A 56,437-nucleotide genomic window follows, 5' to 3' on the forward strand; every position below is an offset into this window, starting at 1 on the left:
TGCCGGAGTAGCTCAACTGGTAGAGCAACTGACTTGTAATCAGTAGGTTGAGGGTTCAAGTCCTTTCTCCGGCACCACTCATATTTGAGCCATTAGCTCAGTTGGTAGAGCATCTGACTTTTAATCAGAGGGTCGAAGGTTCGAATCCTTCATGGCTCACCATTTTAATTTTATAATTGCCACGCGGGTGTGGCGGAACTGGCAGACGCACTAGACTTAGGATCTAGCGCCTTCGGGCGTGGGGGTTCGACTCCCTTCACCCGCACCAAGCGGAAGTAGTTCAGTGGTAGAACGCCACCTTGCCAAGGTGGAGGTCGCGGGTTCGACCCCCGTCTTCCGCTCCAATTTTTATCTGTCCAATGCCCCGCCGGGGTGGCGGAACTGGCAGACGCACAGGACTTAAAATCCTGCGGTAGGTGACTACCGTACCGGTTCGATTCCGGTCCTCGGCACCAACTGTTTTATGAAATTTTATATTAGGCGCCCGTAGCTCAATTGGATAGAGTACTTGACTACGAATCAAGCGGTTAGAGGTTCGAGTCCTCTCGGGCGCGCCATATTTTTGTCATCATCCTAATTAGTCGGGAAGTAGCTCAGCTTGGTAGAGCACTTGGTTTGGGACCAAGGGGTCGCAGGTTCGAATCCTGTCTTCCCGACCACTTTATGGGGCCTTAGCTCAGCTGGGAGAGCGCCTGCCTTGCACGCAGGAGGTCAGCGGTTCGATCCCGCTAGGCTCCACCAACTATACAATTTAAAGATCCTGGCGGCGTAGCTCAGCTGGCTAGAGCGTACGGTTCATACCCGTAAGGTCGGGGGTTCGATCCCCTCTGCCGCCACTTTTTTAGGACCTTTAGCTCAGTTGGTTAGAGCAGACGGCTCATAACCGTCCGGTCGCAGGTTCGAGTCCTGCAAGGTCCACCATTTAATATTTATCACGGAGGAATACCCAAGTTTGGCTGAAGGGATCGGTCTTGAAAACCGACAGGGGAGTCAAATCCCGCGGGGGTTCGAATCCCTCTTCCTCCTCCATTTTTTAAAAATGTGTGGACAACTTTTCTTAAATATCATTATCGCGGGGTGGAGCAGTTCGGTAGCTCGTTGGGCTCATAACCCAAAGGTCGCAGGTTCAAATCCTGCCCCCGCAACCAAATGGTCCCGTGGTGTAGCGGTTAACATGCCTGCCTGTCACGCAGGAGATCGCCGGTTCGATCCCGGTCGGGACCGCCATTTTTATAAAAAATATGGGTCAGTAGCTCAGTCGGTAGAGCATTAGATTGAAGCTCTAAGTGTCGGCGGTTCGATTCCGTCCTGACCCACCATAGCGCGGGTGTAGTTTAGTGGTAAAACCTCAGCCTTCCAAGCTGATGATGAGGGTTCGATTCCCTTCACCCGCTCCAATAATGGGCCTATAGCTCAGCTGGTTAGAGCGCACGCCTGATAAGCGTGAGGTCGGTGGTTCGAGTCCACTTAGGCCCACCATTGTTCCGAAGTAGCTCAGTGGTAGAGCACCGCACTGTTAATGCGATGGTCGTAGGTTCGAGTCCTACCTTCGGAGCCATACTGGGGAAGTACTCAAGTGGCTGAAGAGGCGCCCCTGCTAAGGGTGTAGGTCGGTAACACCGGCGCGAGGGTTCAAATCCCTCCTTCTCCGCCAGTATTTGGCCCCTTGGTCAAGCGGTTAAGACACCGCCCTTTCACGGCGGTAACACGGGTTCGAATCCCGTAGGGGTCATAGTAAAAGCGTCATGCATTCATATGCATGACGCTTTTTTCTTTTTCTACTTTTTGTACGTTACGTGAAGAAAAACTGTATATTGCCAGTCCTAGTGTACCCATGATGAGCCAATTAATGTTTTTGGCGATGGAAATGCAATATTAGTTAAATGATCCAGTTAAAGAAGGGGTATTATCGCGAATAAATAAGTTAAGAATAATTAGCCTTTCATTGGTATTCGTTGTTTATGTACTTCGAATCAACCAGCTATATGAAATTTAACGAGAAAGAAGGGACAGCAAATTTGCTGCGATAATTATGAATAGCCAAGTCCCCGTAATTAACTGTCCCGTAGAGTAAGCTGCCGCAAAACTTAAAGCTGTGTAAAAATTCCAAATCCTATGAAACTCCGTCATAACTATTTTCCTTTAAGATTCTTCATTTCTTGAAGCAGACAGGGCAATTTGTCTCAGTGTCATACAATTAATAAGAGCACGATGACCACAAATAGGCAACGCAACGATGTACACCAAACCCGATGCCTCCCTGCGCTTCCAATAAAACACTAACAATATAAGTGCCTCTAAAAAACATGGCTCCGGTAAGACCTGATATTAATGGGTGTCATTAGAAAATTCCTTTTATGCATATTGGATACAATATACCGGAATTAAGATTTTTCCATTCCTGCTATTTTATAGACGACTTCTAATTAGAGGTCACTATAAAAAAAGCTGAGGGCTCTTTGCCATCAGCTTTAAGATATCAAGATAAGAAGTAGTCAACGAGTAAACCGATTGCCAACAGGAAATTGAATAAAGTATTCGTGATTCCTGTATCTTTCATTGCTGGCATGACTTGCAACGGCTCAGTATAACGCTTAAAAGTCATGATCACTTTCAAGGGTTTAATAACACTTAGCAGTACCAATAGAGCCCATGGCGTAACAATGCCTAGTACCACCAATAGAATAATCCATATATAGGACGCAATGAAAAACCACATGAAAATCGTGACTGCAGCCGGCCTGCCAGCTAGGATCGCCAAGGTGCGCCGGCCGCTTTTTTCATCGCCGACCATATCGCGGATATTATTGGCCATCATAATCGCTGCTACGAGCAATGTGCTAGGCACAGCCAGCATAATAGCGGTGGAGGTAATCGTTTCTGTCTGGATATAGAAAGCCACAATCACGATGAGGAATCCCATGAACAGCCCCGAAAATAATTCGCCGAATGGTGTGTATGCGATCGGATATGGCCCGCCGGTGTAAAAGTAGCCGACCAACATGCCAACGCCTCCGACTGCCAATAGCCACCAACTGGTAGAAGCTGCAATATAAAGCCCCAGTATTGCAGAGATGCCGTAGAGCAGGAATGCCAGTGCCAAAACGGTTTTAGGTGAAACGCCGTTCCGGACGATTGCCCCCCCGATGCCGACGGATTCTTCAGTATCGAGCCCTCTCGCATAATCATAATACTCATTGAACATATTGGTAGCTGCTTGTATCAGCAAGCTGGCGATCAGCATGGCCAAGAACAGCGTCCAATCTAAAGCAGTATAATGAATTGCAATCATTGTCCCGAGAAATACAGGAGCGAAAGATGCTGTTAATGTGTGGGGGCGGGTCAGTTGCCACCAGACACGCCAGCCGCTGTCCGCTTGTATGGAATGTGTCATTTCTATCTCTCCTATTCATTTCTTTCCAACCTATATTGTACTTCAAAACGCAGATATTTACAGCATATCTTGTGCTGAATTCCGGAGAAAGGGGTATGATAGAAGGTAGAGATTAAAATGTATCGCAGCAAATTGAAGCTGCAGTAAACGGAGGTAATCCGGTGAATCCACAATCGTATTCATCAACTGAACAGATGGAAGCAAACCGCTTCAGCGGCTATCGCTTTTATACAGAAACTATTGAAGTAGCAACTATGTCTGCTCTGGCGTTTTTTGAAGCTGGGCAGGAACAATATGAAGGTAAACGCATGTTTTGGCAGAACCGTGAAAAATCCTTTACGATGGTCGGCCTTGGGCATGCGTATGTTCTGACGGCTGATGACTATAAAGGGCGTTTCGGCAGCATTCAGAAGGATTGGAAAGCACTTAGTGCCCAATTGGTGAATGAGGAAACAGAAGTGCAGCCAGTTCTCTTCGGCGGTTTTTCATTTGACCCATTAAACAATCAGCCGAGCGAGTGGCGAAATTTCCCGCAGGCTTATTTTGCTGTGCCGACATTCCAGCTCATTATCAAAGGAGAGCAGGCATATGTCAGCATCCATTTGATCACGAAGCAACCAAATAGCTTCATGGACTTTGAAGCATTGCGGAAGGAGCGCGATCGGCTGATTCATGGCGCGCAAGTTTCGGAACCAAAAGCGTATCAAAAACCTCAAGTTTCAGAAAAGAAGGAACTGAAAAAAGACGAATATATGCGGTCCATCGAAAAAGTGACAGACGTGATCCGTGCAGGTGAAGTGGATAAAGTGGTTATCGCGAGAGCGCTGGAACTTGGCTTTCAGGAAGCTTTAGCACCTGCATCTGCTCTTTACCAAGCAGCGAATGAACAGCCTGAAAGCTTTCTGTTCGGTCTAGAAGCAGACGGGCAGTTTTTCTTTGGCGCGACTCCTGAGCGTCTCGTTAAAGTGGAACAGCAAAAAGCGTTATCTACCTGCTTGGCAGGTTCCACTCCCCGTGGGCAATTAGTGGAGCAGGATGAAGCTTTGGGACAAGCCTTATTGAATGATTCGAAAAACCGTTCCGAGCACCAGTATGTCGTCCAGATGATCGGCGATGTGTTCGAGGAGCATTGTTCGGATCCACGCATTCCTCAAAATCCTAAATTGATGAAAATCCGGGATATACAGCATTTATATACGCCGGTGGAAGGTAAGTTGAAAAATGACAGTTCTCTACTGGATCTTGTCGAAGCACTCCATCCGACACCAGCGCTCGGCGGAGAGCCAAGATTGCAGGCATTAAGCTTAATCCGTTCTTATGAGCCGTTGAACCGTGGATATTATGCGGCACCTATTGGTTGGGTTGATGCAAAAGGCGATGGCGAATTCGCTGTCGCTATCCGTTCGGCTTTGCTTGATGGCGATAAAGCGTATTTATTCGCAGGCGGAGGCATTGTGGCAGATTCCACGCCGGAAGCAGAATATGATGAGACATGGGTGAAGTTCCGCCCCATGCTTCGTGTGCTGGGGGGAAGTTTGCATGACGAATCGTGAATTTTTAACTGAGTATGTTTCAGCGTTTACACATTCACTTGTGCAGTCAGGAGTGAAAAAAGCGGTTATCAGCCCTGGCTCGCGTTCGACGCCACTTGCTTATGCTTTCATGAAGCAGCAGGGCATAGAGACTTACCGTCAAATAGACGAACGTTCAGCAGGTTTCTATGCACTTGGGCTTGCCAAAGCCTCCAACAGTCCCGTCGTTTTAGTTTGTACTTCTGGAACGGCGGCAGCCAATTATTTCCCTGCGATTGTCGAAGCTTTTTATGCGCGCGTTCCGTTGCTTGTCGTGACAGCAGACCGTCCGCATGAGTTGCGTGAGGTCGGGGCTCCTCAAGCGATCAACCAGATCAATTTGTTCGGTTCCCATGTAAAATGGTCAGCCGATCTGCCGTTGCCGGAGCAAAGCAACCGATTGGAATTTTTGAAACGCCATTTATCACGGGCAGCAGCCATGGCAGAGACGGCGCCGAAAGGGCCGGTCCATTTGAATGTGCCATTCCGTGAACCGCTCGGGATCGATTTCAATCAGCAGTACGAGAGCGAAGGCGAGTTATACCGTTTTGAAAGCAGCCAGCAGCTGACCGATGAAGCGGCGGCGTTTTTACAGGAAGTATTCAGCCAGTCACGCGGCTTGCTGATCGCAGGGGAAAATACGGCTCAAGTTTCAACGAGGCAATGGGAATTTATCCGCCGCCTCGGATGGCCGGTGCTTGCTGATCCACTGTCGAATTTGCGGTCGAATGTACCAGAAGACCTGAAAGGTATGATCATTGATTCGTACGATGCCTTGCTGAAAAGCGAAAAATTTGCGGATAGCATGGTTCCTGAGGCAGTGGTAAGAATCGGGCCGCAGCCTGTCTCCAAACCCCTTAGCCTGTTTTTGATGAAAACAAGGCCGGCAAGATATGTCGTGATCGACGAAAGCCCGCTGCTCAGGGATCCGCAATCGGCAGTTACGCATCATATCCAGCAGCATTCAGCTGTCCTCTGGGAGATGAGTTTGGCAGCGAAATCTCCGAGCCCCTACCTTGAAAAATGGACGAAGGCCGGAGAACTGATGCGGGAGACGATGTCAGCACATTGCCAGCAGGAATTGGATGAAGGAGTGTTGGCGAAAGCCTTTTTTGATGAGCTCGATGGCTGTGATTTGACCGTCAGCAGCAGTATGCCGATACGGGACGCAGATACGTATTTCCAGGTGACGCAGCGGGATGTCGGGATTTATGCCAACCGCGGCGCAAACGGCATAGATGGAGTCGTATCGACCGCTTTCGGTATTCAGGCAGCGAATAAACGGCCTGGCTACCTATTGATCGGCGATTTGGCTTTGCTGCATGACATGAACGGTTTGCTTGCTTCGAAACTGCAAGCTGCCGATATGACGGTGGTCGTCATGAACAATGACGGGGGCGGGATATTTTCCTATTTGCCGCAATCAAAAGAAGAGCGCTATTACGAGGAACTTTTCGGCACGCCGACTGGGATCCAGTTCAAGGCGGCAGCTGAACTATACGATGCGGAATATTTCTCTGCGGAAACTGTGGAAGAATTGCAGGCAGCACTTAGAACACCGAAAGAGAAAGCGGTCCGCATCATTGAAGTGGCGACAGACCGCGCCAACAACGTAACGGTTCACCGTAAATTGTGGAGCCGGCTAGACGAGGGGCTAAGCACATGGAGTTGATGGCAAACGGTGTTCGCTACCATGTTGAAGTGTCGGGAGAAGAATCCGGGCCTGTCCTGGTCTTGCTCCACGGCTTTACCGGCAGCACCGCGACATGGAAACCGGTTCTTGAAAACTGGCAGGACTGCCGGATTGTGGCGATCGACTTGATTGGCCATGGCCAGACAGAAAGCCCGGCAGATGAAAGCCGTTATGCCATGGAGCGACAGCTGGAGGATCTTGACTTCATTTTTAAAAAAATGAATTTGGAAAAATTCACCTTGCTCGGGTATTCGATGGGCGGGCGTACGGCGCTTGCATACGCGTGTGAATTTCCGGACCACATCGCACGGCTTGTGCTGGAAAGTGCTTCACCCGGGTTGAAATTGGAAGCTGCAAGAACAGAACGGCGGGAGCGGGATGCGCGGCTGGCCTCTGAAATCCTTGAAGGCGGAATAGAACAATTCGTTGAGAAGTGGGAGAATATCCCCTTGTTCGACAGCCAGAAATCCATGCCTGAACAGGCGCGCAGGCACGTAAAACAAGAACGGCTGGCACAAACTGCACAAGGCTTGGCGAACAGCTTAAGAGGAATGGGGACAGGTTCCCAGCGATCCTATTGGAACTGTTTGCGGGACTTGCATATACCGGTTTTGCTCGTGACCGGGAAGCTGGACCCGAAATTTTGCGCGATTGCCCGTGAGATGCAGGAACTATTGCCGGCTTCGGAATACCGCACCATTTCAGCGGGACATGCGATTCATGTGGAAAAACCAGCTGAATTTGCTACAATAGTAAAGGAACTATTAAATGGAATAAATGAGGAGGACTAAACATGTCAACACGTGAATGGGTTACAGAATTTACATATGAAGACATTAAGTATGAAACATATAATGGGATTGCGAAAATCACCATTAACCGTCCAGAAGTGCGGAATGCATTCCGTCCGAAGACTGTCCATGAACTGATCGATGCGTTTTCACGCGCGCGCGATAATTCGGATGTCGGCGTCATCGTCCTGACAGGCGAAGGCGAAAAAGCATTTTGCTCCGGCGGCGACCAATCCGTCCGCGGTCACGGCGGCTACGTCGGGGAAGATGAAATTCCACGCCTTAACGTCCTGGACTTGCAGCGCTTGATCCGCGTCATTCCGAAACCGGTTGTCGCAATGGTTGCAGGCTATGCAATCGGCGGCGGGCACGTGCTTCACGTCGTCTGTGATTTGACGATTGCTGCAGACAACGCACGCTTCGGCCAAACTGGGCCGCGCGTCGGTTCATTTGATGCAGGTTATGGCTCCGGCTATTTGGCGCGCATCATCGGACATAAGAAAGCACGCGAAATCTGGTACTTGTGCCGTCAATACGATGCACAGGAAGCGCTTGATATGGGCCTTGTCAACACAGTGGTGCCTTACGAGCAGTTGGAAGACGAAACGGTGAAATGGTGTGAGGAAATGCTCGAAATGAGCCCGACTGCATTGCGTTTCGTCAAAGCGGCGATGAATGCCGATACGGACGGCCTTGCTGGACTTCAGCAAATGGCTGGCGACGCGACGTTGCTTTATTACACAACGGATGAAGCGAAAGAAGGCCGCGATGCGTTCAAGGAAAAACGCAAACCGGACTTCGGCCAATTCCCGCGTTTCCCTTGATTATATGAATGAATTGAGCTGTCTTCTTCGGAGGCAGCTTTTTTCAATCAACGGCTAATAAATGAACTTGCTTGAGGAAAGGATTTTGAAAATGACATATCCGAATTGGCTGTCGCAGCGAGCTTATTTGACGGGAAATCAATTGGCTTTATCATTTGGCGATAATGAATGGACATTTGCAGAAATCAATAGCATCGCACTCGAATATGCCGGCAAGCTGGCGCATTTTGGCATCACGGAACATTCGCGTGTGGCTTTGCTCGCTAAATCGAATGCCGAGGCTGTTTTTGTCATGTACGGCTGTTTGCATATCGGCTGTGAAATGGTCATGCTCAATGAACGGCTGGCGGGGGCGGAGCTGGCCTATCAAATTGAAGATGCAAAGGTGGACCAGGTATTTGTAGATAGTGAACTTTACAAGAAGGTGGCGGCATCGCAGCCGATTTCTTTTGAACAATTGAGACAGGCGCCATCTGCGGACTTTACGTTAAAGGCAGAATGGGCGAAGGACCGGACCGTATCGATCATGTATACATCAGGAACGACGGGCAATCCGAAAGGGGTCAGGCAGACAGCTGAAAACCATTTTTCGAGCGCGGTGTCTTCTGCGCTGAATCTAGGTGTATCTCCTGAAGATGTCTGGCTATGCATGGTGCCGCTCTTCCATATCAGCGGCTTCTCGATTTTGATGCGTTCGCTTGTCTACGGGATGGGTGTCCGGCTTTACGATAAATTTGACGCCGCAGCGTGTGCGGATGAATTATGCAAAGGGCAAGTGACGCACAGTTCGATGGTCGCTGTAACGCTTGATCAAGTACTGCGCGAGATCGAGCAGCGCGAATTGCGCGTTTCCACTCGCTTCAAGCAGGTCCTTGTGGGCGGCGGCCCGGTTCCGGTGTCTTATTTGCAGCGGGCGGAAGCGCATGGCATTCAAGTGCTCCAAACCTACGGCATGACCGAAACGTCCTCGCAGACGACGACTTTGCAGCCGGCTGATGCGAAAACGAAGATCGGTTCTGCGGGCAAACCGCTATTTTTATACCAAGTAAAAATTGATGGCGCAAAGACAGGGGAAGCGGGAGAGATCCTCATCAAGGGGCCTCAAGTGACCCCTGGCTATATCGGCAAGTTCAAAGACCGGGACGTGCAAAAAGACGGCTGGCTCGCAACAGGTGATATCGGTTATGTGGACGCAGAAGGGTTTTTATTCGTCGTCGACAGGCGATCGGATCTGCTTGTTTCTGGCGGGGAGAACGTTTATCCGGCGGAAATCGAGAAGGTTTTGATGGCACATCCATCCGTCCGGGAAGCCGGGGTTTGCGCGATGGCAGACAGCACATGGGGAGAAGTGCCGGCGGCGTTTGTCGTGCTAGATGAACCTGAAGTGTTGGATGAGCTGGCGGGATTTTGCCGCGGTCGGCTGGCCGGCTATAAAGTGCCGAAACTGTTCCGTATGGTGGATGCGTTGCCAAGGAATGCGTCGAATAAATTGCTCAGAAGGGAATTGAAGACATGGCTTTAATTGCCGGTATTGAATTCCGTAAAGTGAACCAGCCTTTGAACCAGCCTTTCATCACTGTTTTACAGAAAGTACAAGAGCGGGAAGTGACGATAGTGATCGTCCGGGACGCTGAAGGGCGCGAGGGCTATGGTGAATGTGTTGCTTTTGATACGCCTTGGTATACCGAAGAGACCGTAACGGGCAGCCGCTTTGTGATGGAACAGGTTCTGGCTCCGCTATTGTTGAATGAACGTTTGGAGCATCCGACAGGGGTGGAGAGATTATTTTCCAAAGTAAAAGGCAATCATATGGCAAAAGCCGCTGTGGAAATGGCTATATGGGATTTATTTGCGAAACGTCAAGGCGTGCCGCTGCATGAATTCATCGGGGGAGTTCGGAAAACAATCCCTGCAGGCGTTGTCGTCGCAGGAGAGAGCGATGCACTGGCACCCAACGTAAAAGCAGAGATCGGCAGGGGTTATCGGCGCATCAAACTGAAAATTTCACCTGAAACCGATGCGGCATTATTGAAAAGCTTGGTTGCGGCCAATCCGGAGATCTTGTTTTATGCCGATGCCAATGGCAGTTTTTCAGGGCGGGCATTGGAAGAGCTGCTGGCATTCGACCAGGCCGGTTTTGCATTGATCGAGCAGCCATATGGGGAACAGGAGTGGGAAGCCCATAGTGCTGCACGTTCAAAAATGACGACGCCAATCTGCCTGGATGAAAGCATCCATAGTTTCGACGATGTAAAACGCATGGCAGAACAGCAAGCAGGGGATATTATCGTCTTGAAAATGGGGCGTCTCGGCGGCTGGTCGGAAACCTTGAAAGTTGTCGAGTTCTGCAGAAACGAGCAGATCGGAATGTGGGTCGGCGGCATGATCGAGTTTGGTGTATCGAAAGCTCATAATCTTGCGCTTGCCTCGCTGCCGGAAGTGAAACTGACCGGGGATTTTTCAGATTCAGGCCATTTTTGGCAGATAGATATCGTCTCTCCGGAAATCCGTGTGGAGCACGGGGAAATCAAATTAAGCGAAAGCCCGGGAATCGGGTATGGGCTAAACATATAAAAAACTCGCCGAATGATTGTTCGGCGAGTTTTTGCTATTTCAAGACGGTTTCAAGCACTTGCAGATTTTTTTCCATCAAGGTGAAATACGTTTCATCGTTGTCGATGTTTTCCTGTGTCAAGACTCCGAGATTATGCATTTCAATCGCTTCGGCGCCTACTTCGTTTTGGATGACTTCCGTCAAATTCGATGAGACGTTTTGTTCGAAGACAATGTATTGAATGTCTTTTTCACGCGCCATGTCGACGATTTCCGTCAATTCTTTCTGGGATGGCTCGTCCTGGCTGTTCAATCCAGCGACGGCTACTTGTTCAAATCCATATGGTTCAGCAAGATAGCCGAATGCGGCATGTGAGACGAAGAAGGTGTCGCGTTCGACTTTCGTATGCAGGTTTTTGAATGATTCGTCCAACGCTTCCAGTTCAGCGACGAGTTCTTCGTAATTGTTATCGAATTCCTCTGCGCCTTCGGGGTCTTTTTCTGTTAACGCATCGCGGACAGAAGCGGCGAGTTCCTGGCTTAAGACAGGGGAGATCCAGACATGCGGGTCGGTGGAGCCGTGGTCATGCCCTTCGTGCCCGCCTTCCTCTTCATGCCCATGCTCGTCTTCAATGTGTTCCTCGGCCTGTGCTCCTGCCGCCGCTTCCAGTTGTTCATCTGTGATGCCGTCGGCTGTAGCGATAAATTCGAGATCTTCGTTTTGGAGCGTTTCCCGTGCGCTGTCGATAAAGCCTTCAAGCCCTAAACCGACATAAAAGAGCAAGTCGGCATCCGCCATATTGATCATGTCTTTTTGGGTCGGTTCGAAGCTGTGTTCGTTGGCGCCGGCTGGGTAAACGGATTTGACGTCGACACGCTCGCCGCCGATGCGTTCTGCAAAATAGACGAGCGGGTAAACCGTTGCGTATACATCGAGTTTCCCTTCAGCCGCTTCGCCTTCAGCCTCGCTGCCGGTTTCTGTGTTGCTGCCGCATGCAGCCAATAATAAAATGAATGCTATTCCCGCAATCAAGCCTATTTTTTTCATGATATGTCCCTCCAAATTTTAATGCGTGTTCACAAAATGTAATCGTTACGTTTTATTGACTCTTAGAATCATACAATAGAATCTTCTTGAACACAAGAAAAAAACCCGCCTATTTTTTAGGGGGCCATTCTTCCGGGACAAAATCCACCCCGCCTTTATGGAACGGGTGGCAGCTCAATATGCGGCGGATAGCGAGATAGCCGCCTTTTAATGCACCGTGTTTTTCCACTGCTTCGATCCCATAATGGGAGCAAGTCGGGTAGAATCTGCAACTCGGCGGCGACAAGGGAGAGATGAAGCGTTGATAGAAACGGAACAGCTTCACTAATGCGGTTTTCATCGTGATTCCACTCTTTTCGTGTTTGGTTATGGTTCGCTGATGTTTATTGTAGGGCTTTTAGAGGTATTTATAAAGCAGAAGAGCTTATCAAAAAATGGAGAGTGATGAATTGTGTCAACTGCATTAAACGAAGAATTGAACGTCCAAGTCGCTACATGGTCAGTGGTCTATACGAAACTACATAATTTCCATTGGTATGTTAAAGGGCCATCTTTCTTTACCTTGCATGTAAAGTTCGAGGAGCTGTATAACGAAGCGACGCTCCATATGGATGAAATTGCGGAACGCTTGCTTGCGCTTGGCGGCAAGCCGGTAGCGACAATGAAAGAGCAGCTGGAGTTGTCGGTCGTAGATGAAGCGACCAGCAGCGAAAGCGCGGAGCAGATGGTAGATACTATCGTTTCCGATTACGACAAAATCATGAAATCCTTGAAAAAGGGCATGGAGCTTGCTGCTGAAGATGGCGATGACATGACAGAGGATATGCTGAATGCAATCCATCAAAACCTGGAGAAGCATTCGTGGATGCTGTCTGCATTTCTCGGCGAAAAGAAGTAAAATAGAAGAAATGGGCGTACGACCGTTAGCCGGTTGTACGCTTTTTCTGAAGCCGGGAGGATGTTGTATGGAATATAAAGACTTGAACGGCTGCACTTGCCGTCTGTTTTTTGAAAAAGGACAGTCACAGATTGAAAGCCGGCATGTGCTGGTGATAGGAAAATATAATGGCAACTGGCTGTTGACGAGGCATCACGTGCGCGGGCTTGAATTTCCCGGGGGCAAAGCCGAACCAGGCGAACCGCTGGAGCAGGCGGCGAAGCGGGAAGTATACGAGGAAACCGGAGCCAGCGTAAAAGAATTAAAATGGCTTGCGGAATATACGGTTTGTACCGATAAACCTTTCAGTAAAACAGTATTTGCAGCAATTATTGGCGATATGGAGCAAGTGGAGTGGATGGAAACGGATGGCCCGGCGCTGGTCCCGGAGCTTGTGATAGATGAAAATTACAGCTTCCTTATGCGTGATGCAGGCATGGAAGCGATTATAGAGAAGGTGAAAACTGTTGAAAAATGGTGACATTGAATCGATGAGATGGTATCCATCGCCGAACCCGAATGTGCGCTTGCGGGAAGTGACGTATTGGTCTGAAGGCTTGCGTATCAAAGGTTTATTGGCGCAGCCGAAAACAGGCGTATCCGAAAGCGCCATCCTGTACCTGCGGGGCGGCATCCAATCCATCGGCATGGTACGGCCGGCACGGATCGCTCAATTTGCAGGGATGGGATTTACCGTTTTTGCGCCTTATTACCGCGGCAATCGGGGCGGGGAAGGGAAAGATGAGTTTGCCGGTGAAGACCGCTATGACGCCGTGAACGCCGTGGAAGTGCTGAAGAAATTCAGCACAGGGCCAGTACATTTACTGGCATTTTCAAGAGGTGGCATCATGGCGCTGTGGACCGCGGTGCTGAGAAGCGATATTTGTTCAGTGGTGACGTGGGCAGGCGTAACGGATACGGTGCTGACATATAAAGAGCGGCTGGATATGCGCCGCATGATGAAACGTCTTTACGGAGGCACGCCGAATACCGCGCTTCCGGCATTTGAAGAACGCAATCCTTTAATGCGTATCGGGGAGAGCAAGGCCGCTTACTTGATCATCCATGGCTTGAAAGATGAGAATGTTTCTCCCCAGCAGGCCTTCCTGTTGGAAGAAGCTCTGCAGCTCAACCATCAGCCGTGTGAAACTTGGTATTTTCCGGAATACACGCATTTTTTCCCTCCTACGGCAAATCGAAAGACCGCAAAGGCGCTGACGGTATGGATGAAGGAGCAGGAAAAGCGCAAAGAGGACATAGCTGAGGCTGGCCGCGATAAAACAGAAGCTTGCCGCGGCGATTACGGGTAAAACTAAAAAAAGGACCAAGAGAAATGATGCATTTCTCTTGGTCCTTTTCATATAGCTTAATTGTGGGTAGGGCCGCCTTTTTCGCTGATGCCAGCATCCACGGTGCCGAATTTTTCAAAGTTATCTTTGAATTTCTTCGCCAATTCTTGTGCTTTTTGGTCATAAGCTTCTTTGTCAGCCCATGCATTGCGCGGATTCAGTACTTCGGTTGGCACGCCAGGAATTTCTTTAGGCATGTTCAAGCCGAAGACGGATTCGTGTTCCATTTCCACGCCGTTCAAGTCGCCGCGGATCGCTGCACGGACCATCGTGCGTGTATAGGACAATTTCATGCGGCTTCCGACGCCGTAAACCCCGCCAGTCCAGCCGGTGTTAACAAGGTAGACATCTGCGCCGTGCTCATCGATTTTTTCTCCGAGCATTTCTGCATAGACGGTCGCGTGAAGCGGAAGGAATGGCGAACCGAAGCAAGTCGAGAATGTCGCTTCCGGTGAAGTGACACCGCGCTCTGTGCCGGCTAGTTTCGATGTATATCCGCTAAGGAAGTGGTACATCGCTTGTTCTTTCGTCAACTTGCTGATTGGAGGCAATACACCGAATGCATCAGCAGTCAGAAAGACGATCGTTTTCGGGTGCCCGGCAACAGAAGGGACGACGATATTATCGATAGCATCGATTGGGTATGCTGCACGCGTGTTTTCTGTCAACGATCCATCGTCGTAATCAGGGATGCGGGTTTCTTCATCGACGACCACGTTTTCAAGGACAGAACCGAAACGGATGGCATCGTAAATTTGCGGTTCGTTTTCACGCGACAGGTTGATTGTTTTCGCGTAGCAGCCGCCTTCGATGTTAAAGACGCCGTTATCGGACCAGCCATGTTCATCGTCGCCGATCAATTTGCGGTCTTCGTCAGCTGACAAAGTTGTTTTCCCTGTGCCCGAAAGGCCGAAGAACAAAGCAACGTCATCGTTTTTGCCGACGTTCGCTGAGCAATGCATAGGAAGGATGCCTTTTTCAGGAAGGATATAGTTCATGATCGAGAAGATGGATTTCTTCATTTCGCCAGCGTATTCCGTACCGCCGATCAAGATGATTTTCTTTTCCATTGAAACGATGATGAAGGTTTCGGAATCCGTTCCGTCCACCGCAGGGTCTGCGTGGAAAGTCGGGGCGTAAACGACAGTGAATTCAGCTTCGTGCGTCTTCAGTTCTTCCGCAGTCGGGCGGATGAACAATTGATGGGCGAACAGGTTATGCCACGCATATTCATTGATTGTCTGAATCGCAAGGCGGGACTCAGGATCTGCGCCGGCAAAGCCTTTGAAGACGTACAAAGCGTCTTTTTCTTTCAAATGATTGATGACTTTAGCATATAGGTTTCCGAAGATTTCAGAGGAGATCGGGCGGTTGACGCTGCCCCAGTCAATTTTGTCTTTCGAAATGGCCTCTTCTACCATATACTTGTCTTTAGGCGAACGGCCTGTGTATTTACCGGTTTCCGCTTTGACTGCGCCTTCACGCGTCAATACTGCCTCCCCGCGGGATGTCGCTGCTTCCACCAATTGGGGAACGGATAGTTGGATATTGACATTGGAGCCGTTCAATAGCTCTTTCAAATCATTTGCAAAGTTCACTGAAGTCATATATATGTACCTTCCTTTTCGTTTATTCCCAAATGAATGGGGAAGATGTATATTCGAACATTAGTATAACACATTAACGCGATTAGTCTATACTAATAACTAGAAATCTGTCAATGTTCATGATTTGTGCATTTTTATAGCAGGAAAAGCTGGATGCTCAAAAGTCTGACAATCGTTTCCGGTAAAAACGTTGACAGTGCTTGCCGCATTCCGTATGATGGGAAATTGAACGGATACTCTTATTCCGAGCTGGTGGAGGGTGCAGGCCCGATGAAACCCGGCAACCTGCTGCAAGTGCAGCGATGGTGCCCAACCTGAAGCAAGGCGGATGCCTTGGACGATAAGAGTGAAAGGTGCTTATGATGATTATTCCTTTCCTCATTACTATAGATGAGAGAAGGGATTTTTTTATGGAATGCCCTTAATCCTCGTGTGCAGGCTGAAAAAGCTGGAAGTTCAATTCCATAGGTGGAAACGGACTTGACATGGGAAAACGAGTACCGTATCAATTTCGAGAGCAATCTCGCAGGATATAAGGAGGAACTTTTTTTGACAAACCGTCGTTTATTCACATCAGAATCAGTAACAGAGGGCCATCCGGATAAGATTTGCGACCAGATTTCGGACGCAATCCTGGATGCCATTTTAGCGGAAGACCCGAATGCGCGTGTCGCATGCGAAACTACCGTAACAACAGGGCTCGTCCTTGTGGCAGGGGAAATCACGACATCCACATATGTGGACATTCCAAAAGTCGTGCGCCAGACCGTCAAAGACATCGGCTACACGCGCGCGAAATACGGATTTGACTCCGAGACGAGTGCAGTGTTGACAGCGATCGATGAACAGTCTGCCGATATCGCTGCAGGCGTCAACGTGGCCCTTGAAGCGCGTGAAGGCCAAATGACCGATAAGGAATTGGATGAGATCGGGGCAGGCGACCAGGGCTTGATGTTCGGTTATGCGTCAAACGAGACAGAAGAATTGATGCCATTGCCGATCAGCTTGGCGCATAAACTCGCGCGCCGCTTGGCAGAAGTGCGCAAAGAGGAAATCTTGCCGTATTTGCGCCCTGACGGTAAAACGCAAGTAACGATTGAATACGATGAAAACAATAAACCGGTGCGTGTCGATACGATTGTCATTTCGACGCAGCACCATCCGGAAGTTTCCTTGGAGCAAATCCAGCGCAACTTGAAGGAATATGTCATCAACGAAGTCGTGCCGGCTGAATTGCTTGACGCTGAAACGAAATACTTCATCAACCCGACAGGACGCTTCGTTATCGGCGGGCCTCAAGGGGATGCAGGACTTACAGGCCGCAAGATCATCGTCGATACGTACGGTGGTTATGCGCGGCATGGCGGCGGGGCATTCTCCGGTAAAGACGCGACGAAAGTCGACCGTTCCGGTGCCTATGCAGCACGCTATGTGGCGAAGAATATCGTTGCTTCAGGACTTGCCGATAAATGTGAAGTGCAGCTAGCCTATGCAATCGGCGTGGCGCATCCGGTATCGATTGCTGTCGATACGTTCGGCACCGGGAAAGTCAGCGAAGAGAAATTGATCGAACTCGTGCGCGCGAACTTCGATTTGCGACCAGCCGGCATCATCAAGATGCTCGACCTGCGCCGCCCCATCTACAAACAGACAGCGGCATACGGCCATTTCGGCCGCACGGATGTGGATCTTCCGTGGGAACGCACAGACAAAGCGGATGCGCTGAAACAACAGGCAAACGCATAAGAAAAAAGCAGGCGGAATTTTTCCGCCTGCTTTTTCTATTGCAATGATTTATAATAGGCTGCTTTTTCCGCGTATTCCCGGACAATGCGTTCCATATCTCGTTTGTCTGCTTGATTCAGTTCGCGCACGACTTTTGCGGGGCGGCCGAATGCCAGTGTGCCCGGCGGGATTTTCTTTCCTTGAGGCACAAGGCTGCCTGCGCCGATGAATGCCCCTTCGCCAATTTCTGCACCGTCCAGAATGATCGAGCCCATGCCGACCAATGCGCCTTTTCTGATTTTGCAACTGTGGAGCGTCACTTGATGGCCGATGGTGACATCGTCTTCTAGGATGAGCGGGTTATCTGGGCTCTGGTGGAGCATCGACAGGTCTTGGATATTGGTGTTTTTCCCGATAATAGTCGGTGCCACGTCGCCGCGGATGACTGTGTTGAACCAGACAGAAGAATTCTCGCCGATCGTCACATCGCCGGTGACGGTCGCATAATCGGCAATGAATGCCGATTTGTCAATATTTGGTGATTTGTCTTTATATGGATAGATCATGGCAAAGCTCCTTTATCATTGATAAGATGTAATTAGTTCTAATCGTATCAAAACAATAGAAAAGGTCAATCGATCAAGCTGTATAAGGGAGGCGCGGATTATGTGGAAATGGCAGGCGGAAGGCGATGCAAAAGGCATCATCGTGTTGATCCATAGTGCATACGAGGAGCATAAACACTATGCATGGCAAATCGAGCAATGGCGCAGGAATGGATTTCATGTCTATATGGGCGATTTGCCGGGGCATGGGACGCAGGCGGCAGATGATCCAGTGCACCGCGAACAATTTTACGAGTATGATAAAGCAGCTGCTGAATTGCTGCGTTTGGCAACAGGCAATGACTTGCCGATTGTGCTTGCCGGACACGGGCTCGGAGCAGCGATCGCCATCCATGCCCTTGCAGAAAACCGCCATCCGATAACGGCGCTTATCCTTACATCGCCATGGTTCGAATTGCAAAAAGTGCCGAGCAAGCCCTCGCTCGCCTTGTCCAGTATCAGCAAGCTTACCGGGAAAGGGAAAATCGACCATGGCATCGAATTGCGCCATTTGACGAGACGCAAGTTCCAGGACGAATCGGCAGGTGCCGCTCGAACGATTCATTCGCTCAGTTCACCGGCCTGGTGGAAGGAATTACAAGGCTATCTGGAGCAGGCAACCCAGACACAGCTTCCTGATCTGCCGGTCATGCTCCATGTTGGCCAGCGCGATTTGATTACACGGACGGCAGCCGGGCGCACTTGGCTGTCAAAGCAGGCCGTGAATGAATTCCACTTCAAGGAATGGCCGTTTTGCTACCATGACCTGTTGCAGGAACCGGAACGGGAAGAAATTTTCGGGGCGGCGCTGTGCTTTGCCGATTCGGCAGTGGAATCCGAGAATATGCGCCGCAGCCAGTAAAGCGTCATGATCTGCAATCGGATTAAAGGATAGAAAGGAAAGATCGAGATGCCACTTCGTTTCAGCATATTAGACCAATCCCCGATTTCACAAGGCCAGACAGCACGGGAAGCGCTAGCCGATACGGTCCAGCTGGCCCAACAAGCGGAACAATGGGGCTATACGCGTTTTTGGGTATCGGAACATCATGATGCCAAAACTTTGGCGGGCTCTTCGCCGGAAATCCTGATCAGCCATATCGGTGCAAGGACCTCATCGATCCGCTTGGGTTCCGGCGGCGTCATGCTGCCGCACTATTCGGCGTTTAAGGTTGCCGAGAACTTCAATCTATTGGAGAACCTGTACCCGGGCCGCATCGATGCGGGAGTAGGCCGTGCGCCAGGCGGCATGCCGAGAGCGTCGTTCGCTTTATCGAATGGCCGCTTGCGGGATGCGGGGCGCTTTCCTGAACAGCTGGATGAGCTGCGCATGTACTTGGAAAACAGCATTCCGGAGTCGCATGATTATTATGGAATGACTGCCACCCCAGTACCACCGCAAGCATCGCCGATCTGGATGCTCGGTTCAGGCGAGGGGTCTTCGCAATTGGCCGCAGAAAAAGGCTTGCCTTATATGTTCGCCCATTTCATTAACGGCGAAGGCGGACAGGACTTTGCAGCCAACTACAGGAAAAATTTCATTCCCCATAAAGGTAATGGACCGTATACCGGCTTTGCGATTTTCGCGGTTTGCCAGGAAACTCGTGAACAGGCGGAATATATCGCGTCTTCACTCGATCTGTCGCTTGCGATGGGCGCACAGGGCATGCCGTCTGACGGTACGCCGCCTCCCGAACAGGCAGCCGCTTACGAATACTCGAAATTCGAAAAGCTGCTCGTTGCGGAAAACCGCCGTCGCATGGTCGTCGGCGACCCTAAGCAAGTGGTGGATCAATTGGAAGCGCTTGGCGCAGAATATGGCGCCGATGAAGTGATGATCGTTTCCGTCGCCTATGATTTCAAAGATAAGTTAACGACGTTCCGATTGATCGCAGAAGAAATGGCGAAAAGAACATCCATAAAAAAGCAGTAGGCTGGATAAACGGCTTGCTGTTTTTTTCTTGTTCCCGAAAAAGGTTTAGAGCTTCGCTAGAAGGAAAAAGAACTGAAACGACTAAAATGCAGAAAGAAGGGAAGCCTATGTTTGAACGCACGGCAGGCAGCCATGTTGTCGATCTGTTGAAGCAATGGGGTATAGGCCATATTTACGGAATGCCCGGAGATTCCATCAATGAATTGATGGAGGGGTTGCGCAAAGCAGATATCCGTTTTATCCAGATCCGCCATGAAGAAACGGGCGCGCTTGCCGCTTCTGCCTTTTCGAAATTGACCGGGCGCATCGGCGTGTGCCTGTCGATCGCAGGCCCAGGGGCGATCCATCTGCAAAACGGTCTGTATGATGCGAAAAAAGACAAAACACCGGTACTTGCGCTCGTCGGTCAAGTGACCAGCAGTTCTGTTGGGACCGATACTTTCCAGGAATTGAAGTTGGAATCGATGTTCGAAGACGTTTCGGTCTATAACCGCCGCGTGCAAAATGCCGAGCAATTGCCGGATATGCTTAATCAGGCGGTGCGTGCAGCCTATGCCGAAAAAGGCCCGGCTGTGCTCGTTGTATCGGACGATTTATTCAGCACAAAAATCAAACGAGAGCAGGAGATGACCTCGCCCGAGTATTCCGTGCCGCATATCTGGGCAGCGGAAGAAGATTTGCAGGAAGCGTTGAAATTGTTGGAGTCTGCGAAAAAACCAGTCATCCTGGCTGGCAAAGGCGCACAGAACGCATCCGGCGAAGTATTGGCATTTTCGGAAAAGCTGAAAGCGCCAATCATTGCATCACTCCCAGCGAAAGGATTGATTCCTGATGATCATCCGAATAACCTCGGGCAGCTCGGCCAACTCGGGACGGAGCCGGCAGAAGAGGCGATGAAACAAGCAGACTTGGTCATTCTCGCCGGTACAGCGTATCCGTACCGTGAGTATTTGCCGGACAAAGCGCCTGCCATCCAAATAGACCTCGACCCGCGCGTGATCGGGAAATATTATCCTGCAACGGTAGGCGTAGCCGGGGAACTCGGGCCGGCGCTTGCATGGTTAACAAGCGAGCTTGGTGAAAAAGATACCGGGTTCTTGGAGCAATTCCAGGAGAAACGACGCGCTTGGCATGACAAGCTGCGTGAAGATATTGAGAAGCAAACCGACATGCTTCAACCTCAGCAAGTGCTGGGCGAAATCCAGCACATCATGGAGCGGGACGCTGTCGTTTCACTCGACGTCGGGAGCATTACCATCTGGACGGCGAAGTATTTGCAGCTAGCCGGCCAAAAACTGGTCCTGTCATCCTGGCTTGGCACGATGGGCTGCGGTTTGCCAGGGGCGATAGCGGCAAAACTGGCGTATCCGGATAGACAGGCCATCGCTATCGTCGGGGACGGCGGATTTTCAATGGGCATGCAGGATTTTGTTACCGCAGTTAAATACGAGTTGCCGATGATCATCGTCGTCTTCAACAACCAGAAGCTTCAATTGATCGAAGATGAGCAAAAAATGGCAGGCAATAAGCCGACCAATGTCGACCTTGCCAATATCGACTTTGCGGCGTTTGCCATTGCTTGCGGAGGTGAAGGCTACACGGTGAAAACACGTGCCGAATTGCAAGACGCTTTGTCGAAAGCGAAAGCAAGCAAACAGCCAGTCGTCATCGATGCATACGTTGAAGACATTTCGGCTGTATTATAGAAGGAATTGTAACAGGCATATGGATAGATGAAAGGAAGGCGAAATGGATTGACTATGAAAATGATAGCACTTGGATTTTATAAACCGGGAAATACCGAACAACCGCCTGAATTCGAAGCGGTGGAATTGGACAAGCCAGAGCCGGAAGGACACGATTTGCTCGTGGAGGTAAAGGCGGTATCGGTCAATCCGACAGATTACAAAACACGTGATTCGAAAAAGCCGGACGATGACTCCTTGACGATCGTCGGGAGGGACGTTGCCGGAGTGGTCGTTTCCGTTGGCAGTAAATGTTCATTGTTCAAAGAAGGCGACGAAGTGTTTTATGCCGGCACCAATGTCCGGGAAGGCGGGCATAGCGAATTCCATTTGGTCGATGAGCGCATCGTCGGCCACAAGCCAAAAAACTTGGATTTCGCGCAGGCGGCTGCTTTGCCATTGACCGGGTTGACCGCAATGGAAGCCCTGTTTGTGCGTTTGGGCATTTCGAAAAACCCGCAGGACAACGCAGCCAAGAACATCCTGATTATCGGCGCTGCGGGAGGTGTCGGTTCGATCGCCACGCAAATCGCCAAATTGGCAGGGCTCACCGTCATCGGAACCGCGTCTCGTCAGGAAACGGTCGAATGGGCCAAAGATCATGGCGCGCATCACACGATCAACCATCACCATGAATTGCTGCCTCAATTGAAGGAACTGGATATTGACGGCGTGGACTATATCTTCTGCCTGACCAATACCGATGACCATATGGCGGGCATGGCGGACGCAATCCGGCCTCAAGGCAAGATTTGTTCAATCCTGCCGGCGTTCGAACCGCTTGCTCCGGCATTGTTCGGCAAAAGCGTGACCTTCGTTTATGAATTGATGTACACGCGATCGATGTTCCAGACCGAAGACATGATCGAGCAGTACCATTTATTGAACGAACTGTCGGAGTGGGCAGACAACGACAAGGTTCAGTCGACACTCAATGAAACGATGGCGCCAATCAATCCGGAAAACTTGAAAGAAGCTTACGGAAAACTGATGTCTGGCAAGACCATCGGGAAAATCGTTCTCGAAGGCCCTGTCGAGAAATAAACGAAAGAGCAGCGTGCATGTGCACGCTGCTCTTTTAGATTTAGCCATCATTTCTTTTGGTGTTGCTGTTTTTTCTCGATCGCGACTAAAAATGGGGGGGAATGCTGTTGGTTGATGAATTCATATTTCATGACGTCGTAGCGGGTTTGCGGCAATTGCTTGACGTAATCCATCACCGCGTCGCGCTCTTCGCTGCCGCCATCGTGGCCAGAATAAATGACGGCTAACACCAAGCCGCCTGTCTTTAAGCGCTCGAGACATTGGCCGATTGCCTGCAAGGTACTGTCCGCTTTGGTGATGATGGTGTGGTCGCCTTTTGGCAAATAGCCAAGATTGAAAACCGCCGCTGAAATCGGTTCCGTAACATATTGTGCGATTTTCGCGTGGCTGTCGCAAATCAATTCGACATGGGAAAAAGCCTCGGTTCGCCTCCTGGTCGCTTCGATTGCTTGTTGCTGGATATCGAATGCATAGACTTTTCCAGTTGCGCCGGTAATCCCGGCAAGGAAATGGGTATCATGCCCGTTTCCGGCAGTGGCATCCACTACTGTATCGCCTTTTTGGACGACTTGTTCGAGCAAGGATTTGGTGAAAGGCAAGACGCGCTGCAAGGTCATAATGTTACACTTCCCGCATAATATTTTCCTTGCCAGCTGCCGCGCGCTGCGAGTTCCTTATCGATGCCGTTCAGCACTTCCCATTTATTCGTGCTCCACATCGGGCCGATCATCAAATCGATCGGGCCGTCGCCAGTGATGCGCTGGACGACCATATCGGGCGGGATGAGTTCCAGCTGGTCGGCGACGAGTTGGATGTAGGCATCCTTTTCCATGAAATCGACCAAGCCTTTTTCGTATTGTTTGACCATCGGCGTGCCATGGAGCAGATGCAGCAAGTGGATCTTGATGCCTTGGACGTCGAGTTGCGCGACTGTCCGGGCCGTTTCCATCATCATGTCTTTGTCTTCAAGCGGCAAGCCGTTGATGATGTGGCTGCAAATATTGATATTATGCGCACGCAGCTTGTCGACGCCTTCTTTGTAAGTGTTAAAATCATGCGCGCGGTTGATGAGCTGCGCGGTGCGCTCATGGACGGTCTGCAGTCCGAGTTCCACCCATAAAAACGTGCGTTCGTTGAGTTCGGCCAAGTATTCAACGACTTCATCCGGCAAACAGTCGGGCCTTGTGCCGATGCTGATGCCGACCACATTTTCCTGTGCCAGTGCCGCTTCGAATTGTCTTTTGATGACATCGATCGGTGCATGGGTATTCGTATAGGCTTGGAAATAGGCGATGTATTTGGCGTCTTTCCATTTGCGGTGCATTTTCGCTTTCACCTGTTCGAACTGTACAGGAATCGGGTCGACCCGGTCTCCCGCAAAATCACCGGACCCGGCGACCGAGCAAAACGTGCAGCCGCCAAAAGCGACTGTGCCGTCGCGGTTCGGGCAGTCAAATCCGGCATCGAGCGAGATTTTCATGATCTTTTCGCCAAAGTGACCGCGCAAATGGCGGTTCCATGTATAATAACGCTTCCCATCACTCGGGAAGGGGAATTCATTGTCCATAATAACACCACTCCTTAGCTGCCATTATAACATGCTGCTGCCGGGCAGAAAGGCGCCAAAAATCGTGTGCCCATTCTCCTTGTTGCGTTTCCCATGGAGTTTTGGTTAAATTGGTAATGGAAGCGTTTTATTGAATCAAAATTCAGTTAATGTTGCAGAGGGGGCAAATTCACGATGAAACCGATTTACAAATCTGCCAAAGAGGCAGTAGAACCGATACAAGACGGCGCCACCATCATGGTTGGAGGATTCGGGCTGGTCGGGATTCCAGAACAGCTGATCTTGGCACTTGTCGATAAAGGGGTAAAAGACCTCACTGTCATTTCCAATAACTGCGGGGTCGATGAATGGGGCCTTGGCTTGTTGCTGAAAAACAAGCAAATCAAAAAAATGATCGGTTCGTATGTGGGCGAAAACAAGGAATTCGAACGCCAAGTACTGTCGGGTGAAATCGAAGTGGAACTCACGCCTCAAGGCACGCTCGCTGAAAAAATGCGTGCTGGCGGAGCCGGCATACCGGCATTCTTTACACCGGCAGGCGTCGGCACGACCGTCGCTGAAGGCAAGGAAATCCGCGAATTCGACGGCAAGGAACACGTGCTCGAGATGGCTTTGACAGCGGATTTCTCGCTCGTCCGTGCGCACACTGCCGATAAGATGGGCAACCTTGTCTACAACAAGACCGCACAGAACTTCAACCCGCTGGCGGCAGCCGCCGGGAAAGTGACGATTGCGGAAGTCGAGCATCTGGTGGAAACCGGCGACATCGACCCGAACCATGTGCAGACGCCGAGCATCTACGTACAGGGCTTGCTGCAGGCAGACCAGGAAAAACGAATCGAGCGTTTGACGACGCGTTAAGAAAGGGTGGGGACAGAAGTGGACAAACAGGCTATCAGAGAACGAATCGCAAAACGAGCGGAAAAGGAAATCAACGATGGAGATTACGTCAACTTGGGCATCGGCATGCCGACTTTGGTCGCGAACTTCATTTCCGATAATAAGCAAGTCGTCTTGCAGTCTGAAAACGGATTGCTCGGCATCGGGCCGTATCCGACTGAAGACCAAGTCGATCCCGATTTAATCAATGCCGGTAAAGAAACCGTCACGACGATCCCGGGTTCCGCATTTTTCACGAGCGCTGAGTCCTTTGCAATGATCCGCGGCGGGCATATCGACGTCGCGATCCTTGGCGGCATGGAAGTCGCAGAAAACGGCGACCTGGCCAACTGGATGATCCCAGGAAAAATGATCAAAGGCATGGGCGGCGCGATGGATCTCGTGCACGGCGCGAAGAAAGTCATCGTCATCATGGACCATGTATCGAAAGACGGTTCAGCGAAAATCAAAAAAGCGTGCGAATTGCCGCTGACCGGCAAAGCGGTCGTCAATTTGATCATCACGGAACGCGCGGTGATCGAAGTGACGGATTCCGGACTTGTTTTGAAAGAAGTGTTTGAAGGCTTCTCGGTCGACGACGTTGTCGCTGCAACAGATGCCGACTTGAACACAGACGGCGTCAAAGTGCACTGAACTATTGCATTAAAACAGGCGCTCAGCTAAAATGAAATCAATAGCAAATGGCCGTGAAGAGGAGCAATAGGACATCATATGCATCACAGAGAGCCGGCGGTTGGTGCGAGCCGGCATGCACGATGTCTGAACTCGCCTTGGAGTCTGCGCAAAAATGCGCCGTTTTCCGCGTTAAGGAATCAAGTTGAGCGCCTGAGCGCTAATTTGGGTGGTACCGCGGGAAAGCTCCCGTCCCTTATTCAGTTAAGGGACGGGAGTTTTTATTTTGCTGAAGAATATGCAGGACATGCGGGCAGCCGCTTGTATTTAGAGGAGGAAAATAGGAAATGTCTTTTAACCACAAGGAAATTGAAAAGAAATGGCAAAAGCACTGGCAGGAAAACAAAACCTTCAAAACGGAGAACACGCCAGGCAAAGAGAAATTCTATGCGCTGGATATGTTCCCGTATCCATCAGGCGCCGGACTTCACGTCGGGCATCCAGAAGGCTACACGGCGACCGATATCTTGAGCCGCCAAAAACGCATGCAAGGCTATGATGTGCTTCATCCAATGGGCTGGGATGCATTCGGGCTGCCGGCTGAGCAATACGCGCTCGATACCGGAAACGACCCTGCGGAGTTCACGGCGAAAAACATCGAGACCTTCAAGCGCCAAATCCAGGAACTTGGCTTCTCTTATGATTGGGACCGTGAAATCAATACGACCGACCCGAACTATTATAAATGGACGCAATGGATTTTCATCCAGCTGTACAATAAAGGATTGGCATATGTCGATGAAGTAGCGGTCAACTGGTGCCCGGCACTCGGCACCGTCTTGGCCAATGAAGAAGTGGTAGATGGGGTTTCCGAGCGCGGAGGCCATCCAGTCGAACGCCGCCCGATGCGCCAATGGGTGCTGAAGATCACGGAATACGCCGACCGTTTGCTCGAAGACTTGGAAGAGCTGGATTGGCCGGAGAGCTTGAAGGACATGCAGCGCAACTGGATCGGGAAATCCGAAGGCGCAGAGCTTGAATTCAAGATCGAGGGCACCGGGCTTTCGTTCCGCGCATTCACGACGCGCCCGGATACGATTTTCGGCGCGACTTATGCGGTACTTGCGCCAGAACATAAATTGGTCGGGGAAATAACGACATCTGAACAAAGTGAGGCAGTAGCGGCTTATATCGATAAAGTGAAAACGAAAAGCGATTTGGAGCGTACGGATCTTGCGAAAGATAAAACGGGCGTATTCACTGGAGCTTATGCAATCAATCCGGCCAGCGGCGAAAAGATGCCGATCTGGATCGCCGATTATGTCCTCGCGACTTACGGGACAGGCGCCATCATGGCTGTACCGGCGCATGACGAGCGCGATTATGAATTCGCAAAACAATTCGAACTGCCGATCGTCGAAGTCGTGTCAGGCGGCAATATCGACGAAGCAGCCTACGCTGGTGATGGCGAACTCGTCAATTCCGGTTTCCTTGACGGCTTGAACAAAACCGAAGCGATTGGAAAAGCGATCGACTGGCTCGAACAACAAGGCGTCGGCGAGAAGAAAATCACTTACCGCCTGCGCGACTGGCTGTTCAGCCGCCAGCGCTATTGGGGAGAGCCGATTCCGATCATCCACTGGGAAGACGGCACGATGTCTCCGGTCGATGATAAAGACCTGCCACTGGAACTTCCGGTCACCACGGACATCAAGCCGAGCGGGACAGGGGAATCGCCGCTTGCCAATATCGAGGAATGGGTCAATGTCACGCATCCTGAAACCGGCATGAAAGGCCGCCGCGAAACGAACACGATGCCGCAATGGGCCGGCAGCTGCTGGTATTATCTGCGCTTTATCGACCCGACAAATGACGAAGCGATCGCGGATCCGGAACTGTTGAAACGCTGGCTCCCGGTTGATGTCTACATCGGCGGTGCGGAACACGCCGTCCTTCACTTATTATATGCGCGTTTCTGGCATAAAGTATTATACGACCTTGGCGTCGTACCGACGAAAGAACCGTTCCAGAAATTATTCAACCAAGGGATGATCCTTGGTGAAGGCAACGAGAAAATGTCGAAATCCAAAGGCAATGTCGTCAACCCGGACCAGATCATCGAAAGCCATGGTGCGGATACGCTGCGCATGTACGAAATGTTCATGGGGCCGCTCGAAGCATCCATCGCCTGGTCGACGAACGGGCTAGACGGATCTCGCCGTTTCCTTGACCGCGTTTGGCGTTTGCTGATCGAAGACGGAGCGATTTCGAGCAAAGTCAGCGATCACAATGACGGCAAACTGGAGAAAGTCTACAACCAGACCGTCAAGAAAGTGACCGAAGACTTTGACGGCCTTCGCTTCAATACGGCGATTTCGCAAATGATGGTATTCATCAACGAAGCATACAAGGCTGAGAGCTTGCCTAAAGAATATATCGAAGGCTTCGTGAAGATGCTGTCGCCGATCGCGCCGCATTTGGCCGAAGAGCTTTGGAATAAACTTGGGCATAGCGAGACGGTAACGTATGAAGCGTGGCCGACGTATGATGAGTCGAAGCTGGTCGATGATGAAGTCGAAATCGTCGTCCAAGTGAACGGCAAAGTGAGAAGCAAGCTGACTGTCGCGAAAGACAGCACGAAAGAACAGCTGGAAGAAGCGGCACTCGCCGACGAGCACGTCCAAAAGGCGGCAGAAGGCAAGCAAGTGCGCAAAGTCATTGCCATTCCAGGTAAATTGGTTAATATCGTTGTAGGATAAATAATGAAAGCCGCCAGGGAAATTTTCTGGCGGCTTTTTTGTATTGAACATTAATATGTCATTGAAATGTAGAGAGTGTTGAAATACAAAAGAAGTGAATAGAATAGCTTTCGCTATTCGACTGCGTTGCAGGGGGCTGCTTTCCGAGGGGCGGGCGTTGAGCCAATGTACCGAAGAGCGCGGCACATTTGTCTCGCCAGCCCGCGCGGTCCCTCAGGAGTCAGCCCCCTTCCACTCCGTCTTCTAGTTTTAGAGTGGAAGTTAATTTCTTTAGCTCACTCGGCAGAAGAAGTGGAGGTGAATTCATGTTCTGTAGCCTGCTTCAACCAGGTTAGAGAATGAAGTATCGCTGGTCATCGTCCACTCAATACAACAATAAGCTGACCGAATAGAACATCATATTACCTGACGCCGCATCCCAGGAAGCGGTTTTCCCACTAGCCCGCAACTGACTAAAGAAGCAGATCTGCTTAAACAGTCTTCACACAACGAAATCTCTTAGCCTACGAGCGTAAAGGGGTGGGCCGACGCAATAAGACAGACGTTCTTTCTGGCTTATTGTCAAAGGCCAACCCAAAGCACGGCGGCGACGATCAAGGTAATCTTTACTTCAATGTACAATGACATGTCCACAGGAAAACTCTCGCTATCTTTGATTCCGAGTACGTCAAGAAGTAAAGCCCCATTAATTTCCGCTTCATTCCATAGAAAAAAGCCCGATTGCTTATGCAATGGGGCTTTCGGTTTGATGATTGGCAGCGAACTCGGCTGCGTTTTTTCCTGCGACGTGTCCGGTGACGAGGGCGGAGGTGATATTATAGCCGCCGGTGTAGCCGTGGATGTCGAGGATTTCTCCACAGAAGAACAAACCGGGCTTTTTCTTTGAATGCATCGTTTTCGGTTCGATTTCCTTGATCGATACGCCGCCGCCTGTGACGAAGGCTTTTTCGATCGGCTGCGTGCCGGAGACGGTCATCGTGAATGCCGTCATTTCAGCGGCGAGGGCACGGACTTTATCCGCCGGCAGTTCTGCGCCGGTCAGCTGCGGATCGATGCCTGCGCGGTCCAGCAGGAACAAAAGCCAGCGTTCCTGGGCCAAACTCTTCCAAACATTTTTCAACGCTTTTTTCGGTTCGTCTTTCATCAGCTTATGAAGCAGCTGGAAAGCCGATTCCGCATTATCATCCGGCATGGAATTGATGCGGACGGTGACGGCCTGGCCGCCATTTTTCTTCATTTCCTTGACGACGTATTGGCTGCAGCGCAGGATCGCCGGACCGCTCAGCCCGAAATGGGTGAACAGCATGTCCATCTGGTGAGTGACGAGCGCTTTGCCTTTTTTATTGAGCACGGTGACGGCAACATCACGCAGGGCTAACCCTTGCAGGTCGCGTGACTTGATGAACGGTTCAGTGGATAAGAGTGGGACTTCCGTCGGATACAGGTCAGTGACGGTGTGTCCCGCTTTTTCTGCCCACGGGTAGCCGTCTCCAGTCGAGCCGGTTTGCGGCACGGCTTTGCCGCCGACTGCGACAACCACTGCATGCGATTCGAATTCCTCGCCGGAGTGCAGGCGGATGCCCGTCACTTTGTCCTCGTTCATCAGCAAGCTTTTGACGGGTGAATCGAGTTTGACTTCCACGCCGAGCCGGTCCATTTCACGGAACATGGCATCAGCTACGTCCTGTGCGCGGTTCGAGACAGGGAACATGCGGCCGTGGTCTTCTTCTTTCAAGGCGACGCCGAGATTTTCGAAAAACTGGATGATGTCTTCGTTATTGAATACCGAAAACGGGCTGTACATGAAGCGCCCATTTCCGGGGATGTGGCGGACGATTTCTTCCAGAGGCAGGCGGTTCGTCACGTTGCAGCGGCCGCCGCCGGAGATGATCAGTTTCTTTCCGAGCTTTTTGCCTTTTTCGACGAGCAGCACACGCTTGCCGTTCGATGCGGCAGCGATGGAAGCCATCAAGCCGGAAGGGCCTCCGCCGATGATGATGATGTCATACATATAATAAAAACTCACTTTCGTTTTTCTTTTCAGTATACACGATGAGGCAAAACACGTTGAGTAATTTTGTCTATAGGTGTAAACTATCGTGTAGATTGCTTTTTATTTTGAACAAAGTCAGGGAGTGCAAAATGTCCTCATTAATTAAAGGTACCGCCATTTTAACCTTAGGTTTATTTCTGTCGAAAGTGCTCGGCGTCATCTATATCATCCCGTTTTACAGCATGGTCGGAGAAGACAATATCGGCCTCTACCAGTACGCTTACATACCGTATAACCTGATGCTGGCACTCGCGATATCCGGTGCGCCGATCGCTTTTTCCAAGTTCACGGCTAAATACAATTCACTCGGTGATTATGAAACCGGGAGGCGATTATTGCGTTCAGGCCTATTGACGATGATGGTCACCGGCTTCGTGTCTTTTTTGGCGCTTTATCTGCTGGCCGAACCGCTTGCACGCATCACCATTTCGGAAGATGAAGTCATCTATTCGGTGGATGACATTGCCGATGCGATCCGCTGGGTCAGCTTCGCATTGATCGTCGTGCCGTTCATGAGCCTGTGGCGCGGCTTTTTCCAAGGCTACAACTACATGATGCCGACTGCCGTGTCGCAATTGATCGAGCAGATCGTCCGCATCATCTTCTTGCTCGGCGGCGCGTTCGCTGTCATTTATCTATTCGACGGCACGCCGAAGACCGCTATCCAGTTCGCTGTCTTGTCCGCTGCAGTCGGTGCGCTCGGCGGGCTCGTCACCTTATATTATTTCTGGCGCAAAAAGAAGCCGGAATACAATCATTTGCTCGCGACGTCCGTCGAATCCTACGATGTCCGTCTGCGGGATATGTACCGCGAAATCCTATTGTATGCCGTACCGGTCATTTTCCTCGGCATTGCCAATCCTTTGTTCCAGTTCGTCGATTTGATGACCTTCAACCGGGCGATGGCAGCAGGCAATAATATCATGGAGACAGACCTTCTCGGAATCTTGAACCTGACCGCGCATAAACTGGTCATGATCCCGGTCATGCTCGCGACGGGCTTCTCGATGGCGCTCATTCCGCTCATCACGAAGCATTTCACGCGCAACGAACATTTGCAAGTGACGAAAACATTGGACCAGTCGTTCCAGCTGATCTTGTTCCTGACCTTGCCTGCAGTCATCGGCATGACGATGCTATCCGATGAGCTGTATCACGTTTTCTATGAAGTCAGTGAAACGGGTTCAGAGATCCTGGCGCATTATCTGCCGGTCGCGATCCTGTTTGCGGCATTCCCCGTGACCGCATCCATCCTGCAGGGGATCAATAAACAGAAATGGATCATCATCAACCTGCTCATCGGCCTGGGTCTTAAGGCGTTGCTGAATACGCCGCTGATCATGTGGTTCGAAACGGACGGCGCGATTGCCGCGACAATCATCGGATATGTGGTGGCGATCACGATGAACATGATCATCATTTCCAGAACGATGAACTACCGCTCGAAAATGGTGTTCCGCCGTATTTTGCTCATACTCATCTTGAATGCCATCATGGCCTCCGCTGTGTATTTTGCGATGAATGGCCTGGACTTCATTATCGGCATGGACAATAAATTCCTTTCGATCATCCGCATTGTCCTGATTGGCGGGGTGGGTGCTGCAGTATATGGATACCTCAGCTTGAAGACGGGGCTTGCCCAGAAGCTGCTCGGCGCGAAAATCACGCGCATTACAAGACGCTTCGGCTTCTAGGAGGAAACAATATGAGAATCGATAAATTATTGTCGAATTCAGGATTCGGCTCAAGAAAAGAAGTGAAAATCCTACTTAAATCGAAAGCGGTGGAAGTGAACGGCGAAACCGTGCGCGACCCGAAATTCCATGTCGATGAGAATACGGATGAAATTTCGGTCGCCGGTGAACCGGTCGTCTACCGGGAGTTCGTCTACTTGATGATGAACAAACCGCAAGGCGTCATTTCGGCGACAGAAGACCGTTTCGATGAAACCGTCATCGATTTGCTGACAGAAGGCGAGCAGCGCTTCGAGCCGTTTCCGGTCGGGCGCCTCGATAAAGACACAGAAGGGCTGCTGCTGATCACAAACGACGGCAAATTGGCACATGAGCTGCTGTCGCCGAAAAAACATGTCGATAAAACCTATTACGCGAAAATCGACAGTCCTGTAACGGATGAAGACGTAGAGGCGTTCACACAGGGCGTGGTGCTCGACGACGGCTACGAGACGAAGCCCGCACAGCTTCATATATTAAACAGCGGGGCAGAATCGGAGATCGAATTGACCATCACCGAAGGCAAGTTCCACCAGGTCAAGCGCATGTTCGAAAGTGTCGGTAAACAAGTCGTGTTCCTGAAACGTTTATCGATGGGATCCCTTACGCTAGACGATCGCCTCGCGCCCGGGAAATACCGGGAATTAAGCGAGGAAGAATTGGATACAATAAAACAAAGAAAATGACCGCAATGTTGCGGTCATTTTCTTTGTTTTCAAGATGTCATTTTGACTTTCTTCTCCGTCGTTGTCCATTTGCCCCGGACTGGGCTTTCTACCAGTTCGTTAAAGGCCAACACATTCAAATCCCTTTGAATGGTGCGAGGAGTGATGCCGAATTCATCGACCAGATCCTGTGTGGTCACAGTCCCGTTCTCGAGAATGTACTTGTACATGTCCTTGATTCGAATGAGCATGCGGTCAGTTGTGGGTTTCATAAGTTAAGAACCACTCCTTCATCTTTAGTACCAATGGCAAAGACTAGCGGACGCGTGAGTGTGGTGTATACAGCGATTAAGGAATAATAGCGGTAGACAGCTCCTTTGTTAGAAAATCCGTCAATTTGACTTGTCTGACAATTTGATTATATCGGAAAAACTTCCCGAATTCCATGATTTTGGGTTTCTTTACCGGAACTTAATATGAATGAAATAGAAAAAATACTAGAAAATAACCGGCTATTCTTTAAATTATTTGAAAAAGGTGTACAATAGCCATAACAAAAAGGAGTGTGAGGCATGGATTGGCAGCAGGAAGCAGAGCGGCGTAAAGAAGAATTGCTCAGTGAATTGCAGGAGTTGATCGCAATTCCGAGCGTGTTAAGCGAAGATGGAAATCCTGGCGCTCCTTACGGAAAAGAAGTCCGGCAAGCGCTGGATTGGTTTTTGGAAAAAGGAGACCTTGCAGGATTCAAGGTGAAAAATATCGACAATGTTGCAGGGCATTTGGAGACAGGCGAAGGGCGGGAACTTCTCGGCATTCTTGGTCACGTCGATGTCGTCCCGGCGGGAGATGGCTGGACGAAAGACCCGTATGGCGGGGAGATTGCTGACGGAAAATTGTTCGGGCGCGGCGCTATCGATGATAAAGGCCCCACGATCGCTGCATGGATGGCGCTGAAAATGGTCAAGGATGCAGGATTCGAGTTCAAGCGACGTGTCAGGCTAATCATCGGCACAGACGAGGAAAGCGGATTCCGCTGCGTGGAACGCTATTTCCAGACAGAGGAAATGCCGGATATCGGATTTGCGCCGGATGCTGATTTTCCGATCATCAATGCGGAAAAAGGCATCGCGGACATTAAATACACGCTTGGCTCTGAAGATAGCGGCGAATTGCTGGAATTCACTTCGGGGGAACGGACCAATATGGTGCCGGACCGGGCCGAGGCACGATTAGCTCTGGATTGCAGCGAGATGGATGCGGCATTCCGGGAATTCTGCGGAACGGAAAAAGTGCGGGGCGACTGCATGCCGGATGCTGATGGTGTAATTTTGACCCTATACGGAAAATCCGCCCATGCGATGGAACCGGACGCGGGCATCAATGCCGGCATTCTGCTCGCGAAATTTTTGCAGGATAAAGTTTCAGGAGACGGAGCTGAGTTTGTCCACTTTATCGACCATTATTTCAGCGGTGATTCCAGAGGGCGGAAGCTCGGGCTCTCGTTTTCGGATGAAGCGTCCGGCGACACGACATTCAATGCCGGGATCATGCGCTTCAAGGCGGGGGAACGTGCCGATGTACGTGTCAGCATGCGCTACTCGGTCAGCTGCCCCTTCGATGGCTTGATGGCTGGCCATCAAATAGATGGCATTGAAGTGGAGATCTTATCCAATTCACTGCCGCATCACGTCGATGCAGCCGATCCATTCATTCAAACACTGCAGCAGGCTTACGAGAAGCAGGCCGGCGAACCGGCAGACTTATTGGCGATCGGTGGCGGCACTTATGCACGCGTGCTCGATAAAGGCGTCGCTTTCGGGATGTTGTTTCCGGGAGAACCCGATGTTGCGCATCAAGCCGATGAATTTGTCGATATCGACAATTTGGTAAAAGCAACAGCGATATATGCAGAAGCCATTTATCAATTGGCTTGCAAATAATTACAGGAAAGAAGGAATGGCAATGGAATGGATTTTGTCCAATGGCGAGATTGTAAAAGAACAGGATTTGGAGATTTCAAAAGAAGACCGCGGGTATCAGTTCGGCGACGGCATTTACGAAGTCATCCGCGTATATGAAGGGGATTTGTTCACGGCCACGGAACACATCGACCGTTTCTATGCCAGCGCCGAGAAAATCCGCATTACGGTTCCTTACACGAAAGACGTGTTCCACAAGATGCTCCACGACTTGGTCGAACTGAATAATATCGAAAACGGCCAAGTATATGTGCAGATTACTCGTGGAGCGGCCCCGCGAAATCATCAGTTCCCTGAAAATGCCGAACCGGTTGTGGTCGGCTACACGAAATCGGTCGAGCGCCCTGTGGAATTCCTGGAAAACGGCGTAAAGGCAGTCTTGATCGAAGATGTCCGCTGGTTGCGCTGCGACATCAAGAGCTTGAATTTGCTCGGCAATGTGCTGGCGAAACAGCAGGCTTACGAAGAAGGCTATTTCGAAGCGATCCTTCACCGCGGCGATACGGTAACGGAAGGTTCATCATCGAATATGTACGGCATCAAAGACGGTATCCTCTATACCCATCCAGCGACCAACTTGATCTTGAACGGCATCACAAGACGTGTCATCTTCGAACTATGCGACGAGCTGGGCATCGACGTGGTGGAAACGGCGTTCACGAAGCAGCAGGCGCTTGAGATGGATGAATTCTTCCTATCATCGACGACTTCCGAGGTCATGCCGGTCATCGAGATTTCCGGGCATAAAATTGCGGACGGCACGCCTGGAGAGATGACACGCAAACTGCAAAAAGCTTTTGAAGCGCGGATCAAAATGGGCGTCATTTCCTGAATCCTGCACTTATTATGCGATTCCGGGGCCAGCAATCAGCTGGCCCTTTTTTTGCGTCGGTCAGTTATAATGAATAGAGGTGATGATAATGAGCACGCATTATTTTATTGGAATCCGGATTCCCGGGCAAGCAGCTGAAAAAATCGGGCAGACGAGAGATTCGTGGGAGCTGTCTACCCATAAACGTTTAACGCCTCCTGCGGATATGCATATTACCTTGATTTTCATTGGCGAAGACCGATTCGGTGAATTGGGAAAGATTGCCGAACGGCTCGGGCAGATCGATCAAGCACCGTTTCTCTTGCGGCTCGCCGGCGTGAAGACTTTCGGCAACCCCGAAACGCCGCGCATCGTCTATGCCGCGCTCGCTGACAGCCCTGAGTTGATGAGGCTTCAGCGAGCTGTGCAGCGGCAACTGGATCCATTGGAGCTTTCTACCGACCCGAAGCCGTTTGTCCCGCATGTCACGCTTGCCAGCCGCTGGAAAGGCGGAAGCTTGCCTGAAAAGTTGGAGCTGGAAGAGCTGGAATTCCCGGTTGATTCATTTTCTTTATTCGAGATTCATCCGCGGGAAACACCGCGATACAAGGAAATAGAAACTTATTCACTGAAAGGCGGCGCTTGAGCGCCGTGGAAAATACTGTGGATATTGTCTTCATTGTTAATCCGACAGCAGGCAACGGGGCGGCGCTTAGAAAATGGCACAAGTTTTCCGAAGCGGCCGATTTCCCTTATGAATATTTTCTTACCCATTCTGCGGGCCATGCGTTTCGCTTGGTCGGGAAGTTGGCCGAAAGAAGGCGGAAAACCTTGGTGATCGGCTTTGGCGGAGACGGGACCATGCGCGAAATCGCTGCGGCTGCGGCAGGGGCAGAGCTTCTGTACATCGCTTCGGTTCCTGCCGGATCCGGAAATGATTTCGCCCGTAGCTTCAGTTGTTTTTCGGGGGCGCAGCAAATCAGCCGTTTGTTGGCTTGCCCTGCAGGGGTGTTGACCGACATCGGCCAAGTAGGCGTCCGGCCGGAGCAGTTGTTTGCGAGCAGTTCGGGCCTTGGCTTTGATGCCGCTGTCGCGCATGCTGTCAATCATTCGCGGATGAAGCCCTGGTTGAATAAGCTCGGCCTCGGCAACTTGGCGTATTTGATTTTCGTTGTTACCACCTTGTTTGCCTTCAAGAAATTCAATCTCACTGTCGAATCGGATGGAGCGCTTTACCATTACGAGGACGTATGGCTCGCAACCGTCAGCAATCAGCCATATTTCGGGGGCGGCATGAAAATTTCACCCCGTTCATCTGCCCATGACGGCCAGCTTGAATTGACGGTCGTCCACCGCTTGCCGAGATTGAAACTGCTGGCCGTTTTTGGTACGGTATTTAGCGGAAGCCATACGAAATTTCCGGAAGTCAAACAGTTCAGAGGCAGGCATTTTACGCTTGCCGTGGACCGCCCAGTGCCGCGCCATTTGGACGGGGACGGCGCGGGAATGGCGGATTCGCAAGGAAAACTCGAGTTTCGTGTGTCAGCAAAACAATGGCAACAAGCAAAATTATAACGAGAAAGAGGATGTCTATACATGAGAGCAAGATATAAGCCATGGGCGGCTGATTTGATTGCAGCCCATCCGGAAATCGTCATTCCGAACCCGGAAACACTGAAAGGCAAATGGCACGAAGAGTTCGGCAATGACCAGCCGATCCACATCGAGGCCGGAAGCGGAAAAGGGCGCTTCATTACCGGGATGGCGCAGGCCAACCCGCATATCAACTACATCGGGATCGAACTATTCGAAAGCGTGATCGTGACGGCTCTTCAGGGAGCACTAGAGCCGGAAAGCGGGATTCCGAACCTGCGCCTTTTGCAAGTCAATGCGCAAGAGCTCGAAACGTTTTTCGAAGCAGGGGAGATCGGCCGTGTTTACTTGAACTTTTCGGATCCTTGGCCGAAGACACGGCACGCGAAACGGCGCTTGACGCACGAAAGTTTCCTGAAATTGTATGAGCGCGTATTGCCTGAAGGAGGCGAAATACATTTCAAGACCGATAACCGCGGACTTTTTGAATATTCGCTCACGAGTATTTCTGAATATGGTATGTTATTGAAGGATGTATCGCTGGATCTTCATGCCAATGAACCGGAATGGAACATCATGACGGAATATGAAGAGAAATTTTTGAAAAAAGGGCAGCCGATCTACCGGCTAGAAGCGAAATTCCAAGCGTAACATCAACTCATAAGGGGGAGTTTGTATGCAGAAATTTCAATTTCACGACATGTTGTTAACTTGGCTCGATGGGGGGACGACTTGGCTGGACGGGGGCACGATGTTCGGGGTGGTCCCGAAAGTGGTATGGTCGAAGCGCTATCCTGCAAATGGGCAGAACCAGATCGAATTGCCGACACATCCGATATTGGTCCAGTTCGATGGCCATAATATCCTCATCGACAGCGGTCTAGGCAACGGCAAATTGACTGATCGCCAAAAACGCAACCTGGGTGTATCCTCGGAATCGCGTGTGGAAGAGGACCTGGAAGAACTTGGCTTGACTGCGGAAGATATCGACACAGTCTTGATGACGCATCTTCACGGGGACCATGCGGCTGGCCTGACGAAAAAGCAAGGCGAGGAATACGTGCCCGCTTTCCCGAACGCGAAAATCTATGTATCGGCAGTGGAGTGGGAAGAAATGCAGAATCCGAACATCCGCTCGCGCAATACGTATTGGAAAGAGAACTGGGAGCCGATCACCGGACAAGTGGAAACTTTCACCGACGAATTGACCGTCTTCGATGCGATCACGATGATCCATACGGGCGGCCACTCGAACGGCCATAGTGTCATCAAGCTCGAGCAGAACGGGGAGACGGTTCTCCATATGGGCGATATCATGCCGACCCATGCCCACCAAAACCCGCTATGGGTATTGGCGTTCGACGATTACCCGATGGATTCGATCTATGCGAAAGACAAGCTGATGAAAGAAGCGCTGCCGGGCAATTTCTATTTCAGCTTCTACCATGATGCCTTCTACCGCATCATCAAATGGAACGAGGATGGAAAAGAAGTCGTCGATGCGCTGGAACGCAAAGAAAAAGTATTTGAATAAAAAAGGCAAAACGCCCTGCGGAATTTTTCCGCAGGGCGTTTTAATGTGGGTCTTCTATGATTTGGTGACTTCCAGGACAGCTCCGGTATAGGCGTCAGCCAGAAACTCATATTGCTCGAGCTCATCATCGCGATGGCGCGTGATGCCGCCTTTGTATACTTCCGTCTTGACCGCGTGCTGATGGTAAGGCTCGGTTTTCATAAAGATCCACGAACCATCGATCGGGCCTTCTTCCTTGAAGGATTGTTTGACTTTCTTCAAGACGTCGTCGGCCGGGTAAAGCGTCTGTTTGTTTTCGTAAACTTCCTTTGCGATATAGGCTGCGGCTGCACCGGCAGCAAATCCAATGAGCAAATCACGATTTTTCATGAAAACCCCTCCTTTGCATTCTGGCTAAATTGTACCATAAAGCGGAAAAATGCACGCAAGGAACTGCAAGTACCCAAAATATTTCGTCAATCGAATTACCTGAACTGGCATTCACAAAGAAAAAGCTCTAAACTGATAAAGGATGCACGTACATATTTTATCAAGGGGGAACTTTTATGAACCAGGATACAAGAGCGATGTTTAAAACCTTAACCGAGCTGCGGGGAGCACCCGGCAACGAACATGCCGTACGAAAATTCATGCGCAGCGAGCTCGAGAAATATTCGGATGAACTGATCCAGGACAATCTCGGCAGCATTTTCGGTGTAAAAAAAGGCGCACAAGATGGGCCACGCGTCATGGTGGCCGGCCATATGGACGAAGTCGGCTTCATGGTATCGCAAATTACCGACAATGGCATGCTGCGCTTTCAGCCACTCGGGGGATGGTGGAATCAAGTCATGCTGGCCATGCGTGTGGATGTGGTTGCGGGGGACCGCATCATTCCGGGTGTCGTCGGGTCGATCCCGCCGCATCTCCTGGATGAGGCGACGCGTCAAAAGCCGATGGACATCAAGAACATGCTGATCGATGTCGGCGCGGACGATAAAGAAGACGCGCTGTCGATGGGCATTCGCCCAGGGCAGCAAATCATCCCATTCAGCCCGTTCACTCCGATGGCCAATGATAAGAAAATCATGGCGAAAGCTTGGGACAACCGCTACGGCTGCGGATTGTCGATCGAATTGCTGAAAGAATTGCAGGGCGAGTCCTTGCCCAACCAATTGTTCTCCGGTGCGACCGTCATGGAAGAAGTCGGCCTTCGGGGCGCCCAGACAGCAGCCAATTTGATCCAGCCGGATATCTTCTATGCGCTGGATGCGAGCCCGGCAAATGATGCGACAGGAGACAAAAATGAGTTCGGCCAGCTAGGCGAAGGGGCGCTTTTGCGCATCCTCGACCGCACGATGGTCACACACCGGGGCATGCGCGAATTCATCTTGGATACTGCCGAGACGCATAACATCCCGTATCAGTATTTTGTCTCGCAAGGCGGAACGGATGCCGGCAAAGTCCATATCGCCAACGAAGGGATCCCAAGTTCCGTCATCGGCATCTGCTCGCGTTACATCCACACGTCCGCTTCGGTCATCCATACCGATGATTATGCAGCGGCCAAAGAGCTGCTCGTGAAACTGGTGAAAGCAACAGACCAGTCGACGATGGACACAATCAAACAAAACGTCTGACAAAAGCGGCCCCCGGGCCGCTTTTCATCTGGAAACCGATAACTATCACGAAGTGAACAAAGGAGGAGCAATATGAAATTATGTGTGGCATCGACCAATCCGGCTAAAACTGGCGCAGTCGCATCAGCTCTCGAAAAATTAGGCATTCAGGCAGAGATTAAAGGCCAAGCGGCAGATTCAGGCGTTTCGGCACAGCCTTTTTCAATTGAGGAAACAAGGTCCGGCGCAATTAATCGCGCGCGTCATGCGTTATTATCTGGCTGCGACGCGGCAATCGGTTTGGAAGGCGGGGTATTCGAGCTGGAAGGGAAATTATACTTATGCAATTGGGGTGCCATTGCGACGGCGGAAGGAGCAGTGTATATTGCAGGCGGGGCGCAAGTGCCGCTGCCTGCAGAAATCGAAAAACATTTGCGTGCCGGTGAAGAGCTAGGCCCTGTCATGGACCGTTTTGCGCGTGAAACAGGCATCCGCCATCATAAAGGGGCGATCGGCATTTTGACTGCCGGAAAGCTGAACCGGGTCGAGCTGTTTTCCCAAATCGTCATCTTGTTGTTGGGGCAATGGCAGGCAAACAGCGATTAAGTTGCATGTGCCCCTAAACATCTTTAAAATGTAGCTAGAAAAGAAATGCTTATTCAATCAAGCCCATTTACCTGTTCCATTCAGGAAGTGGGCGGCCGATAGATAAAATGAGGGGGAAATGCTGTGCGTCGAATGGGTATTAAAATGATGTTGTTTTCGTCAGTCCTTGTCCTAACCGGCTGTGTCAGTCCCGCGGACGAACTGGTGGAAGGCGTGTCAAGCGCCAGGGCGGCATTTGAAGAGGAGGCGCCGGAACCCAATGAAACGGCCGGCGAAACAGAGCTGTATGTTCCCGGGGGGTATGATGTGGAAGAGCCTTCAGATGACCATAATGTATTGATCACCCGCGGCAACCAGGCGTTTGCGTTGTTCCTCAACCCAAACGAAGCACCGGACAGCACGTTTTTCTATGATTTACAAAAAGCGAATCCGGAAGAAACATGGCTTGCAGACGAAAAATTCAGCCAGCACGGCCGGTTCGGGTTCGTCACGGTCCGGACGATCGCAGAAGACCGTTATGAGTTGGTGGTCAGTTCCGGAGGCGCGAAACTGTCGACGGTAACTGAGCAATCCGCGCTCCGCAACCATATGGAGTGGATGATGAAAACCGCCCGTTCCATCGAAGCGGCACAAGAGGAGTGAACAATATGGAGAAATTGCAATCTACAGAACAATTCATGAAACTGGCCAACACAGAAAATGTGATCTTTATGTTTACGGCTGATTGGTGCCCCGACTGCCGGGTGATCGATCCCATCATGCCCGAGATTGAAAAGAAATTCAGCGACTATGCCTTTGTCTCGGTCGACCGGGACGAATTCATCGATTTATGCATCGAAAAAGATATCTATGGAATCCCGAGTTTTCTTGGATTCCGCGAAGGGCAAGAGCAAGGGCGCTTTGTCAGCCGCGACCGCAAGACGCAGGAGGAAATTGAATCGTTTATCTCCAGCCTGTCGAAATAAAAGGGAAAACGGTTCTCCTGTGTGCAGGATGAACCGTTTGTTTGTGAAAAGGAGGAAAATAGGAATGAAATCCGCCGAATTATTTACTATACTGAAAGAGCGGGTTGCCAATGACCAGTTGAGCTGGACATTCGACCGCCAAAAAGATATTGCAAATGTAAGGCATACAGAACTGGGGAAAGGCATGACCATTTCATTGCCTCAAGTCATCAGCCGTTTCGAGACCAAAGGCGATGCAGCGATTGAAGAAATCGCCTATACGATTTCCGAAACTTTCAATGCGATGGAACGTGAATCAGCAGGTGAATTGCCGGGTGAACAGCATATTTACCCGGTCATCCGCTCGACCTCGTTTCCTGAAGAATCGCGTGAAGGCCACCGTTTCCTGACTGCTCCCCATACGGCAGAGACGCGTATTTATTACGCGCTCGATGCCGGGACGACTTACCGGCTGATTGATGAAAAAGTATTGGAAAGCCTAGGGTTGACAGCCGAACAAGTTCAGGAAATCGCCAAATTCCAAGTGAAGAAATTGAAGACCGCTGTCAAGGAAGACCACGTGGCAGGGAATGTCTTCTACTTCCTGAACGAAAACGATGGTTATGATGCCACGCGCATCTTGAATGAAACATTCTTGAAAGACATGAAAAAGAAAATACAAGGGGACATGACTGTCTCGGTCCCCCATCAGGACGTCTTGATCATCGGAGATATACGAAACGAGACCGGGTACGATGTGCTTGCCCAAATGGCGATGCATTTCTTCACGAACGGCAAAGTGCCGATTACGTCCTTGTCATTCGTCTATGAAAATGAAGAGCTTGAACCGATATTCATCCTAGCGAAAAACAGACCCGAGAAGGAGAACGATAAAAAATGAATGCATTCTATAATAAGCAAGGCGTCGGCGACGTGCTACTCGTCCAATTGACATTGGAAAAACCGGATAAAATCCATACGGAACAATACGGCGATGTGACGTTGATCAAAAATGAACAGCAAGAGATTGCAGGATTCAATTTATTCCAGGCAAGCGATTATGCAGACCTGCCAGAAGGGCAGCCAGTGGAAGTGACGGAAGCCTTGGTGACAGCGCTTCAAAATGCTCTGGAGAAAAACGGCGTCTCCCACACGCTGGAAGTCGACTTGACGCCGAAATTCGTCGTCGGCTATGTGGAGTCGAAAGACAAGCACCCGAATGCGGACAAATTGAATGTGTGCCAAGTGGCGGTCGGCGAGGAAACTTTGCAGATCGTTTGTGGCGCGCCGAATGTGGAAGCGGGGCAAAAAGTGGTCGTCGCTAAAGTAGGCGCGGTCATGCCTTCTGGGATGGTCATCCGCGATGCAGAACTGCGCGGGGTCGCTTCAAGCGGCATGATCTGCTCAGCAAAGGAATTGGGCTTGCCGGATGCACCGGCGGAAAAAGGAATTTTGGTATTGCCGGAAGACGCGCAAACAGGATCTCCATTTGAAATGAAGGTGTAACGATGAGTTGGATGAAAAATATATGGAATAAAATGTTTACAGAAGACACGGAAACAGAAGAACAACTATACACCCGCAGTGAGGACACACAGCATATCGAACCAGAACAGCAGGCAAGCAAACCGGCGCCGTTCCGGTTTCCGCTCATTTCCGATGAAGAAGCGAAAGGCCTGCCAGCAGAAAACCGCAAACCCGAACGGCGCGTAGAAAAGCCGCGTGTTGATACGCTTCCGAAAGCACCGGAGGAAAAGACCTATGAACTCGATGCCTTGGAACCGAGCGGTAAATTACCTAAACCGAATACAGGGCGCAATAAGAAAAAGCGTCCCCATGTGCCAAAAACAGCTGAACCTCAAGGCCTCGACCTGCCGGGCAACACGACGCGGCGCTTCCAGCCGACGCGTGTAGCTTCCCCTGTGCACGGATTTACGGACCGTCCGGCGCCGATCGACGAGTTATTGGAGCAGGAAGCAAAAAAGAAGGCAGAACTTGAACGCAAGAATGATTGGTCGCAGCGCAGCTTGCAGGAACTGTACAAGAAGAGCGATGGCCGTTTGCATCAAGCTGAAAAACCGCAATCCGATACGGAGACAACGGTATATAAACCGGCAGAACCAAAGCAGCAAGCTCCAGACACTGAATCTGTTCGTGAAAAAGCGACTGAAGCGGAAGCGCTGGATGGACAGCAACCCGAAAAAAAGCCTGAACCCCATTATGAATGGGCAGACCGTAGCCTGCAGGATCTATTGCCGAAAAATCAAAAGGCTGAAGAAGCGCCTGAACAACCGGAAGTAACGGTATACCGTGCAGCAGAACAAGAACAGGCGTCAGACGAAACCGATGTTGCTGAGACTGCTGGACAAACTGGTGAAATTTCCTCTGAAGAAACCGGCAAAGGCGGCCCGCAGGCGATTTCTGAACTGCCGGAAGCGACAATACATGCCGAAGAGGCACAAATCGCCCAACAGGAAGCCGAACAGGACAATCGTGTACATAGCCCAGAGCCGAAACCGGTATTGCCGCAGGCGAAAACACAGGAGAAAACCAAAAAGGAACGAACTGTGCCATTCAATGTGCTGATGCTGAAATCGGATAAAGAACGTTTGCCGAAGCAGCAGGTGCCGACAGCGGAAAAAAAAACGGCATTAATAGAGGAAACCGAAGCTGAACCAGCAAGCCATGGTGAAAAAAGCTTTACTGGCTATCAATTGCCTGGCCATGAGTATCTTCTAGAGCCTGAAAATGATTTGAAAGATGAAACGTGGATGGAAGAACAAGGCGAGCGCCTTGTCGAAGCTCTGTCCCATTTCCAGATCAAGGCGGAGATTGTCGGAACGGTACAAGGGCCGGCCGTCACCCGTTTTGAGCTGCGTGTCGCGCAAGGGATCAAAGTGAGCAAAATCCGCAATTTGGCTGACGACTTGAAATTGGCGCTTGCGGCACGTGACATCCGCATACAGGCTCCGATTCCCGGGAAAAGCTCGATCGGCATCGAAATCCCGAACCGCCAAAGCCGCGCAGTGCGCCTGTCGGAAGTCATCGGAAGCCCGAACTTCAAAGCGTCGGATTCACCGCTTGAAGCAGCGCTTGGGCTCGACCTGGCCGGGAATCCAGTTACGCTCGACCTGCGCAAGATGCCGCACGGCCTGATCGCGGGAGCTACAGGATCCGGCAAAAGCGTATGCATCAATTCGCTGCTCGTGAGCCTGCTGTACCAATCTTCTCCGCGCGACTTGAAAATGCTGTTGATCGACCCGAAAATGGTCGAACTCGCGCCTTATAACCATATTCCGCATTTAGTCAGCCCCGTCATCACAGATGTCAAGGCAGCGACCGCTTCCTTGAAATGGGCAGTAGAGGAAATGGAGCGCCGCTATCAGCTGTTTGCCCATACAGGAGTCCGTGATCTCGAACGCTATAATAAAATGGTCGATGACAAAGGACAGCCGGCACAGCACTTGCCTTATATCCTGATCGTCATAGATGAGCTTGCCGACTTAATGATGATGTCACCATCAGATGTAGAAGATTCCATTTGCCGCATCGCCCAGAAAGCGCGCGCCTGCGGGATCCATCTGGTGATCGCCACACAACGTCCCTCAGTGGACGTCATTACGGGCTTGATCAAATCCAACATCCCGACGCGCATCGCCTTTTCCGTCTCGTCGCAAGTGGACAGCCGGACAATCTTGGATACCCAAGGAGCTGAACGTTTGCTCGGGCGTGGGGATATGCTGTATCTAGGGAATGGCATGGCCGCTCCGAACCGCTTGCAGGGAACTTTCGTGACAGATGATGAGATTGAAAAAGTCATCGCCCATGTCCGTGCGCAAGGGGAGCCCGATTATATCTTCAAAGAAGAGGAATTGATCCAGCGCAGCCAATCGCCTGCCGAACAGGATGATTTATTCGAGGAAGCGTGCCGGTTCATCATGTCGCAAGGAAGCGCATCGACTTCCTTGCTGCAGCGGAAATTCCATATCGGCTATAACCGGGCCGCTCGCTTGATGGACCTGATCGAAGAATATGGTTTCATCTCCGAACAGAATGGGAGCAAAGCGAGAACGGTGCTCATTACGGAAAGCGATATCGAAGAAGTATTCCGTTGAACCTAGGCGCCGCCGGAATTTCAGGAATTATTGATTATTTCAGTGCCTGTCCACTTTGTGATATAATCGGAGCATTGTGAAAAACCATCCAGCTATTGATTCCGCAAAGCGGTTTGACTAGACTAATTTTCCACTCCCACAGGAGGTTCATTTATGACAGTATTACATTTTACGGGCATTAAAGGCTCTGGCATGAGCGCGCTGGCCCAAATCATGCATGATATGGGCGAATCGGTTCAAGGCTCCGATATCGCGCAGCATTTCTTCACGGAAGAGCGGCTGCGGGAGAGAGGCATCTCCATTTTGCCTTTCGATCCCGAAAACATTTCGCAGGACATGACGATCGTCGCCGGGAATGCGTTTAACGACGAACATCCAGAGCTGGTCAAAGCCCGTGAAAGCGGCGCGACCATCATCCGGTACCATCAATTCCTCGGGGATTTGATGAAGCAATATGTATCGGTCGCCATCACCGGGGCGCACGGTAAAACTTCGACGACCGGGCTTATGGCGCATGTACTGAACGGCTATAAGCCGGTCTCGTACTTGATCGGTGACGGAACGGGGTCGGGACAGGAAGAATCCCATTTCTTCGTAGCGGAAGCGTGTGAATACCGCCGCCATTTCTTGGCGTATCACCCGGATTATGCGATCATGACCAATATCGATTTCGACCATCCCGATTATTTCGGCAGCATCGATGACGTCTTCAAGGCGTTCCAGGAAATGGCGCAGCAAGTGAAGAAATGCATCATCGCTTGTGGAGATGACGAATATTTGCAGCAAATCCAGGCGCCGGTACCGGTCGTCTATTACGGGTTTGGCGAAGAAAACGACTTCCAGGCACGCAACATCGTCAAAACGACGGAAGGAACGACATTCGATGTCGTCATCCGCAATGAATTCTTCCACACGTTCACCATCCCGATGTACGGCGACCATGCAGTGCTGAATGCGCTTGCTGTCATTTCACTGTGCCAGTACGAAAGCATCCCAGCAGATATTATCCAGCGCCAATTCGAAAGCTATGAAGGCGTCAAGCGCCGCTTCACGGAGACTGTCATCGATGGCCGCGTGCTGATCGACGATTATGCCCATCATCCGACGGAGATCCGCGCCACGCTGCAATCAGCCAGCCAAAAGTATCTGGAGCGAGAATTGGTGGCGATCTTCCAGCCACACACCTTCAGCCGCACACAAACCTTCCTCCAGGAATTCGCCGATTGCCTGCAGGAAGCAGACCATGTCTATTTATGCGATATTTTCGGCTCCGCCAGAGAAGAAGCAGGCACCCTGACCATCCGTGACCTTCAGGAAAAAATCGAAGGAAGCCAGCTGCTGCAACTGGAAGAGGTCGAAAAGTTAAATATCCATGAAAATGCAGTATATCTTTTCATGGGAGCTGGAGATGTAACGAAATTCCAGCAAGCTTATGAAGAAGTTCTGGCAATGCCTAAAAAAGCCTAACCATCTCACATGGTTAGGCTTTTTTTCTATGGCATGTAAGACAGGCCGCAGAAATTGCAAAATGTATTGGGAGGCTGGCAGGCATTTGAAAGCTTTTGCCGAATAATATTAGAGGCGTGTTTAAACCCTTATGGGGCAGGGTAGAAAACAGGTATACGAAATTTAATCAAACCGAAGGAGGAAACAGAATGGATTGGTCAATCTTGCTTTACATTGCCGCGATTGTCGCCGCTGTTGGATTTTTAATTCTATGCGTAGCGCTGGCGATGACCTTGAACTCACTCAAGAACACATTAAAAGAGGTTTCCGGAACTGTCTCAGGGCTGGAGAACCAATTGCAGGGAGTTACGTTGGAGACGACGAACCTATTGCATAAAACGAACGAACTCGCTGAAGACATCACGGTCAAATCAGAAAAATTGAACGGTGTTGTCGATGCAGTCAAAGGCGTCGGTAATTCAGTGACAGACCTGAACTCTACGGTGCGCCACATCACTTCACGCGTTGGTGTGCAAGTTGAGCAGAACGAAGACAAAATTGCCCAAGTTGTCCAGTGGAGCAATGTCGCGATGGGAATCGCAGACAAATGGAAAGAGCGCAAAGTTTACCAGACACGCAGCACAGAGCAATACACGCCGGTTCCTGGCCAAAAGAAATTGCCAGGCAGCAGCGACCAATATTAAGATCATCAAATCTCGAACATAATGGAGGAATGGACAATGGGAAAAAATAAAAACACCTATTCAAAACCTGATTATAACGAATCCCAATACAATGGCGAATACTATACGCAAGGCGGCAAGTACAGCGACCAAGGCGGACAGTACGAACAAAGCCAGTACGTACCGCAATCATACGGTTCGTCAAGCCGCTATGACGACCTATACGATTACGAAGAATCGAATGGCGGATCAGGCTTCTTGACAGGGATGATCGTCGGCGGCCTTGTCGGGGCAGCAGCGGCTTTGTTCTTCGCACCTAAAGCAGGCAAGGAGCTTCAAGCTGACTTGAAGACGCAAGCCAATACCTTCAAGGAAAAGGCACAGCAGTCAAAAGAATCCGGCGATTCGAATGACGGCCCTGGATTCACGCAGCAATTGAAAGAGCAGTCGACGAAAGTAGTAGATAAAGTGAAGAACATGAAAGGCAGCAGCTCGCCGATGGATGACGGAACTGCTTCCTCCGAAGGCGAAGAAAGCGTTGAATTGCTGGAGACTGTGCAAAACAAAGTCGATAGCGGCGACAAAGCCGGAAACGATGCGTTTACGTCCACGGCGAATGCTTTGAAAGAAGCAGTCGAAGAAGTGAAGGAAGAAAACAAATCAAGCCATAACGATTCAAAAACATCGGCAGGAACGAATGCTTCTGCAAGCCTGCAAAGTTCGGCTGATTCAAAATCTTCCTCTAGCGCTAAAGGTTCTTCGGCATCACAGGGATCTTCAACTGCAAAAGGGTCTTCGAATTCCCAAGGGTCTTCAAATGCAAAAGGATCCTCTAATTCGCAAGGGTCTTCAAATGCAAAAGGATCTTCAAATCCACAAAGCAATCAGAACAAAAAGAATTAATTTTGGGAGCGGTTGAAATGGAAAACTTTGTACATGTGAGAAACTTGGATGAGCTTAAGCAAGCGGTCGGCAATGAACAGCATTATTGGCTGTTCAAGCACAGCAGTACTTGCCCGGTCTCAGCAGGCGCATGGAAAGAATATTCAGAGTATGCATCATTGCATCCCCATCAATTATTCCTTTATCTCGTCGTCCAGGAAGACAGAGAGCTTTCGGCGGCAATCGAGGAAATAACAGGGGTTCGCCATGAATCTCCTCAACTCTTCCATTTTGCCAGCGAGCAAGTCGACTGGCATGCGAGCCATAACAAAATCAAAAGCAAAGCGATGAAGGAATTCATCGCTTAGCCTTAACTACACGAATTGGGAAGGCGGATGGATTCATTCCATCCGTTTTTTCATGGGAAAAAATATTTCTTGTGTCGGCACGATGCTGCGCCATATACGCATTTTTGGACTGATAATTTCTATGTAAACGCTTTAGCGCGTTGAATCGCTAAACAAATTCCGTGACTTTCCTGAATAGTTTGCTTATAATGGTCATATCGTGTTAATATGACACCTATTAAAAGCGTCACTCTTGAAAGGGGAAGTTGAGAATGAGTCATACAGAATTGGAACAGCTTAGAGAACAAGTGGATGCAGTCAACCTGCAAATTCTTTCTCTTATCAATGAGAGAGCTTCCGTGATCCAGGAGATCGGGAAGATCAAGGAAAAGCAAGGTGCTACCAAGTACGATCCGTTGCGCGAGCGCCATATGCTGAATTTATTGAAAGACAATAACAATGGGCCACTCGATCAAAAGACAGTTGACCATATCTTCAAGGAAATCTTCAAGTCTGCACTCGATATGCAAGAAGAGGATAGCCGCAAAGCACTTCTGGTTTCCCGTAAGAAAAAGGCGGAAGACACAATCGTTTCCGTTAATGGCGAAAACATTGGCGAAGGCGCACCATCCTTCATCTTCGGGCCTTGTGCTGTCGAATCCCAAGAGCAAGTCGATCAAGTGGCGCAGGCCATCAGCGAGAAAGGCTTGAAATTGATCCGGGGCGGGGCATACAAGCCGCGTACATCCCCATACGATTTCCAGGGACTGGGATTGGAAGGCTTGAAGATGCTCAAAAAAGCGGCTGACCAATACAAATTGGGCGTGGTATCGGAGATTGTTACACCGCATCATCTGGAAGAAGCTCTGGATTACGTGGATGTCGTCCAAGTCGGCGCACGCAATATGCAGAACTTCGAACTATTGAAAGCTGTTGGGCAGATCAACAAACCGGTACTATTGAAGCGCGGCATGTCTGCTACTGTCGATGAATTCATCAAAGCAGCAGAATACATCATCGCTAACGGAAACGACCAAATCATCCTCTGTGAGCGCGGCATCCGCACATATGAAAAAGCGACGCGCAACACGCTGGATATTTCCGCAGTGCCGATCTTGAAACAGGAAACACATTTGCCGGTCTTCGTGGATGTCACGCATTCTACTGGCCGCCGCGATCTATTATTGCCTGCAGCCAAAGCGGCAATCGCTATTGGAGCCGATGGGGTCATGGCTGAGGTCCACCCGGATCCTGCAGTCGCACTCTCTGATGCACAACAGCAAATGAGCTTGCCGCAATTCGATGAATACTACGATTCATTGATGAAGTTCATGAAGCAGTATGAATTGAAAGTATAAGCAAAAGCCGGACCCGTTCCGGCTTTTTTGTTTTTTATGGAGAAGCAGCAGGAAAAGAAGGTGGAATAAGGCCGAAAGTTGGACAGTTTCATGAACTTTCACGTTAAGCATTGCTGCAATACATAATAAGAGTTGATATTCATAAAGCGGTTATCGTATCATTGAATGAAAGAATGGAACAGGAGGACGCAAAATGACCGTTACGATTTATGATGTGGCACGGGAAGCTAATGTTTCCATGGCTACCGTTTCCAGGGTAGTGAATGGCAACCAGAATGTAAAACCGGCCACAAGAAAAAAAGTGCTGAAAGTGATCGAAGAACTCGGCTATCGCCCGAATGCCGTAGCTCGCGGGTTGGCGAGCAAGAAAACTACAACGGTCGGCGTCGTTTTACCGGATATATCCAATAGTACGTATGCTGAACTGGCGCGGGGCATTGAAGATATCGCTACGATGTACCGCTACAATATCATCCTGTCCAATTCCGACCAGAATCCGAACAAAGAGCTTCAATTGCTCGAAACGATGCTCGGCAAACAGGTGGATGGCATCGTCTTCATGAGCGATGTCATTTCAGATGAATTGCGCAAGGAAATGGAGCGTTCCCCGACACCGATCGTATTGGCGGGATCAATCGATGATACAGCATCGATCGCTTCCGTTAACATCGATTATTATGCTGCTGCCTATGAAGCGGTGAAGAAATTCATCGACAGCGGGCATAAGAAGATCGCATATATTTCAGGCCCCTTATCGTCCGAGATCAATCGTGAACATAAGCTAAAAGCCTACCAGGATGCTTTGCAGGAAGCGGGCCTTGGCTATGACGAGCGCCTGGTCATCGAATGCAATAACACCTACGAGGAAGGGTTGGAAGCTGTGCGTGAACTGGAAGCGATTGAACCGACAGCTTATTTCGTCAGCAATGATGAAATGTCGATTGGCGTCATCCATGCAGTGGAAGCGCTCGGCAAACGGATTCCGGAAGACGTAGAAGTCATCACTTACGAAAACTCGAAGCTTGCCCGTATGGCCCGCCCGATGCTGACGGCTGTGGCATTGCCGCTATATGACATCGGTGCAGTATCGATGCGTTTGTTGACGAAATACATGAACAACGAGGAAATTGAAGAAAACCAAGTCGTGCTGCCTTACCGTCTGGAAGAGCGCCAGTCGACGAAACATCAATAGATGCTATTGGATATGCTTGCCCCATAGGAAACCGCCCTTGCTTCAGGATTGGATTCAATCCCGTCGCAAGGGCGGTTTTTTTAAAAAAAGCTGCGGAATATTCCGACTAAATAATGCGCGGTTTATTGATTGCGGATCATGTACAGCGCCTTATCGAGCATTTGCTGATTCTTTTCGGTGATTTCCGCTTTTCTTGGAATCGGCTTGTACATATTTTCGGGATCTTCCCATGTCTCGATCAAAGGGACAGGGGATTCAGGCTGCCAGCGCTTAAGCCATGCTTCAGGCAGTTTCCCGTGCGGCAAAGGCTGGCTGTTCATTTCCATCCACAGGAGCGACCAGGCACGCGGCACGACCCGCCAAATATCATAGCCGCCACCGCCGACTGCTACCCACTTGCCGTCGCAGAATTCATGAGCCAATTCATGTGCGATTTTGGGGATTTCCCGATAGATTTCCATTGTGCTGCTCAAATGTGTCAAGGGATCCAAATAATGGGCATCGGCGCCGTTCTGGCTTAAAATGACATCCGGCTTGAAATGTTCGACGATTTCACGCATGGCGGTCCGGTAAATCGCCAGGAATGATTCATCCTCCGTGAACGCATCGATCGGAAAATTGAATGAAGTGCCATAGCCTTGCCCGCTTCCGCGCTCGTTGATATTGCCGGTGCCAGGGAAGAGGTAGCGGCCTGTTTCATGGATCGATACTGTGCACACATCAGGATCGTCATAGAAACACCATTGCACCCCGTCGCCGTGGTGGGCATCCGTATCGATATACAATACGCGTGCGCCATATTTCTCTTTCAAATAATGGATGGCTACAGAGCTGTCATTATAGATACAAAAGCCTGACGCTTTCCCGCGGAATCCGTGGTGCAAACCGCCCCCGAGGTTCAATGCATGCTCGGCTTTTCCTTCCATCACTTGATCGACCGCCGTCAAGGTGCCGCCGACTAAACGGGCACTCGCTTCGTGCATGTTTTCGAAAATCGGCGTATCTTCCGTGCCGATGCCATATCCTTCTCCCGCCTCCGGAGTGATTTCGCCCCGGCTCGCTTTCTTGACGATATCGATATAGCGCTGGTCGTGCGCAAGCAATAATTCTTCATCTGTTGCAGTCCGTGCAGGCACAATCAAATCCTCTGGAAGTGCGTCCATTTCCCTGAGCAAATCAATGGTGAGAATGAGCCGTTTTTGGTTGAACGGATGCGTTTCAGAAAATTTATACCCCAATTGATCTTCTGAATAGATGAAGACGGCGTGTTTTTTCATTCCTGCATGAGATTCGGCCATAAGACATCGAAACCTTCTTTTCGCAGATCTTCAATAATGGAAATGGGGTTCATCGTTTTGATGCGGAAAGCCAGAATCTTATTGGAATTGTCTTTCCGGTCGGGGTAGACAAGGACGCTCAATACATTGACTTTGTGCTCGTAGAACACTTTGCTTACTTCGTAGAGCGCGCCTGAACGATTCGGCACTTTGATTTCGATTTGGGAGCCGGGCTGGTGCGCGCCGGTCAATTCGATATACGTATACAAAAGATCGGTTTCCGTCAGAAAGCCGACGAGTTCGTTTTGGCTGACGACCGGCAAGCAGCCGATTTTATGTTCATAGAACACCAAAGCGATTTCTTCGACGAAATCCAGCGGGTGGGCGATGATCGGATTTGCTGTCATGATTTCCGAAACTTTCTTCTCGTAAGGATTCACTTTCGGCGTCACCGTGAACATCGAAGGCAGCGCATCTTTCAAGTCGCGGTCGGTCACGATGCCGACGACTTTCCCGTCATCGACGATGGGAGCGTGGCGGATCCGTTTTTCTTCAAACAGGTCCAGCACATCCTGGACGGTCTGGTCTGAGCGCAGCGTGAAAACATCCTTCTTCATGATTTCTTCTACTAGCATATAAGCACCCCTTTAGTAATCAGTACATATAGCGGTTCATGAAACGCAGCTGGTCGAACTTCTGGATCGACTCCGTATCGACGCGAGAACCGATGCGCGCCATCAGCGTGTTGGCTGGATGCGAGCTGATTTCGGGATCATCCGTAGCGAAATATTCCAGCCCGCCAGCCTGCATCATCTTTTCCATGATTTTGCGGTATTCCCAGACGTTCAGCCCGGTTCCTTTTAAATCCCAATGCCAATAATATTCTGTCGTGATGACGATGAAGTCATTGAAGGCATCATCCATCATCGAAACTTGGAGCAGTGCTTTGCCGACGCCGGCGCCGCGGTATTTAGGAATGACTTCAATCGCGCCGAGCTCGATCAAGTTTTCCATCTTCCCTTCGGACCAGCGTTCGAGCGGGTCGGGATAGAGGTAGGTGACATAGCCGACAATGGTGTTCTGGTCGCGCGCAATCAGGATGCGCCCTTCCGGCAAATCCGCAATTTCCGTGATGGCTTTGTGCTGCTGTTCTGGAGGTCTGAAAGCGACCAAGTCTTCGTGGAAATCAAGTTCCTTCAATTCCTTCGATGGGACCGGCCCTTCTATGACGAGGGGCCCGTGTTTCGTTTTCAATTCCATCGCATTATACGTCTTCTTATGTTCCATCATTTCACCGCCTGTGGTTGCAATTAGCTTCATTATACATGAAGGTCGTCAGGAAAAGAAAGTTGCTTGGGTAAATACACCGTATTTTCTAAAGAATTAAAATTATTAGCATTTCCCTTCCAGGTTGATGTAGAATATAGAGAAACAAAGGGAAAGGGTGATTTATGTGAAAGTGGAAGCGTTACCAGCAAAACCAGGGGAGCATTATTTACATAATTACGAAGAGCAATCGGCGGATTTCGATTGGTCGGAAGTTGAAAAAGAGTTCAGCTGGTCGAAAACCGGTAAGATCAATATGGCCCATGAGGCGATTGACCGTCACGCTGAATCGGACCGCAAGAACAAAGTCGCTCTCTATTATAAAGACCAGCATCGCCATGAAACGTATACATTCTATGAGATGAAACGGATGACGAACCGTGCGGCGAACTTGTTGAAAGCACATTCCGATTTGGAAAAAGGGGACCGCATTTTCATTTTCATGCCGCGTTCTCCTGAACTGTATTTCCTCATGTTCGGGGCTTTGAAGATGGGCTTGATTGTCGGGCCATTATTTGAAGCATTCATGGAAGGGGCGATCTATGACCGGCTGGACGACAGTGACGCTAAATCGATCATCACGACGCCGGAATTGCTCCCGCGCATCCCGAAAGACCGGCTTCCGAATTTGAAGACGATCTTCCTTGTCGGGGAGGAAGGGGCAGAAGAAACTGAAGGCCATATCGATGTGCTGAAGCATCTTCATTCCTGCTCGGATAAATTCGATGTCGAATGGCTCGACAAAGAAGACGGGTTGGTGCTTCATTATACCTCGGGTTCTACAGGCAAACCGAAGGGCGTCCTGCACGCACAATATGCCATGGTTCAGCAATACCAGACAGGCAAATGGGTGCTCGATTTCCAGGAACAGGACATTTACTGGTGCACAGCTGACCCGGGCTGGGTGACGGGTACGGCTTATGGCGTGTTCTCGCCGTGGCTGAACGGCGTGACCACGGTCATTCTCGGCGGCCGCTTTTCTCCGGATGCCTGGTATCAAGCGATCGAAGATTTCGGCGTTACGGTCTGGTACAGTGCACCGACAGCATTCCGCATGCTGATGGGCGCCGGGGATGCATTGGTGAAAGAATACGATCTGTCGACATTGCGCCACGTGCTGTCTGTCGGTGAACCGCTGAACCCCGAAGTCGTCAAATGGGGAGCGCAAGTGTTCGATAAACGGATCCACGATACGTGGTGGATGACGGAAACCGGCGCGCAGGTCATCTGCAATTACCCGTCGATGGCTATCAAGCCCGGTTCGATGGGCAAACCGATTCCAGGCATTAAAGCGGCGATTGTCGATGACCAAGGCAAGGAATTGCCAGCAAACCAAATGGGCAACCTGGCGATCAAGAAAGGCTGGCCGTCCATGATGCGCCAAATCTGGAATAACCCGCAAAAGTATGATTCCTACTTCCTGAATGATGAGTGGTATGTATCCGGTGACTCGGCTTACATGGACGAAGACGGCTATTTCTGGTTCCAGGGCAGAGTGGATGACGTCATCATGACTTCAGGCGAACGTGTCGGGCCGTTTGAAGTGGAAAGCAAGCTGCTCGAGCATCCGGCAATCGCTGAAGCAGGCGTCATCGGAAAACCTGACCCTGTGCGCGGGGAAATCATCAAGGCGTTCGT

General features: G+C 50.4%; 53 protein-coding genes, 19 tRNA genes, 1 riboswitch and 1 other annotated feature (1 of these 74 cut by a window edge). Of the genes, 58 read left to right on the top strand and 14 right to left on the bottom strand.

Annotated features, from left to right (window positions below; genetic code table 11):
• The first annotated feature begins 1 nt into the window (after position 1).
• The 19 genes from DP119_RS13975 to DP119_RS14065 all read left to right on the top strand — a co-directional run bounded on the left by DP119_RS13975 (position 2) and on the right by DP119_RS14065 (position 1,732).
• Positions 2-77, top strand: a tRNA-Thr gene (locus DP119_RS13975).
• A 9-nt stretch (positions 78-86) separates the two neighbouring features.
• A tRNA-Lys gene (locus DP119_RS13980) sits at positions 87-162 on the top strand.
• A 21-nt stretch (positions 163-183) separates the two neighbouring features.
• Positions 184-268, top strand: a tRNA-Leu gene (locus DP119_RS13985).
• 1 nt (position 269) lies between these two features.
• Positions 270-344: transfer RNA gene (locus tag DP119_RS13990), tRNA-Gly, on the top strand.
• Positions 345-366: 22 nt separating this feature from the next.
• Positions 367-455 (top strand) — tRNA-Leu (locus tag DP119_RS13995).
• Positions 456-480: 25 nt separating this feature from the next.
• Positions 481-557 (top strand) — tRNA-Arg (locus DP119_RS14000).
• Positions 558-582: 25 nt separating this feature from the next.
• Positions 583-659: transfer RNA gene (locus tag DP119_RS14005), tRNA-Pro, on the top strand.
• 6 nt (positions 660-665) lie between these two features.
• Positions 666-741, top strand: a tRNA-Ala gene (locus DP119_RS14010).
• Between the two features lie 21 nt (positions 742-762).
• Positions 763-836: transfer RNA gene (locus tag DP119_RS14015), tRNA-Met, on the top strand.
• Positions 837-844: 8 nt separating this feature from the next.
• Positions 845-921 (top strand) — tRNA-Ile (locus DP119_RS14020).
• Positions 922-936: 15 nt separating this feature from the next.
• A tRNA-Ser gene (locus DP119_RS14025) sits at positions 937-1,029 on the top strand.
• 42 nt (positions 1,030-1,071) lie between these two features.
• Positions 1,072-1,148: transfer RNA gene (locus DP119_RS14030), tRNA-Met, on the top strand.
• Between the two features lie 3 nt (positions 1,149-1,151).
• A tRNA-Asp gene (locus DP119_RS14035) sits at positions 1,152-1,227 on the top strand.
• 16 nt (positions 1,228-1,243) lie between these two features.
• A tRNA-Phe gene (locus DP119_RS14040) sits at positions 1,244-1,319 on the top strand.
• A gap of 4 nt (positions 1,320-1,323) precedes the next feature.
• A tRNA-Gly gene (locus tag DP119_RS14045) sits at positions 1,324-1,397 on the top strand.
• 5 nt (positions 1,398-1,402) lie between these two features.
• A tRNA-Ile gene (locus DP119_RS14050) sits at positions 1,403-1,479 on the top strand.
• A gap of 4 nt (positions 1,480-1,483) precedes the next feature.
• A tRNA-Asn gene (locus tag DP119_RS14055) sits at positions 1,484-1,558 on the top strand.
• Between the two features lie 4 nt (positions 1,559-1,562).
• Positions 1,563-1,654, top strand: a tRNA-Ser gene (locus DP119_RS14060).
• A gap of 6 nt (positions 1,655-1,660) precedes the next feature.
• A tRNA-Glu gene (locus DP119_RS14065) sits at positions 1,661-1,732 on the top strand.
• A 260-nt stretch (positions 1,733-1,992) separates the two neighbouring features.
• Here the strand turns inward: DP119_RS14065 and DP119_RS16055 are convergent.
• Both DP119_RS16055 and DP119_RS14075 read right to left on the bottom strand, forming a co-directional pair.
• Positions 1,993-2,130 carry a multidrug resistance efflux transporter family protein gene (locus DP119_RS16055; RefSeq protein ID WP_112233749.1) on the bottom strand — a complete coding sequence of 46 codons (138 nt, stop codon included), beginning with the start codon at positions 2,128-2,130 and terminating at the stop codon, positions 1,993-1,995.
• Positions 2,131-2,479: 349 nt separating this feature from the next.
• Entirely contained in the window at positions 2,480-3,394 is a 915-nt protein-coding gene (locus tag DP119_RS14075) for a 1,4-dihydroxy-2-naphthoate polyprenyltransferase (protein WP_112233750.1), read from the bottom strand.
• 161 nt (positions 3,395-3,555) lie between these two features.
• Between DP119_RS14075 and DP119_RS14080 the strand changes: the two genes are divergently transcribed.
• From DP119_RS14080 to menC, 6 genes are all read left to right on the top strand, one after another.
• A complete protein-coding gene (locus tag DP119_RS14080) occupies positions 3,556-4,947 on the top strand; it encodes an isochorismate synthase (protein WP_112233751.1) in 1,392 nt (463 codons plus the stop codon).
• On the top strand, positions 4,934-6,637 hold the full coding sequence (gene menD / locus DP119_RS14085) for a 2-succinyl-5-enolpyruvyl-6-hydroxy-3-cyclohexene-1-carboxylic-acid synthase (protein ID WP_112233752.1): 1,704 nt from the start codon (positions 4,934-4,936) through the stop codon (positions 6,635-6,637). Before DP119_RS14080 ends, menD begins: the two co-directional genes overlap by 14 nt.
• Entirely contained in the window at positions 6,628-7,449 is an 822-nt protein-coding gene (menH, locus tag DP119_RS14090; RefSeq protein ID WP_112233753.1) for a 2-succinyl-6-hydroxy-2,4-cyclohexadiene-1-carboxylate synthase, read from the top strand. Before menD ends, menH begins: the two co-directional genes overlap by 10 nt.
• A gap of 2 nt (positions 7,450-7,451) precedes the next feature.
• Positions 7,452-8,273: a 1,4-dihydroxy-2-naphthoyl-CoA synthase gene (gene menB / locus DP119_RS14095; RefSeq protein WP_112233754.1), complete on the top strand. Its 822-nt coding sequence runs from the start codon at positions 7,452-7,454 to the stop codon at positions 8,271-8,273.
• Between the two features lie 91 nt (positions 8,274-8,364).
• Complete coding sequence (locus tag DP119_RS14100; RefSeq protein ID WP_112233826.1) at positions 8,365-9,795, top strand: o-succinylbenzoate--CoA ligase; 1,431 nt, start codon at positions 8,365-8,367, stop codon at positions 9,793-9,795.
• Positions 9,786-10,847, top strand: coding sequence for an o-succinylbenzoate synthase (menC, locus tag DP119_RS14105; RefSeq protein WP_112233755.1), 1,062 nt, complete (start codon positions 9,786-9,788; stop codon positions 10,845-10,847). Before DP119_RS14100 ends, menC begins: the two co-directional genes overlap by 10 nt.
• Positions 10,848-10,881: 34 nt before the next feature.
• Here menC and DP119_RS14110 read toward each other — a convergent pair whose 3' ends face one another.
• Positions 10,882-11,874 (bottom strand): metal ABC transporter solute-binding protein, Zn/Mn family, encoded by a 993-nt coding sequence (locus tag DP119_RS14110; protein ID WP_112233756.1) that lies wholly within the window; start codon positions 11,872-11,874, stop codon positions 10,882-10,884.
• A gap of 109 nt (positions 11,875-11,983) precedes the next feature.
• On the bottom strand, positions 11,984-12,214 hold the full coding sequence (gene yidD, locus DP119_RS14115) for a membrane protein insertion efficiency factor YidD (RefSeq protein ID WP_058381158.1): 231 nt from the start codon (positions 12,212-12,214) through the stop codon (positions 11,984-11,986).
• A 111-nt stretch (positions 12,215-12,325) separates the two neighbouring features.
• Between yidD and DP119_RS14120 the strand changes: the two genes are divergently transcribed.
• The 3 genes from DP119_RS14120 to DP119_RS14130 all read left to right on the top strand — a co-directional run bounded on the left by DP119_RS14120 (position 12,326) and on the right by DP119_RS14130 (position 14,121).
• Entirely contained in the window at positions 12,326-12,772 is a 447-nt protein-coding gene (locus DP119_RS14120) for a Dps family protein (RefSeq protein WP_112233757.1), read from the top strand.
• Between the two features lie 67 nt (positions 12,773-12,839).
• Positions 12,840-13,292: an NUDIX domain-containing protein gene (locus tag DP119_RS14125; protein ID WP_112233758.1), complete on the top strand. Its 453-nt coding sequence runs from the start codon at positions 12,840-12,842 to the stop codon at positions 13,290-13,292.
• A complete protein-coding gene (locus tag DP119_RS14130) occupies positions 13,276-14,121 on the top strand; it encodes an alpha/beta hydrolase family protein (protein WP_112233759.1) in 846 nt (281 codons plus the stop codon). Before DP119_RS14125 ends, DP119_RS14130 begins: the two co-directional genes overlap by 17 nt.
• 56 nt (positions 14,122-14,177) lie before the next feature.
• On the opposite strand, the gene pckA is transcribed toward DP119_RS14130, so the two are convergent.
• Positions 14,178-15,767 carry a phosphoenolpyruvate carboxykinase (ATP) gene (pckA, locus tag DP119_RS14135; protein WP_112233760.1) on the bottom strand — a complete coding sequence of 530 codons (1,590 nt, stop codon included), beginning with the start codon at positions 15,765-15,767 and terminating at the stop codon, positions 14,178-14,180.
• A 236-nt stretch (positions 15,768-16,003) separates the two neighbouring features.
• Positions 16,004-16,114: riboswitch (SAM riboswitch) on the top strand.
• Between the two features lie 202 nt (positions 16,115-16,316).
• Between pckA and metK the strand changes: the two genes are divergently transcribed.
• The gene (gene metK / locus DP119_RS14140) at positions 16,317-17,513 is read left to right on the top strand and encodes a methionine adenosyltransferase (protein WP_112233827.1); all 1,197 of its coding nucleotides are present in this window, start codon (positions 16,317-16,319) and stop codon (positions 17,511-17,513) included.
• Between the two features lie 35 nt (positions 17,514-17,548).
• On the opposite strand, the gene DP119_RS14145 is transcribed toward metK, so the two are convergent.
• Positions 17,549-18,058 carry a gamma carbonic anhydrase gene (locus DP119_RS14145; protein ID WP_112233761.1) on the bottom strand — a complete coding sequence of 170 codons (510 nt, stop codon included), beginning with the start codon at positions 18,056-18,058 and terminating at the stop codon, positions 17,549-17,551.
• A gap of 100 nt (positions 18,059-18,158) precedes the next feature.
• On the opposite strand from DP119_RS14145, the gene DP119_RS14150 reads away from it, so the two are divergent.
• The 4 genes from DP119_RS14150 to DP119_RS14165 all read left to right on the top strand — a co-directional run bounded on the left by DP119_RS14150 (position 18,159) and on the right by DP119_RS14165 (position 22,819).
• Positions 18,159-18,959, top strand: coding sequence for an alpha/beta hydrolase (locus DP119_RS14150; RefSeq protein WP_112233762.1), 801 nt, complete (start codon positions 18,159-18,161; stop codon positions 18,957-18,959).
• Between the two features lie 48 nt (positions 18,960-19,007).
• Positions 19,008-20,030 carry an LLM class flavin-dependent oxidoreductase gene (locus tag DP119_RS14155; protein WP_112233763.1) on the top strand — a complete coding sequence of 341 codons (1,023 nt, stop codon included), beginning with the start codon at positions 19,008-19,010 and terminating at the stop codon, positions 20,028-20,030.
• A gap of 107 nt (positions 20,031-20,137) precedes the next feature.
• Complete coding sequence (locus tag DP119_RS14160; RefSeq protein WP_112233764.1) at positions 20,138-21,736, top strand: pyruvate oxidase; 1,599 nt, start codon at positions 20,138-20,140, stop codon at positions 21,734-21,736.
• A gap of 54 nt (positions 21,737-21,790) precedes the next feature.
• On the top strand, positions 21,791-22,819 hold the full coding sequence (locus DP119_RS14165) for a zinc-binding alcohol dehydrogenase family protein (RefSeq protein ID WP_240616453.1): 1,029 nt from the start codon (positions 21,791-21,793) through the stop codon (positions 22,817-22,819).
• A 47-nt stretch (positions 22,820-22,866) separates the two neighbouring features.
• Here DP119_RS14165 and mnmM read toward each other — a convergent pair whose 3' ends face one another.
• A complete protein-coding gene (gene mnmM, locus DP119_RS14170) occupies positions 22,867-23,436 on the bottom strand; it encodes a tRNA 5-(aminomethyl)-2-thiouridylate-methyltransferase MnmM (protein ID WP_112233766.1) in 570 nt (189 codons plus the stop codon).
• Positions 23,433-24,386 carry a tRNA modification radical SAM protein MnmL/YtqA gene (gene mnmL, locus DP119_RS14175; RefSeq protein WP_112233767.1) on the bottom strand — a complete coding sequence of 318 codons (954 nt, stop codon included), beginning with the start codon at positions 24,384-24,386 and terminating at the stop codon, positions 23,433-23,435. Before mnmL ends, mnmM begins: the two co-directional genes overlap by 4 nt.
• Before the next feature lie 174 nt (positions 24,387-24,560).
• Here mnmL and DP119_RS14180 point away from each other — a divergent pair, with 174 nt between their 5' ends.
• The 3 genes from DP119_RS14180 (at position 24,561) to leuS (ending at position 28,657) form a co-directional block, all read left to right on the top strand.
• On the top strand, positions 24,561-25,247 hold the full coding sequence (locus DP119_RS14180) for a CoA transferase subunit A (protein WP_112233768.1): 687 nt from the start codon (positions 24,561-24,563) through the stop codon (positions 25,245-25,247).
• Between the two features lie 18 nt (positions 25,248-25,265).
• Positions 25,266-25,919, top strand: coding sequence for a 3-oxoacid CoA-transferase subunit B (locus DP119_RS14185; RefSeq protein WP_112233769.1), 654 nt, complete (start codon positions 25,266-25,268; stop codon positions 25,917-25,919).
• A 44-nt stretch (positions 25,920-25,963) separates the two neighbouring features.
• Positions 25,964-26,158, top strand: a binding site (T-box leader).
• A gap of 87 nt (positions 26,159-26,245) precedes the next feature.
• The gene (gene leuS, locus DP119_RS14190) at positions 26,246-28,657 is read left to right on the top strand and encodes a leucine--tRNA ligase (protein WP_112233770.1); all 2,412 of its coding nucleotides are present in this window, start codon (positions 26,246-26,248) and stop codon (positions 28,655-28,657) included.
• Between the two features lie 724 nt (positions 28,658-29,381).
• On the opposite strand, the gene DP119_RS14195 is transcribed toward leuS, so the two are convergent.
• Positions 29,382-30,668, bottom strand: a complete 1,287-nt coding sequence (locus DP119_RS14195) for a BaiN/RdsA family NAD(P)/FAD-dependent oxidoreductase (RefSeq protein ID WP_112233828.1) — start codon at positions 30,666-30,668, stop codon at positions 29,382-29,384.
• 131 nt (positions 30,669-30,799) lie between these two features.
• Here DP119_RS14195 and DP119_RS14200 point away from each other — a divergent pair, with 131 nt between their 5' ends.
• Both DP119_RS14200 and DP119_RS14205 read left to right on the top strand, forming a co-directional pair.
• Complete coding sequence (locus DP119_RS14200) at positions 30,800-32,404, top strand: putative polysaccharide biosynthesis protein (protein ID WP_112233771.1); 1,605 nt, start codon at positions 30,800-30,802, stop codon at positions 32,402-32,404.
• An 11-nt stretch (positions 32,405-32,415) separates the two neighbouring features.
• Positions 32,416-33,129, top strand: coding sequence for a pseudouridine synthase (locus DP119_RS14205; protein WP_112233772.1), 714 nt, complete (start codon positions 32,416-32,418; stop codon positions 33,127-33,129).
• 29 nt (positions 33,130-33,158) lie between these two features.
• Here the strand turns inward: DP119_RS14205 and DP119_RS14210 are convergent, their stop codons facing one another.
• Positions 33,159-33,380: a DeoR family transcriptional regulator gene (locus DP119_RS14210; RefSeq protein WP_068868816.1), complete on the bottom strand. Its 222-nt coding sequence runs from the start codon at positions 33,378-33,380 to the stop codon at positions 33,159-33,161.
• 300 nt (positions 33,381-33,680) lie between these two features.
• Between DP119_RS14210 and pepV the strand changes: the two genes are divergently transcribed.
• The 6 genes from pepV (at position 33,681) to DP119_RS14240 (ending at position 39,025) form a co-directional block, all read left to right on the top strand.
• Positions 33,681-35,048 (top strand): dipeptidase PepV, encoded by a 1,368-nt coding sequence (gene pepV, locus DP119_RS14215; protein WP_112233773.1) that lies wholly within the window; start codon positions 33,681-33,683, stop codon positions 35,046-35,048.
• Between the two features lie 22 nt (positions 35,049-35,070).
• Positions 35,071-35,919, top strand: a complete 849-nt coding sequence (gene dat / locus DP119_RS14220; RefSeq protein ID WP_112233774.1) for a D-amino-acid transaminase — start codon at positions 35,071-35,073, stop codon at positions 35,917-35,919.
• 88 nt (positions 35,920-36,007) lie between these two features.
• Entirely contained in the window at positions 36,008-36,544 is a 537-nt protein-coding gene (thpR, locus tag DP119_RS14225; RefSeq protein WP_112233775.1) for an RNA 2',3'-cyclic phosphodiesterase, read from the top strand.
• Positions 36,545-36,549: 5 nt separating this feature from the next.
• Entirely contained in the window at positions 36,550-37,473 is a 924-nt protein-coding gene (locus DP119_RS14230; protein WP_240616451.1) for a diacylglycerol/lipid kinase family protein, read from the top strand.
• 21 nt (positions 37,474-37,494) lie between these two features.
• A complete protein-coding gene (gene trmB / locus DP119_RS14235; protein WP_112233776.1) occupies positions 37,495-38,142 on the top strand; it encodes a tRNA (guanosine(46)-N7)-methyltransferase TrmB in 648 nt (215 codons plus the stop codon).
• 25 nt (positions 38,143-38,167) lie between these two features.
• Positions 38,168-39,025, top strand: a complete 858-nt coding sequence (locus tag DP119_RS14240; RefSeq protein ID WP_112233777.1) for a YtnP family quorum-quenching lactonase — start codon at positions 38,168-38,170, stop codon at positions 39,023-39,025.
• Between the two features lie 54 nt (positions 39,026-39,079).
• On the opposite strand, the gene DP119_RS14245 is transcribed toward DP119_RS14240, so the two are convergent.
• On the bottom strand, positions 39,080-39,394 hold the full coding sequence (locus DP119_RS14245) for a PepSY domain-containing protein (RefSeq protein WP_112233778.1): 315 nt from the start codon (positions 39,392-39,394) through the stop codon (positions 39,080-39,082).
• A gap of 176 nt (positions 39,395-39,570) precedes the next feature.
• Here DP119_RS14245 and DP119_RS14250 point away from each other — a divergent pair, with 176 nt between their 5' ends.
• From DP119_RS14250 to ccpA, 13 genes are all read left to right on the top strand, one after another.
• A complete protein-coding gene (locus DP119_RS14250) occupies positions 39,571-40,644 on the top strand; it encodes a M42 family metallopeptidase (RefSeq protein ID WP_112233779.1) in 1,074 nt (357 codons plus the stop codon).
• Between the two features lie 72 nt (positions 40,645-40,716).
• Entirely contained in the window at positions 40,717-41,229 is a 513-nt protein-coding gene (locus tag DP119_RS14255; protein WP_112233780.1) for a DUF84 family protein, read from the top strand.
• 132 nt (positions 41,230-41,361) lie between these two features.
• A complete protein-coding gene (locus DP119_RS14260) occupies positions 41,362-41,871 on the top strand; it encodes a hypothetical protein (RefSeq protein WP_112233781.1) in 510 nt (169 codons plus the stop codon).
• Between the two features lie 5 nt (positions 41,872-41,876).
• Positions 41,877-42,194: a thioredoxin family protein gene (locus DP119_RS14265; protein WP_112233782.1), complete on the top strand. Its 318-nt coding sequence runs from the start codon at positions 41,877-41,879 to the stop codon at positions 42,192-42,194.
• Positions 42,195-42,258: 64 nt separating this feature from the next.
• Positions 42,259-43,074, top strand: a complete 816-nt coding sequence (locus tag DP119_RS14270; protein WP_112233783.1) for a DUF1444 family protein — start codon at positions 42,259-42,261, stop codon at positions 43,072-43,074.
• Entirely contained in the window at positions 43,071-43,679 is a 609-nt protein-coding gene (ytpR, locus tag DP119_RS14275; protein ID WP_112233784.1) for a YtpR family tRNA-binding protein, read from the top strand. Before DP119_RS14270 ends, ytpR begins: the two co-directional genes overlap by 4 nt.
• A gap of 2 nt (positions 43,680-43,681) precedes the next feature.
• Positions 43,682-46,288: a DNA translocase FtsK gene (locus tag DP119_RS14280; RefSeq protein ID WP_112233785.1), complete on the top strand. Its 2,607-nt coding sequence runs from the start codon at positions 43,682-43,684 to the stop codon at positions 46,286-46,288.
• 153 nt (positions 46,289-46,441) lie between these two features.
• On the top strand, positions 46,442-47,755 hold the full coding sequence (gene murC / locus DP119_RS14285) for a UDP-N-acetylmuramate--L-alanine ligase (protein WP_112233786.1): 1,314 nt from the start codon (positions 46,442-46,444) through the stop codon (positions 47,753-47,755).
• A gap of 188 nt (positions 47,756-47,943) precedes the next feature.
• A complete protein-coding gene (locus DP119_RS14290) occupies positions 47,944-48,438 on the top strand; it encodes a DUF948 domain-containing protein (protein WP_058381125.1) in 495 nt (164 codons plus the stop codon).
• Between the two features lie 36 nt (positions 48,439-48,474).
• Positions 48,475-49,320 carry a YtxH domain-containing protein gene (locus DP119_RS14295; protein WP_112233787.1) on the top strand — a complete coding sequence of 282 codons (846 nt, stop codon included), beginning with the start codon at positions 48,475-48,477 and terminating at the stop codon, positions 49,318-49,320.
• A gap of 17 nt (positions 49,321-49,337) precedes the next feature.
• Positions 49,338-49,667: a bacillithiol system redox-active protein YtxJ gene (gene ytxJ, locus DP119_RS14300; protein WP_112233788.1), complete on the top strand. Its 330-nt coding sequence runs from the start codon at positions 49,338-49,340 to the stop codon at positions 49,665-49,667.
• Positions 49,668-49,918: 251 nt separating this feature from the next.
• Positions 49,919-51,004 (top strand): bifunctional 3-deoxy-7-phosphoheptulonate synthase/chorismate mutase, encoded by a 1,086-nt coding sequence (locus DP119_RS14305; protein WP_112233789.1) that lies wholly within the window; start codon positions 49,919-49,921, stop codon positions 51,002-51,004.
• Positions 51,005-51,197: 193 nt separating this feature from the next.
• On the top strand, positions 51,198-52,196 hold the full coding sequence (gene ccpA / locus DP119_RS14310) for a catabolite control protein A (RefSeq protein WP_112233790.1): 999 nt from the start codon (positions 51,198-51,200) through the stop codon (positions 52,194-52,196).
• 122 nt (positions 52,197-52,318) lie between these two features.
• Here the strand turns inward: ccpA and DP119_RS14315 are convergent, their stop codons facing one another.
• Genes DP119_RS14315 through DP119_RS14325 form a run of 3 tightly spaced genes read right to left on the bottom strand, consistent with a single transcriptional unit; the run spans position 52,319 to position 54,760 of the window.
• The gene (locus DP119_RS14315) at positions 52,319-53,494 is read right to left on the bottom strand and encodes an acetoin utilization protein AcuC (RefSeq protein ID WP_240616452.1); all 1,176 of its coding nucleotides are present in this window, start codon (positions 53,492-53,494) and stop codon (positions 52,319-52,321) included.
• Entirely contained in the window at positions 53,470-54,108 is a 639-nt protein-coding gene (locus DP119_RS14320; protein WP_112233791.1) for an acetoin utilization AcuB family protein, read from the bottom strand. Before DP119_RS14320 ends, DP119_RS14315 begins: the two co-directional genes overlap by 25 nt.
• Before the next feature lie 19 nt (positions 54,109-54,127).
• Entirely contained in the window at positions 54,128-54,760 is a 633-nt protein-coding gene (locus tag DP119_RS14325; protein WP_112233792.1) for a GNAT family N-acetyltransferase, read from the bottom strand.
• Positions 54,761-54,926: 166 nt separating this feature from the next.
• Here DP119_RS14325 and acsA point away from each other — a divergent pair, with 166 nt between their 5' ends.
• Positions 54,927-56,437, top strand: partial view of an acetate--CoA ligase gene (gene acsA, locus DP119_RS14330; RefSeq protein ID WP_101190072.1) — the 5' portion only. Its footprint extends 211 nt past the window's final position; 1,511 of the gene's 1,722 nt are visible here — the first part of the coding sequence; it begins with the start codon at positions 54,927-54,929; its stop codon lies beyond the right edge, outside the window.

This window comes from Planococcus maitriensis, from assembly GCF_003289925.1.
GTDB lineage: Bacteria > Bacillota > Bacilli > Bacillales_A > Planococcaceae > Planococcus > Planococcus maitriensis.

What these genes read in the sequence shown, in the direction of transcription:
- DP119_RS14270 (WP_112233783.1), top strand. Translation starts at nt 42,259, where the DNA reads ATGAAATCCGCCGAATTATTTACTATACTGAAAGAGCGGGTTGCCAAT.
- trmB (WP_112233776.1), top strand. Translation starts at nt 37,495, where the DNA reads ATGAGAGCAAGATATAAGCCATGGGCGGCTGATTTGATTGCAGCCCAT.
- DP119_RS14250 (WP_112233779.1), top strand. Translation starts at nt 39,571, where the DNA reads ATGAACCAGGATACAAGAGCGATGTTTAAAACCTTAACCGAGCTGCGG.
- DP119_RS14320 (WP_112233791.1), bottom strand. Translation starts at nt 54,108, where the DNA reads ATGCTAGTAGAAGAAATCATGAAGAAGGATGTTTTCACGCTGCGCTCA.
- yidD (WP_058381158.1), bottom strand. Translation starts at nt 12,214, where the DNA reads ATGAAAACCGCATTAGTGAAGCTGTTCCGTTTCTATCAACGCTTCATC.
- DP119_RS14210 (WP_068868816.1), bottom strand. Translation starts at nt 33,380, where the DNA reads ATGAAACCCACAACTGACCGCATGCTCATTCGAATCAAGGACATGTAC.
- pckA (WP_112233760.1), bottom strand. Translation starts at nt 15,767, where the DNA reads ATGACTTCAGTGAACTTTGCAAATGATTTGAAAGAGCTATTGAACGGC.
- DP119_RS14145 (WP_112233761.1), bottom strand. Translation starts at nt 18,058, where the DNA reads ATGATCTATCCATATAAAGACAAATCACCAAATATTGACAAATCGGCA.
- ytxJ (WP_112233788.1), top strand. Translation starts at nt 49,338, where the DNA reads ATGGAAAACTTTGTACATGTGAGAAACTTGGATGAGCTTAAGCAAGCG.
- DP119_RS14305 (WP_112233789.1), top strand. Translation starts at nt 49,919, where the DNA reads ATGAGTCATACAGAATTGGAACAGCTTAGAGAACAAGTGGATGCAGTC.
- DP119_RS14280 (WP_112233785.1), top strand. Translation starts at nt 43,682, where the DNA reads ATGAGTTGGATGAAAAATATATGGAATAAAATGTTTACAGAAGACACG.
- DP119_RS14165 (WP_240616453.1), top strand. Translation starts at nt 21,791, where the DNA reads ATGAAAATGATAGCACTTGGATTTTATAAACCGGGAAATACCGAACAA.
- DP119_RS14255 (WP_112233780.1), top strand. Translation starts at nt 40,717, where the DNA reads ATGAAATTATGTGTGGCATCGACCAATCCGGCTAAAACTGGCGCAGTC.
- DP119_RS14315 (WP_240616452.1), bottom strand. Translation starts at nt 53,494, where the DNA reads ATGGCCGAATCTCATGCAGGAATGAAAAAACACGCCGTCTTCATCTAT.
- DP119_RS14075 (WP_112233750.1), bottom strand. Translation starts at nt 3,394, where the DNA reads ATGACACATTCCATACAAGCGGACAGCGGCTGGCGTGTCTGGTGGCAA.
- mnmM (WP_112233766.1), bottom strand. Translation starts at nt 23,436, where the DNA reads ATGACCTTGCAGCGCGTCTTGCCTTTCACCAAATCCTTGCTCGAACAA.
- DP119_RS14160 (WP_112233764.1), top strand. Translation starts at nt 20,138, where the DNA reads ATGTTTGAACGCACGGCAGGCAGCCATGTTGTCGATCTGTTGAAGCAA.
- menC (WP_112233755.1), top strand. Translation starts at nt 9,786, where the DNA reads ATGGCTTTAATTGCCGGTATTGAATTCCGTAAAGTGAACCAGCCTTTG.
- menB (WP_112233754.1), top strand. Translation starts at nt 7,452, where the DNA reads ATGTCAACACGTGAATGGGTTACAGAATTTACATATGAAGACATTAAG.
- ytpR (WP_112233784.1), top strand. Translation starts at nt 43,071, where the DNA reads ATGAATGCATTCTATAATAAGCAAGGCGTCGGCGACGTGCTACTCGTC.
- DP119_RS14125 (WP_112233758.1), top strand. Translation starts at nt 12,840, where the DNA reads ATGGAATATAAAGACTTGAACGGCTGCACTTGCCGTCTGTTTTTTGAA.
- DP119_RS14295 (WP_112233787.1), top strand. Translation starts at nt 48,475, where the DNA reads ATGGGAAAAAATAAAAACACCTATTCAAAACCTGATTATAACGAATCC.
- DP119_RS14325 (WP_112233792.1), bottom strand. Translation starts at nt 54,760, where the DNA reads ATGGAACATAAGAAGACGTATAATGCGATGGAATTGAAAACGAAACAC.
- DP119_RS14100 (WP_112233826.1), top strand. Translation starts at nt 8,365, where the DNA reads ATGACATATCCGAATTGGCTGTCGCAGCGAGCTTATTTGACGGGAAAT.
- menD (WP_112233752.1), top strand. Translation starts at nt 4,934, where the DNA reads ATGACGAATCGTGAATTTTTAACTGAGTATGTTTCAGCGTTTACACAT.
- ccpA (WP_112233790.1), top strand. Translation starts at nt 51,198, where the DNA reads ATGACCGTTACGATTTATGATGTGGCACGGGAAGCTAATGTTTCCATG.
- DP119_RS14180 (WP_112233768.1), top strand. Translation starts at nt 24,561, where the DNA reads ATGAAACCGATTTACAAATCTGCCAAAGAGGCAGTAGAACCGATACAA.
- pepV (WP_112233773.1), top strand. Translation starts at nt 33,681, where the DNA reads ATGGATTGGCAGCAGGAAGCAGAGCGGCGTAAAGAAGAATTGCTCAGT.
- DP119_RS16055 (WP_112233749.1), bottom strand. Translation starts at nt 2,130, where the DNA reads ATGACGGAGTTTCATAGGATTTGGAATTTTTACACAGCTTTAAGTTTT.
- menH (WP_112233753.1), top strand. Translation starts at nt 6,628, where the DNA reads ATGGAGTTGATGGCAAACGGTGTTCGCTACCATGTTGAAGTGTCGGGA.
- thpR (WP_112233775.1), top strand. Translation starts at nt 36,008, where the DNA reads ATGAGCACGCATTATTTTATTGGAATCCGGATTCCCGGGCAAGCAGCT.
- DP119_RS14265 (WP_112233782.1), top strand. Translation starts at nt 41,877, where the DNA reads ATGGAGAAATTGCAATCTACAGAACAATTCATGAAACTGGCCAACACA.
- DP119_RS14110 (WP_112233756.1), bottom strand. Translation starts at nt 11,874, where the DNA reads ATGAAAAAAATAGGCTTGATTGCGGGAATAGCATTCATTTTATTATTG.
- DP119_RS14290 (WP_058381125.1), top strand. Translation starts at nt 47,944, where the DNA reads ATGGATTGGTCAATCTTGCTTTACATTGCCGCGATTGTCGCCGCTGTT.
- DP119_RS14240 (WP_112233777.1), top strand. Translation starts at nt 38,168, where the DNA reads ATGCAGAAATTTCAATTTCACGACATGTTGTTAACTTGGCTCGATGGG.
- mnmL (WP_112233767.1), bottom strand. Translation starts at nt 24,386, where the DNA reads ATGGACAATGAATTCCCCTTCCCGAGTGATGGGAAGCGTTATTATACA.
- DP119_RS14205 (WP_112233772.1), top strand. Translation starts at nt 32,416, where the DNA reads ATGAGAATCGATAAATTATTGTCGAATTCAGGATTCGGCTCAAGAAAA.
- leuS (WP_112233770.1), top strand. Translation starts at nt 26,246, where the DNA reads ATGTCTTTTAACCACAAGGAAATTGAAAAGAAATGGCAAAAGCACTGG.
- DP119_RS14195 (WP_112233828.1), bottom strand. Translation starts at nt 30,668, where the DNA reads ATGTATGACATCATCATCATCGGCGGAGGCCCTTCCGGCTTGATGGCT.
- DP119_RS14150 (WP_112233762.1), top strand. Translation starts at nt 18,159, where the DNA reads ATGTGGAAATGGCAGGCGGAAGGCGATGCAAAAGGCATCATCGTGTTG.
- dat (WP_112233774.1), top strand. Translation starts at nt 35,071, where the DNA reads ATGGAATGGATTTTGTCCAATGGCGAGATTGTAAAAGAACAGGATTTG.
- DP119_RS14245 (WP_112233778.1), bottom strand. Translation starts at nt 39,394, where the DNA reads ATGAAAAATCGTGATTTGCTCATTGGATTTGCTGCCGGTGCAGCCGCA.
- DP119_RS14155 (WP_112233763.1), top strand. Translation starts at nt 19,008, where the DNA reads ATGCCACTTCGTTTCAGCATATTAGACCAATCCCCGATTTCACAAGGC.
- murC (WP_112233786.1), top strand. Translation starts at nt 46,442, where the DNA reads ATGACAGTATTACATTTTACGGGCATTAAAGGCTCTGGCATGAGCGCG.
- DP119_RS14260 (WP_112233781.1), top strand. Translation starts at nt 41,362, where the DNA reads ATGGGTATTAAAATGATGTTGTTTTCGTCAGTCCTTGTCCTAACCGGC.
- DP119_RS14200 (WP_112233771.1), top strand. Translation starts at nt 30,800, where the DNA reads ATGTCCTCATTAATTAAAGGTACCGCCATTTTAACCTTAGGTTTATTT.